General features: G+C 71.7%; 56 protein-coding genes (1 of these 56 cut by a window edge). 31 read left to right on the forward strand and 25 right to left on the reverse strand.

The annotated features are described in order from the left end of the window. Window positions 1-456: ABC transporter ATP-binding protein (locus ACIF83_RS42560; protein ID WP_398141334.1), on the reverse strand; the 456-nt coding region annotated here is incomplete at its 3' end. A gap of 395 nt (window positions 457-851) precedes the next feature. Here ACIF83_RS42560 and ACIF83_RS42565 point away from each other — a divergent pair. From ACIF83_RS42565 to ACIF83_RS42575, 3 genes are all read left to right on the forward strand, one after another. Beyond that, complete coding sequence (locus ACIF83_RS42565) at window positions 852-2,069, forward strand: cation:proton antiporter (RefSeq protein ID WP_399735665.1); 1,218 nt, start codon at window positions 852-854, stop codon at window positions 2,067-2,069. Window positions 2,070-2,259: 190 nt separating this feature from the next. Further along, window positions 2,260-3,153 carry a glycosyltransferase family 2 protein gene (locus tag ACIF83_RS42570; protein WP_393484449.1) on the forward strand — a complete coding sequence of 298 codons (894 nt, stop codon included), beginning with the start codon at window positions 2,260-2,262 and terminating at the stop codon, window positions 3,151-3,153. 437 nt (window positions 3,154-3,590) lie between these two features. Then, on the forward strand, window positions 3,591-6,746 hold the full coding sequence (locus ACIF83_RS42575) for a BTAD domain-containing putative transcriptional regulator (RefSeq protein ID WP_399735669.1): 3,156 nt from the start codon (window positions 3,591-3,593) through the stop codon (window positions 6,744-6,746). 7 nt (window positions 6,747-6,753) lie between these two features. Here ACIF83_RS42575 and ACIF83_RS42580 read toward each other — a convergent pair whose 3' ends face one another. The 3 genes from ACIF83_RS42580 to ACIF83_RS42590 form a co-directional block, all read right to left on the reverse strand. Next, entirely contained in the window at window positions 6,754-8,439 is a 1,686-nt protein-coding gene (locus tag ACIF83_RS42580) for a bifunctional 3'-5' exonuclease/DNA polymerase (protein ID WP_399735672.1), read from the reverse strand. Between the two features lie 95 nt (window positions 8,440-8,534). Next, entirely contained in the window at window positions 8,535-9,305 is a 771-nt protein-coding gene (locus ACIF83_RS42585) for a Clp protease N-terminal domain-containing protein (protein WP_393484455.1), read from the reverse strand. A 72-nt stretch (window positions 9,306-9,377) separates the two neighbouring features. Then, complete coding sequence (locus tag ACIF83_RS42590; protein ID WP_393484457.1) at window positions 9,378-10,004, reverse strand: LysE family translocator; 627 nt, start codon at window positions 10,002-10,004, stop codon at window positions 9,378-9,380. A gap of 146 nt (window positions 10,005-10,150) precedes the next feature. Between ACIF83_RS42590 and ACIF83_RS42595 the strand changes: the two genes are divergently transcribed. Then, the gene (locus ACIF83_RS42595; protein ID WP_399735676.1) at window positions 10,151-11,257 is read left to right on the forward strand and encodes a DUF2786 domain-containing protein; all 1,107 of its coding nucleotides are present in this window, start codon (window positions 10,151-10,153) and stop codon (window positions 11,255-11,257) included. A gap of 4 nt (window positions 11,258-11,261) precedes the next feature. On the opposite strand, the gene ACIF83_RS42600 is transcribed toward ACIF83_RS42595, so the two are convergent. The 4 genes from ACIF83_RS42600 to rpmB form a co-directional block, all read right to left on the reverse strand. Further along, window positions 11,262-11,780: a DUF4232 domain-containing protein gene (locus ACIF83_RS42600; protein WP_399735678.1), complete on the reverse strand. Its 519-nt coding sequence runs from the start codon at window positions 11,778-11,780 to the stop codon at window positions 11,262-11,264. A gap of 103 nt (window positions 11,781-11,883) precedes the next feature. After that, window positions 11,884-12,363 carry a hypothetical protein gene (locus tag ACIF83_RS42605; RefSeq protein WP_398141340.1) on the reverse strand — a complete coding sequence of 160 codons (480 nt, stop codon included), beginning with the start codon at window positions 12,361-12,363 and terminating at the stop codon, window positions 11,884-11,886. Between the two features lie 102 nt (window positions 12,364-12,465). Further along, the gene (rpsN, locus tag ACIF83_RS42610) at window positions 12,466-12,771 is read right to left on the reverse strand and encodes a 30S ribosomal protein S14 (protein WP_393484464.1); all 306 of its coding nucleotides are present in this window, start codon (window positions 12,769-12,771) and stop codon (window positions 12,466-12,468) included. Further along, complete coding sequence (gene rpmB / locus ACIF83_RS42615) at window positions 12,771-13,007, reverse strand: 50S ribosomal protein L28 (RefSeq protein WP_398141342.1); 237 nt, start codon at window positions 13,005-13,007, stop codon at window positions 12,771-12,773. Before rpmB ends, rpsN begins: the two co-directional genes overlap by 1 nt. 60 nt (window positions 13,008-13,067) lie before the next feature. On the opposite strand from rpmB, the gene rpmG reads away from it, so the two are divergent. The 5 genes from rpmG (at window position 13,068) to ACIF83_RS42640 (ending at window position 15,046) form a co-directional block, all read left to right on the forward strand. Then, a complete protein-coding gene (gene rpmG / locus ACIF83_RS42620; RefSeq protein ID WP_393484467.1) occupies window positions 13,068-13,232 on the forward strand; it encodes a 50S ribosomal protein L33 in 165 nt (54 codons plus the stop codon). A gap of 179 nt (window positions 13,233-13,411) precedes the next feature. Then, the gene (locus tag ACIF83_RS42625; RefSeq protein ID WP_399735683.1) at window positions 13,412-13,798 is read left to right on the forward strand and encodes a VOC family protein; all 387 of its coding nucleotides are present in this window, start codon (window positions 13,412-13,414) and stop codon (window positions 13,796-13,798) included. Then, window positions 13,795-14,148, forward strand: a complete 354-nt coding sequence (locus ACIF83_RS42630; protein ID WP_393484471.1) for an ArsR/SmtB family transcription factor — start codon at window positions 13,795-13,797, stop codon at window positions 14,146-14,148. The genes ACIF83_RS42625 and ACIF83_RS42630 overlap by 4 nt, the downstream gene beginning before the upstream one ends. Beyond that, entirely contained in the window at window positions 14,145-14,615 is a 471-nt protein-coding gene (locus ACIF83_RS42635) for an SRPBCC domain-containing protein (protein WP_393484473.1), read from the forward strand. The genes ACIF83_RS42630 and ACIF83_RS42635 overlap by 4 nt, the downstream gene beginning before the upstream one ends. A 146-nt stretch (window positions 14,616-14,761) precedes the next feature. Beyond that, window positions 14,762-15,046 carry a DUF397 domain-containing protein gene (locus ACIF83_RS42640; RefSeq protein ID WP_393484475.1) on the forward strand — a complete coding sequence of 95 codons (285 nt, stop codon included), beginning with the start codon at window positions 14,762-14,764 and terminating at the stop codon, window positions 15,044-15,046. A 110-nt stretch (window positions 15,047-15,156) separates the two neighbouring features. Here the strand turns inward: ACIF83_RS42640 and ACIF83_RS42645 are convergent, their stop codons facing one another. After that, window positions 15,157-15,651 (reverse strand): ATP-binding protein, encoded by a 495-nt coding sequence (locus tag ACIF83_RS42645; protein ID WP_399735688.1) that lies wholly within the window; start codon window positions 15,649-15,651, stop codon window positions 15,157-15,159. 332 nt (window positions 15,652-15,983) lie between these two features. Between ACIF83_RS42645 and ACIF83_RS42650 the strand changes: the two genes are divergently transcribed. The 6 genes from ACIF83_RS42650 to ACIF83_RS42675 all read left to right on the forward strand — a co-directional run bounded on the left by ACIF83_RS42650 (window position 15,984) and on the right by ACIF83_RS42675 (window position 21,496). After that, complete coding sequence (locus ACIF83_RS42650; RefSeq protein ID WP_393484569.1) at window positions 15,984-16,808, forward strand: helix-turn-helix domain-containing protein; 825 nt, start codon at window positions 15,984-15,986, stop codon at window positions 16,806-16,808. Between the two features lie 92 nt (window positions 16,809-16,900). After that, on the forward strand, window positions 16,901-18,361 hold the full coding sequence (locus ACIF83_RS42655; RefSeq protein ID WP_393484479.1) for an aldehyde dehydrogenase family protein: 1,461 nt from the start codon (window positions 16,901-16,903) through the stop codon (window positions 18,359-18,361). Window positions 18,362-18,473: 112 nt separating this feature from the next. Next, complete coding sequence (locus ACIF83_RS42660) at window positions 18,474-19,013, forward strand: DinB family protein (protein WP_393484481.1); 540 nt, start codon at window positions 18,474-18,476, stop codon at window positions 19,011-19,013. 24 nt (window positions 19,014-19,037) lie between these two features. Continuing rightward, complete coding sequence (locus ACIF83_RS42665) at window positions 19,038-19,679, forward strand: PadR family transcriptional regulator (RefSeq protein ID WP_398141344.1); 642 nt, start codon at window positions 19,038-19,040, stop codon at window positions 19,677-19,679. A 75-nt stretch (window positions 19,680-19,754) separates the two neighbouring features. Then, entirely contained in the window at window positions 19,755-20,720 is a 966-nt protein-coding gene (locus tag ACIF83_RS42670; RefSeq protein ID WP_393484485.1) for an ATP-binding cassette domain-containing protein, read from the forward strand. After that, entirely contained in the window at window positions 20,720-21,496 is a 777-nt protein-coding gene (locus ACIF83_RS42675) for an ABC transporter permease (protein ID WP_393484487.1), read from the forward strand. Before ACIF83_RS42670 ends, ACIF83_RS42675 begins: the two co-directional genes overlap by 1 nt. Here the strand turns inward: ACIF83_RS42675 and ACIF83_RS42680 are convergent. Continuing rightward, the gene (locus ACIF83_RS42680; protein WP_398141345.1) at window positions 21,493-22,899 is read right to left on the reverse strand and encodes a glutamate decarboxylase; all 1,407 of its coding nucleotides are present in this window, start codon (window positions 22,897-22,899) and stop codon (window positions 21,493-21,495) included. The two genes, ACIF83_RS42675 and ACIF83_RS42680, sit on opposite strands and share 4 nt — an antisense overlap. A gap of 26 nt (window positions 22,900-22,925) precedes the next feature. After that, window positions 22,926-24,212 (reverse strand): ion channel protein, encoded by a 1,287-nt coding sequence (locus tag ACIF83_RS42685; RefSeq protein ID WP_399735694.1) that lies wholly within the window; start codon window positions 24,210-24,212, stop codon window positions 22,926-22,928. Window positions 24,213-24,326: 114 nt separating this feature from the next. Here ACIF83_RS42685 and ACIF83_RS42690 point away from each other — a divergent pair, with 114 nt between their 5' ends. Beyond that, a complete protein-coding gene (locus tag ACIF83_RS42690; protein WP_393484493.1) occupies window positions 24,327-25,088 on the forward strand; it encodes a MerR family transcriptional regulator in 762 nt (253 codons plus the stop codon). A gap of 16 nt (window positions 25,089-25,104) precedes the next feature. On the opposite strand, the gene ACIF83_RS42695 is transcribed toward ACIF83_RS42690, so the two are convergent. Then, the gene (locus ACIF83_RS42695; RefSeq protein WP_145885814.1) at window positions 25,105-25,470 is read right to left on the reverse strand and encodes a YbjQ family protein; all 366 of its coding nucleotides are present in this window, start codon (window positions 25,468-25,470) and stop codon (window positions 25,105-25,107) included. A gap of 142 nt (window positions 25,471-25,612) precedes the next feature. Between ACIF83_RS42695 and ACIF83_RS42700 the strand changes: the two genes are divergently transcribed. After that, on the forward strand, window positions 25,613-26,593 hold the full coding sequence (locus tag ACIF83_RS42700; RefSeq protein WP_399735699.1) for a DedA family protein: 981 nt from the start codon (window positions 25,613-25,615) through the stop codon (window positions 26,591-26,593). A gap of 5 nt (window positions 26,594-26,598) precedes the next feature. Here ACIF83_RS42700 and ACIF83_RS42705 read toward each other — a convergent pair whose 3' ends face one another. Beyond that, the gene (locus ACIF83_RS42705; protein ID WP_399735702.1) at window positions 26,599-28,254 is read right to left on the reverse strand and encodes a threonine/serine exporter ThrE family protein; all 1,656 of its coding nucleotides are present in this window, start codon (window positions 28,252-28,254) and stop codon (window positions 26,599-26,601) included. Window positions 28,255-28,383: 129 nt separating this feature from the next. Continuing rightward, window positions 28,384-28,875, reverse strand: coding sequence for an inorganic diphosphatase (locus tag ACIF83_RS42710; RefSeq protein ID WP_046730908.1), 492 nt, complete (start codon window positions 28,873-28,875; stop codon window positions 28,384-28,386). A gap of 79 nt (window positions 28,876-28,954) precedes the next feature. Here ACIF83_RS42710 and dacB point away from each other — a divergent pair, with 79 nt between their 5' ends. From dacB to folE, 6 genes are all read left to right on the forward strand, one after another. Further along, on the forward strand, window positions 28,955-30,577 hold the full coding sequence (dacB, locus tag ACIF83_RS42715) for a D-alanyl-D-alanine carboxypeptidase/D-alanyl-D-alanine-endopeptidase (protein WP_399735705.1): 1,623 nt from the start codon (window positions 28,955-28,957) through the stop codon (window positions 30,575-30,577). Between the two features lie 90 nt (window positions 30,578-30,667). Beyond that, window positions 30,668-31,801, forward strand: coding sequence for a zinc-dependent metalloprotease (locus tag ACIF83_RS42720; protein WP_393484503.1), 1,134 nt, complete (start codon window positions 30,668-30,670; stop codon window positions 31,799-31,801). A gap of 191 nt (window positions 31,802-31,992) precedes the next feature. Then, a complete protein-coding gene (gene tilS, locus ACIF83_RS42725; RefSeq protein ID WP_393484504.1) occupies window positions 31,993-33,063 on the forward strand; it encodes a tRNA lysidine(34) synthetase TilS in 1,071 nt (356 codons plus the stop codon). A gap of 84 nt (window positions 33,064-33,147) precedes the next feature. Beyond that, window positions 33,148-33,708 (forward strand): hypoxanthine phosphoribosyltransferase, encoded by a 561-nt coding sequence (hpt, locus tag ACIF83_RS42730; protein WP_067028163.1) that lies wholly within the window; start codon window positions 33,148-33,150, stop codon window positions 33,706-33,708. 195 nt (window positions 33,709-33,903) lie between these two features. Further along, window positions 33,904-35,943 (forward strand): ATP-dependent zinc metalloprotease FtsH, encoded by a 2,040-nt coding sequence (gene ftsH / locus ACIF83_RS42735; RefSeq protein ID WP_393484506.1) that lies wholly within the window; start codon window positions 33,904-33,906, stop codon window positions 35,941-35,943. Between the two features lie 129 nt (window positions 35,944-36,072). Next, the gene (gene folE, locus ACIF83_RS42740; RefSeq protein WP_094218329.1) at window positions 36,073-36,678 is read left to right on the forward strand and encodes a GTP cyclohydrolase I FolE; all 606 of its coding nucleotides are present in this window, start codon (window positions 36,073-36,075) and stop codon (window positions 36,676-36,678) included. Window positions 36,679-36,709: 31 nt separating this feature from the next. On the opposite strand, the gene ACIF83_RS42745 is transcribed toward folE, so the two are convergent. From ACIF83_RS42745 to ACIF83_RS42770, 6 genes are all read right to left on the reverse strand, one after another. Further along, window positions 36,710-37,198 (reverse strand): DUF3180 domain-containing protein, encoded by a 489-nt coding sequence (locus tag ACIF83_RS42745; RefSeq protein ID WP_399735711.1) that lies wholly within the window; start codon window positions 37,196-37,198, stop codon window positions 36,710-36,712. A 58-nt stretch (window positions 37,199-37,256) separates the two neighbouring features. Then, window positions 37,257-37,868: a 2-amino-4-hydroxy-6-hydroxymethyldihydropteridine diphosphokinase gene (folK, locus tag ACIF83_RS42750; protein WP_393484510.1), complete on the reverse strand. Its 612-nt coding sequence runs from the start codon at window positions 37,866-37,868 to the stop codon at window positions 37,257-37,259. Further along, the gene (gene folB, locus ACIF83_RS42755; protein ID WP_356299925.1) at window positions 37,865-38,224 is read right to left on the reverse strand and encodes a dihydroneopterin aldolase; all 360 of its coding nucleotides are present in this window, start codon (window positions 38,222-38,224) and stop codon (window positions 37,865-37,867) included. Before folB ends, folK begins: the two co-directional genes overlap by 4 nt. 249 nt (window positions 38,225-38,473) lie before the next feature. Next, the gene (locus tag ACIF83_RS42760) at window positions 38,474-39,013 is read right to left on the reverse strand and encodes a nuclear transport factor 2 family protein (protein WP_393484512.1); all 540 of its coding nucleotides are present in this window, start codon (window positions 39,011-39,013) and stop codon (window positions 38,474-38,476) included. Further along, entirely contained in the window at window positions 39,010-39,870 is an 861-nt protein-coding gene (folP, locus tag ACIF83_RS42765; protein ID WP_393484513.1) for a dihydropteroate synthase, read from the reverse strand. The genes ACIF83_RS42760 and folP overlap by 4 nt, the downstream gene beginning before the upstream one ends. A 133-nt stretch (window positions 39,871-40,003) precedes the next feature. Continuing rightward, window positions 40,004-41,818, reverse strand: a complete 1,815-nt coding sequence (locus ACIF83_RS42770) for a phosphatidylglycerol lysyltransferase domain-containing protein (RefSeq protein WP_399735717.1) — start codon at window positions 41,816-41,818, stop codon at window positions 40,004-40,006. Window positions 41,819-42,044: 226 nt separating this feature from the next. Between ACIF83_RS42770 and ACIF83_RS42775 the strand changes: the two genes are divergently transcribed. Together ACIF83_RS42775 and ACIF83_RS42780 are read left to right on the forward strand one after the other, a co-directional pair. Continuing rightward, window positions 42,045-43,172, forward strand: coding sequence for an alpha/beta hydrolase (locus tag ACIF83_RS42775; protein WP_399735720.1), 1,128 nt, complete (start codon window positions 42,045-42,047; stop codon window positions 43,170-43,172). A gap of 97 nt (window positions 43,173-43,269) precedes the next feature. Then, on the forward strand, window positions 43,270-44,598 hold the full coding sequence (locus ACIF83_RS42780) for a hypothetical protein (protein WP_399735723.1): 1,329 nt from the start codon (window positions 43,270-43,272) through the stop codon (window positions 44,596-44,598). A gap of 71 nt (window positions 44,599-44,669) precedes the next feature. On the opposite strand, the gene ACIF83_RS42785 is transcribed toward ACIF83_RS42780, so the two are convergent. Continuing rightward, entirely contained in the window at window positions 44,670-45,995 is a 1,326-nt protein-coding gene (locus ACIF83_RS42785; protein ID WP_399735726.1) for a PH domain-containing protein, read from the reverse strand. Then, entirely contained in the window at window positions 45,992-46,495 is a 504-nt protein-coding gene (locus ACIF83_RS42790) for a PH domain-containing protein (protein WP_393484522.1), read from the reverse strand. Before ACIF83_RS42790 ends, ACIF83_RS42785 begins: the two co-directional genes overlap by 4 nt. Before the next feature lie 31 nt (window positions 46,496-46,526). Here ACIF83_RS42790 and ACIF83_RS42795 point away from each other — a divergent pair, with 31 nt between their 5' ends. Further along, the gene (locus ACIF83_RS42795; RefSeq protein WP_393484524.1) at window positions 46,527-47,675 is read left to right on the forward strand and encodes an NADH-quinone oxidoreductase subunit D; all 1,149 of its coding nucleotides are present in this window, start codon (window positions 46,527-46,529) and stop codon (window positions 47,673-47,675) included. A gap of 10 nt (window positions 47,676-47,685) precedes the next feature. On the opposite strand, the gene ACIF83_RS42800 is transcribed toward ACIF83_RS42795, so the two are convergent. After that, window positions 47,686-48,774, reverse strand: a complete 1,089-nt coding sequence (locus ACIF83_RS42800; protein WP_399735731.1) for an SAM-dependent methyltransferase — start codon at window positions 48,772-48,774, stop codon at window positions 47,686-47,688. 118 nt (window positions 48,775-48,892) lie between these two features. Between ACIF83_RS42800 and ACIF83_RS42805 the strand changes: the two genes are divergently transcribed. Both ACIF83_RS42805 and ACIF83_RS42810 read left to right on the forward strand, forming a co-directional pair. Continuing rightward, on the forward strand, window positions 48,893-50,098 hold the full coding sequence (locus ACIF83_RS42805) for a sensor histidine kinase (protein WP_393484528.1): 1,206 nt from the start codon (window positions 48,893-48,895) through the stop codon (window positions 50,096-50,098). A gap of 89 nt (window positions 50,099-50,187) precedes the next feature. Then, on the forward strand, window positions 50,188-50,859 hold the full coding sequence (locus ACIF83_RS42810; RefSeq protein ID WP_097253150.1) for a response regulator transcription factor: 672 nt from the start codon (window positions 50,188-50,190) through the stop codon (window positions 50,857-50,859). Between the two features lie 150 nt (window positions 50,860-51,009). Here the strand turns inward: ACIF83_RS42810 and ACIF83_RS42815 are convergent, their stop codons facing one another. Beyond that, window positions 51,010-52,113: a DUF5937 family protein gene (locus ACIF83_RS42815; protein ID WP_393484530.1), complete on the reverse strand. Its 1,104-nt coding sequence runs from the start codon at window positions 52,111-52,113 to the stop codon at window positions 51,010-51,012. 160 nt (window positions 52,114-52,273) lie between these two features. Here ACIF83_RS42815 and ACIF83_RS42820 point away from each other — a divergent pair, with 160 nt between their 5' ends. Beyond that, a complete protein-coding gene (locus ACIF83_RS42820) occupies window positions 52,274-52,480 on the forward strand; it encodes a hypothetical protein (RefSeq protein ID WP_393484532.1) in 207 nt (68 codons plus the stop codon). 70 nt (window positions 52,481-52,550) lie between these two features. Here the strand turns inward: ACIF83_RS42820 and ACIF83_RS42825 are convergent, their stop codons facing one another. After that, window positions 52,551-53,723, reverse strand: coding sequence for a threonine aldolase family protein (locus ACIF83_RS42825; RefSeq protein WP_398141353.1), 1,173 nt, complete (start codon window positions 53,721-53,723; stop codon window positions 52,551-52,553). 172 nt (window positions 53,724-53,895) lie between these two features. Here ACIF83_RS42825 and ACIF83_RS42830 point away from each other — a divergent pair, with 172 nt between their 5' ends. Both ACIF83_RS42830 and panC read left to right on the forward strand, forming a co-directional pair. Next, on the forward strand, window positions 53,896-54,840 hold the full coding sequence (locus tag ACIF83_RS42830) for a Rossmann-like and DUF2520 domain-containing protein (protein WP_393484534.1): 945 nt from the start codon (window positions 53,896-53,898) through the stop codon (window positions 54,838-54,840). Then, window positions 54,840-55,228, forward strand: partial view of a pantoate--beta-alanine ligase gene (gene panC, locus ACIF83_RS42835; RefSeq protein WP_393484535.1) — the 5' portion only. Its footprint extends 613 nt past the window's final position; 389 of the gene's 1,002 nt are visible here — the first part of the coding sequence; its start codon is at window positions 54,840-54,842; its stop codon lies beyond the right edge, outside the window. The genes ACIF83_RS42830 and panC overlap by 1 nt, the downstream gene beginning before the upstream one ends.

The following is a 55,228-nucleotide window of genomic DNA, read 5'->3' on the forward strand; positions in this document are numbered from 1 at the left end:
GGCGATGTCGAGGCGTCGCTTCATGCCGCCGGAGTAGGTGGAGGCGGGTTTCTTCGCGGCCTCGGTGAGGTCGAAGCGTTCCAGCAGCTCGGCGGTCGTCTGCCGTCCCTCGCGCCGGGAGAGGTGGTGCAGGTCCGCCATCAGGAGCATGTTCTCCTCGCCGGTGATCAGGCCGTCGACGGCGGAGAACTGGCCGGTGACGCCGATCGCGGCCCGTACTGCCTGGGCGTGGGCGGTGAGGTCGTGCCCGGCGATCCGGGCCCGGCCCCCGTCCGCGGAGATCAGGGTGGAGAGGATCTTGACGGCGGTGGTCTTGCCCGCACCGTTCGGGCCGAGCAGCGAGAAGATCGTGCCTGCCGGCACCTGGAAGTCGATGCCGTCCAGGACGGTCTTGTCCCCGTAGGACTTGCGCAACCCCGTGGCTGCGATGGCGAGTTCGTGGTCTGTCGTCGTCATGCCGCAGAGCTTGCGGCCGAGGCGGTTCAGCGTGGTTTCAGCGTGGTTTCAACCGCGCCGGGAGGCTCCCTGCCGGACTGCCGGGCTGCCGGGCCCGTGCTCCGGCGGGCGATGAGTTCCACGGGTACGACGGTGTCGACCGGTGAGTCCTCCGTCGGGGACCCGGCGTCCGGCTTCACGCCCTCGCCGGGCTGCTGTCGCCCTGGACGGTCGGCCGGGTCGTCGACTCCGCCGCCTCTGTGGCCGCCGGGTACCGGACCGCGCTCCTCTTCACCGCCGCCCTGCTCGGTACGACCTGACTGCCGACGGTGTGGCGGCTGTGCCCCGAGCGGGACGCCAGGTGTCTGATGGATGCTTCATCCCTTTTGTTGTCGAATACCTAGATACTGCGAGGCATGTCGCATCCCGGGACACTCATCCTGATCATGGCCATCGCGGTGCTGGCCCCGCTGCTCGCGTACGGCAGCAGCCGCTGGATCCCCGTCCCGCTGGTCATCTTCGAGATCGTGCTCGGCATCGTCATCGGCCCCGACGTCCTCGGCTGGGCCCGCCACGACCAGGTGATCGACGTCCTGTCGAACCTCGGTCTGGCCATGCTGATCTTCCTCGCCGGGTACGAGATCGACTTCGCGGCCGTCCGCGGCGCCGTCCTGAACCGCTCGATCGCCGCCTGGGTCATCTCCCTGGCGGCCGGTCTCGGTATCGCCTTCGCGCTCACCGGCGGCGAGACCACGAAGAGTTTCGTCATCGGCACCGCGCTGACCAGCACCGCCCTGGGCACGGTCCTGCCGATCCTGCGGGACTCGGGGGGCCTGCGCGGCCGCTTCGGCACGGTCGTCCTGGCCTTCGGTGCGGTCGGCGAGTTCGGTCCGGTCATCGCCGTGGCCCTGCTGCTCAGCGGCCGCAGGCCGGGCGTGGCCACCGTGGTCCTGGTGGCGTTCGCGGCCGTGACCGCGGCGGGTGTGTGGTGGGCGCTGCGGCCCCGCCCGCCCTGGTTCTCCCGGCTGGTCGCTCAAACCCTCGACAGCAGCAGCCAGTTCGCCGTCCGGTACGTCATGCTGCTGCTCGCCTCGATGCTCGGCCTGGCCCGCGCGTTCGGCCTGGACATCCTGCTCGGCGCCTTCGCCGCCGGCGTCATCACCCGCCTGATCCTGCACGCCGCCGCCCCTGAGCACGGCGCCCAAGTGCTGAGCAGAGTCGAGGCGATGGGGTTCGGCTTCCTGGTCCCGCTCTTCTTCATCGTCACCGGCATCGACTTCGACCTCGATGCGCTGCTGCACGGCGGCCGTTCCCTCGTCCTGCTGCCGGCCTTCCTGCTGCTCTTCCTCCTGGTCCGCGGCCTGCCGCTCTACCTGCTCGCCCCGCCCGACCTGACCCGCCGGGACAGCGCCGCCCTGCTGCTGTACGGCTCCACGTGCCTGCCCCTCGTCGTCGCCATCACCACCATCGGCCTCACCGACCGGTCCATCGCCTCGGGCGAGGCCGCCGCCCTCGTCGGCGCCGCCATGCTCTCCGTCCTGATCTTTCCCCTCCTCGCTCTCCGGATCCGCTCGGGCCATGGCGAGAGGGCCGAACGGCCGTCGGGGCTTGTCGAGAGTGCGGAGTCGTGGTGAGCCGGGGGGAGGGGAGTCGCCGCTGAAGTTCCTGCGGCGCATGGAAAGGCGCACACAAAACCGGAGCAAAGGGGCAGCAAAGTGAATCTGCGTCAGGTGAACCGGCGCACCTGAGGCAACATCTTGGTGAACGGCGAGCGCCCCGCGGTCAGGACGCCGGTGCCGCCGTCGGCCGGATGGGGTGAGGGACGTGGTGGAGCCGAGGATCGCCGTCGCCGTGGTGACCATGGGCAACCGGCCCGCCGAAGTCGACGCCCTGCTGGAGTCCGTGGCCAAACAGGACGTCGCGCCCGCCCGCATCGTGATCGTCGGCAACGGCTGTCGGCTGCCCGAGTTCGCCGAGCGGCTGTCCCTGCCGGGCGAGGTCACCACCATCGACGTCGAGGAGAATCTCGGTTGCCCGGGCGGCCGCAACGTCGCCCTCGCCCGGCTGCGGGAGTACGGCGACGTCGACGCCGTCGTGGAACTGGACGACGACGGACTGCTCGTCGACCCCGACGTGCTGCGCCGGGTGCGCGAGCTGTACGCGGCCGACCCGCGCCTCGGCATCATCGGCTTCCGCATCGCCGACGAGCATGGCGAGACGCAGCAGCGGCACGTGCCCCGGGTGGGCAAGTCCGACCCCCTGCGCGGCGGTTACGTCACCGGCTTTCTCGGTGGCGGGCACGCCTTCCGGATGGCGATGCTGGCCGAGACCGGTGACTGGCCCGCCGAGTTCTTCTTCGCGCACGAGGAGACCGACCTCGCCTGGCGGGCCGCCGACGCCGGCTGGAAGATCCTCTACGCCCCCGAGCTGCTGCTGCAGCACCCCAAGACCTCACCGGCCCGGCACGCCATCTACTACCGAGTCAACGCCCGCAACCGGGTCTGGCTCGTCCGGCGCCGGCTGCCGCTGCCGCTCATCCCGGTGCACCTGGGGGCGTGGCTGCTGCTCACTCTCGCCCGCACCCGCTCCCTGGCCGGGCTGCGGGCCTGGTTCGGCGGGTTCGCGGAGGGGCTGCGGGAGTCGCCCGGCGAGCGGCGGCCGATGCGCTGGCGGACGGTGTGGCGGCTCACCCGGCTCGGGCGCCCGCCCGTCGTCTGAGCGAAGGGCGGCGTGGGGCGGCGAGGGCGCGAAGGCCCGAAAGTACGAGGGGGACGGGACAGGGCCCCGGTCGTTCACCTCCGCCGACCGGGGACCCTTGCGTCCCCGGATCAGGCCTGCGGCGACACTCCCCCGAGTTACGCGACTTGCCGCGCGCGCCGTCGGGCCGGATCCGATGGAAAGATCACATCAGGGCCCGCCAACGGATCGCTAACATGTGGCCAACGGTTCGTGCGCGGGCCGTGGTTCGGTTGGCCGGAAGTAGCCGGGCGGCAGGGCTAGTAGGCAGGAACCCTAACGGATTCCGGCCCCGGCCAACAGATGGTGGCTGGCGGAATATCGTTGTGAATGGGGCGGATTTCCGCCAGGGACCGGCGGGCACATGCCCGCCGCGCAGCACGGTCGGACGGGACCGCGCGGAAAGGCAGTGGAGCGGGATGCGGCGGTGCGAGCTGCGGTTCGGACTGCTGGGACCGCCCGTCCTCTACGACCGGCAGCCGTACGAGATTTCGTACGGTGCTTCTGACGGCGTCCCCGGCGCCTCCGGCACCTTCGACGCTCCCGACAACCACGTCCGTGCCATCGGCAGCCCCAAGGTCCGCTCCCTGCTCGCCGCGCTGCTGCTGGAGGCCGGCCGGGTCGTCTCGGTCGAGTCGCTGAAGGACGCCCTGTGGGGCGGGGCGCCCCCCGTCTCGGCGCAGGCCTCGCTGCACAACCACGTCACCCGGCTGCGCCGGCTCCTGGACGACCCCGAGCGGCTCAGGGCCGTGGCGCCCGGCTATCTGCTGCGCGTGGACGAGGGCGAGTTGGACGTGCACGTCTTCGACGCCCGGGTCGCCGAGGCGCGCGCCGCGCACGCCCGGCGGGACTGGACGGGTGTCGTGCGCCCCTGCACGGCCGCGCTCGCGCTCTGGCGCGGCACCCCGCTGAGCGGACTCCCCGCCGACCTCGGCGGCTACGCCCTCGTACAGCGCCTGGAGGAGGCACGGCTGCTCCTGCTGGAATGGCGGTACGACGCCGAACTCGCGCTCGGCGGAGCCCGGCTGGCCGGGCTCGTCCCCGAGCTGGCGGCCCTGGTCGCCGAGCATCCGCTGCGCGAGGCGTACCACCGCCAGCTGATGCTGGCCCTGCACCGCACCGGCCGCCAGGCCGAGGCCCTGGCCGTCCACCGCGACCTGCGCGCCCGCCTGGTGGAGGAACTCGGCATCGAACCGGGCCCCTCGGTCCGCGAGGCCCATGTGGAGGTCCTGCGGGGCGCCCCGGTACCGGGGGCAGGGGAACGGAGCGCGCGGGTCCCCGCCCAGCGCGTCCACACTCCCGCGGCCGCCGACGGCGAGAAACCCCCACAGGGGCCACCCGCGCCCGACGACGAAAGCGGTACGGGGGGTGCGGGCGGGAACCCGATCCCGGCCGCAGGCCGAGTCTCCACCCACGCACCCGCACCGGCCCAACTCCCGGCGCCCCCGGCGAACTTCACCGGCCGAGCCCCCGAGACGAAGGCCCTGCACCACACCCTCGCCACCCGGGGGAGTCGACTCGCCGTGATCAGCGGCATGGCCGGCGTGGGCAAGAGCGCCCTCGCCCTGCACGTGGCCCACGAGCTGAGGGAACGTTTCCCCGACGGCCAGCTGTACGTGAACCTGCACGGCGCGACCCCCGGCATGGCCCCGCTCACCTCGTCCCAGGCGCTCACGGCCCTGCTCCGCGACCTCGGCGCCGAGCCCCGCAACATCCCCGAACACCCGGACGCCGCAGCCGCGTTGCTCCGCTCCCTGCTCGCCCCGGCCCGCATCCTGCTGGTGCTGGACGACGCGGCGAGCGCGGCCCAGGTACGGCCCCTGCTGCCGGCCGGGCCCGGCTGCGCCGTGATCATCACCAGCCGCTCCCCGCTGACCGCCCTGGACGGCGCCCGGCGCTTCCCGCTCTCCCCGCTGACCGGCGAGGACAGCGCCGCACTGCTACGCGCGGTGAGCGGACGCGAGGGGCTCGACGCGAGCCACGCCCTGGTCGAGCTGACCGGCAGGCTGCCGCTCGCGCTGCGGGTCGTCGCCGCCCGGCTCGCCGCCCGCAGGGCCCTCACCCCGGACGTGCTGGCCGGTCAACTGGCCGCCACGGAGGGCCGCCTGCACCACCTGGAGTACGACGACCTGAGCGTCCGCCGGTCCCTGGCCGTCGCCCATGACGCGCTCGCCGCCGCCGAACGCGAGGCCGACCGGGACGCGGCCCTCGCCCTGCGCCGCATCGGCGCGCTCGACCTGCCCACCTACGGCGCCCCGCTGGTCGCCCGCCTCACCGGCACCGACGCGCGCCGCGCCGAGGCCGCCCTGGACCGGCTGGTCGACGTGGCCCTGCTGGAGGAGACGGAGTACGGCCGCTACGCCCCGCACGACCTGGTCCGTGACTTCGCCCGCGAACTGGCCGGCCAGAGCACCGAGCCGGCCACCGGCGCCGATCCGGACCTGACCGCCCTGCGCTGGTACGCGGCCGCCGCCGAGCGCGCCCTCGTCGCCATCGTGGAGCCCGGTCTCGACCAGGACGACCGTCTGCGGCCCACCTCCGCCCAGCCGCCGGAGCACGCGGCGGACGTGGCGAGCCTGGGCACCTTCGAGTCCGCCGAGCGGGCGTTCGCCTGGGGCGACGTGGAGCTGGAGAACATCGTGGCGCTGGTGGAGCGCAACGCCGGCCCGGGCGACGACCGCCGGGCCGCCCATCTCTCCGCACTCGTCCGGCTGTTCTTCCCCTACGTGCAGCGCAGCGGCCGGGTCGCCGAGATGGAGGTGCTGGGGCGGGCCGCCCTCGGTGCGGCGCGGCGGCTGGGGGACGCGGCGGCCGAGGCGTACGCCCTGGGCGACCTCGCGGGCCTGCACTTCCTGACCGGGCGGCAGAACGACGCCCTCGCCCTCACCGACCAGGCCCTCGTGATCTGGCGGCGGCTCGGCACCGTCTCCTGGATCCGGCGCTGTCTGAACAACCGCGGGCTGCTGCTGGAGGGGCTCGGCCGGTTCGAGGAGTCCGGGGAGGCGCTGCGGCAGAGCCTCGCCCACTCCCGGCAGCTGAACGACCCCTACGGCGAAGCCGTCACCCGCAGCCACCTCGGCAACCTCTACGAGCACACCGACCCGCGGGCCGCCATCGAGCAGCACCGGCGCTCGCTGGCGATCGGGGACGAGATCGGCGCGGTCATCGTGCAGCACTCCGCGCACTGCAACATCGGCTACGCCCACCTCACCCTCGGCGAACCGGCCGCTGCCGCCGGGCACTTCCAGGAGAGCCTGCGCATCCTCGGCGGACACGGCGACTGGCACGGCGAGTCGCAGACCCGGCTCGGCCTGGTCCGCGCGCTGCGCCGGCTGGGCGAGGCCGAGCGGGCCGCCGAGGAGTGCACCGAGCTGCTGCGCCGGGCCGACGCCCGCGCCGACCGCTACATGGGCGGCCTCGCCCGCCACCAGCACGGGCTGCTGCTGAGCGAGCAGGGCCGGCGGCCGGAGGCGTACGACGCCTGGCGCGCGGCGCTCGTGGCCCTGGACGGCACCGACGAGCAGGCGGTGCTGGAGGAGCTGCGCGAGCTGCTGGCCGGGGCCTCGGCCCCGTGAGGGGCCCTCACTTGGCGTCGGCGTAGCACTCCACCACCGCCGTCGTGAACGGGAAGCGCACCGGGGTCTCGCCGAAGGTCAGCCGTCCGGCGAGGTCGGCGGCGTCCCGGATGGCCTGGGCGACGGTGTCGGCCTCCTCGGCGGGGCAGTGCACGATCACCTCGTCGTGCTGGAAGAACACCAGCTCGGCCGCCAGGTCCGCGCAGGATCGGCGCAGCGCGGCGAGCAGCAGCAGGGCCCAGTCGGCGGCGCTGCCCTGCACCACGAAGTTGCGCGCGAAACGGCCCCGCGCGCGGGAGTTGGTGGACGCGTATCCGGGGACCCACGGCTGCCCGTCGGGGGTGTCCTCGCCGATGGGGATGCCCGCCTCCTCCTCCGCGTCCTCGCCGTGCTGGGCGGCGGGCGGACAGGTCCGGCCCAGCCAGGTGCGCACGAGCCGGCCCTCCTCGCCGGCCCGCGCGGCCTCGTCGACGTAGGCCACCGCCTTGGGGAAGCGGCGGCGCAGCGCGGCGAGGTTCTTCAGGCCGTCGCCCGAGGTCTGGCCGTAGACCGCCCCGAGCACGGCGAGCTTGGCCTGGTCCCGGTCGCCGGAGAAGGCGCGGTCGGAGACGGACTGGTAGAGGTCGCTCTCGCGGCCGGCCACCTCCATCAGGCCGGGGTCGCGGGAGATCGCTGCCAGCACGCGTGGCTCCATCTGGTCGGCGTCGGCCACGACCAGCCGCCAGCCGGGGTCGGCGACCACGGCTCGCCGGATCACCTTGGGGATCTGCAGCGCGCCCCCGCCGTTGGTCACCCAGCGCCCGGTGACCGTGCCGCCGGCGAGGAACTCGGGCCGGAAGCGGCCGTCGCGGACCCAGTCCTGCAGCCAGGACCAGCCGTGCGCGACCCAGATGCGGTACAGCTTCTTGTACTCCAGCAGCGGCTTCACCCCCGGGTGGTCGAGGGATTCGATCTCCCAGCGGCGGGTGGACTTCACCTTGATCCCGGCCTGGGCGAAGGCCTTGACGACATCGGCGGGCAGGTCGGGCCGGACCCGGCGGCCGAAGGCGGCTGACACCTCGTCGGCCAGCTCGGCCAGGCGGCGCGGCTCGCCGCCGCCCGCGTACCGCTCGCCCAGCAGGTCGTGCAGCAGCTCGCGGTGGACCTGGGCGCTCCAGGGGAGGCCCGCGTGGTTCATCTCGGCTGCCACCAGCATCCCGGCCGACTCGGCGGCGGTCAGCAGCCGCATCCGGTCGGGGTGGGCGCTCTTCTCGTGCCGCCGCTGCTGGTCGGCGTAGACCGCGAGGAGGTCCGCCAGCGGCAGCCGGGTCCCGCTCGGCTCGAACAGCGGGGACTGGGCGCCCGGTTCGGCCGGACGCAGTGGTGGGTCGGGCGGTACGGGGCCGCCGCGGAGGCGGGCCAGGGCGGCGGCGGCCGAGCGCGGCTCGCCGTACCGGCCCTCGTGGCCCAGCAGAAGTGTCTCGGCGTCCTCGATGTCGTAGCACCGCTCCACTCGCACCCCCGTGGCGAGCAGACGCGGATAGACCTCGGGGGTCGACCGCCACACCCAGCGCGTCACCTCCGGGCGGCTCCGCACCGCCCCGGCGAGATCGCTCTCCCGCCGCACCGGACCGGCGGGCAGCCCGTCCGGGCCGAGGGGGGCGACGTCCACGCCACCGTCCTCGGCCGGTGCGAGAGCCCACCGGTCGGTCATGACTGCGAGTGTGGCAGGCGGCACTGACAATGAGCCTGACCTGCGGATTCGCGTCTCGGGGCCGGGTGTTCCCCGACCACTGGTCCAGCCCCTTCTCAGTCCGTCGGTCCGTCGCTCGCGGCCTCCTCCGCGTCCGAGGCGGCCTTCTTCTGCTCCAGGAGCAGCGCAAGTACCTTGCCGACGTACTCCTCGGTCCCCGTCTTGGTGATGCCGAGCCCGCTGAGGACGCCCTCGCCGTTCTCGTGCTCCAGCAGCGCCAGCAGGAGGTGCTCGGTGCCGATGTAGTTGTGGCCGAGCCGGAGGGCCTCGCGGAAGGTGAGTTCCAGGACCTTCTTGGCCTCCGGGCCGTAGGGGACGAGGTCGGGGACCTCCTCGGCGGCCGGCGGGAGCGCGGCGGTCGCGGCCTGGCGTACGGAGTCCAGCAGGACGCCCTGTGCGGTGACCGCCTTCGCCGCCAGGCCCTCCGGCTCGACCAGCAGCCCGAGGACCAGGTGCTCGGGGCGGCCCTCGGTGTTGCGCGCGGCCAGCGCCTCGTTGTGCGCGGCCATGACCACGTTCCGCGCGCGCGGGGTGTAGCGGCTGAAGCCCTGGCTGGGGTCGAGGTCGGCCGACTCCTTCGGCACGAACCGCTTCTGCGCCGCCTGCCGGGTCACGCCCATGCTCTTGCCGATGTCGGTCCAGGATGCCCCCGAGCGGCGGGCCTGGTCGACGAAGTGGCCGATCAGATGGTCGGCCACGTCGTCGAGGTGATCGGCGGCGATCACCGCGTCCTGGAGCTGGTCGAGGGGTTCGGTGTGGACCTTCTTGATCGCCTCGATGAGGTCGTCGAGGCGCACGGATGCCGTGATGTTCGGATTGGTCGCCATGTGTCAACCGTAGGTTGCCACCCCCAAGGTGTCAACCGATGGTTGACAGTCCGGATTTCCTGCCCTCGTCGGCTACTCGGGTGCGGCCGCCAGGCGCACCGCCAGTCCCGCGAACACCGTCCCGCTGAAGTAGTCCAGGCCCCGGGTCACCCGTCGGCTGCGCCGCAGCAGCGAGGCGAGCCGCCCGGAGAGCAGCCCGACGGAGCCGTCCACCAGGAGGCCCATCACCGTGATCGTGAACCCCAGGACCAGGAACTGCTCCCGCACGTGCCCGAGGTCCGGGTTCACGAACTGCGGCAGGAAGGAGACGTTGAAGAGGATCACCTTCGGGTTGAGCAGATTGGTGACGGCGCCCCGCCAGAAGGCCCGCCGGCGTCCCGACCCCGGCGTGTCCTCCTCCTCGACGGACCCGCCGTCGCCGCGGAATGCCCTGACCGCGAGAAACAGCAGATAGGCCGCGCCCGCCCAGCGCAGCACGTGGTACAGCGTCGGCAGAGTCAGGAACAGCGCCGACAGGCCGAGTGCCGCGGCGACCGCGTGCACGAACATCGCGCAGGCCACCCCGGCGGCGGCCGTCATGCCGGCCAGCGGGCCGCCCCGGCCGCCCATCGCCACGATGAACATCATGTCCGGACCAGGAGTGACACAGAGCGCGAAGGCGGCCACGAGGAAGGCCGCATAGAGAGACATGTCCACCATGGGGTCATGCTGGGCACGTCCCCGCGCGCGGGTGGCCGGATTCCGTGGAGTGAGACACCGCAGCCCGGAGGCCGCGCGCGGCAAGTTGTCCACAGGGTGTGGACGGCCCCGGCCCGCTGTCCGCGGCCCATGGCACGATCGACACCGTGACCAGCACCTCCAGCACAGTCGAGCGGGCCTTCCGGGCCGCCCTGTACGACGACACCGACGCCGGACTCGACACGGGCGCCTCCCTGCTCGCCGCAGACCCCGCGGCCGACGCCGAACTCGCGCGGCGGGGCGAGGAGTTCGTCGCCACGGCCTGGCAGCGCGGCTGGCAGCCCGCCGACGTCGTACGGCTCGTACGGCGCGACCTGGAGGACGGCCACGTCCGCCTGGCCGCAGGGCTGATCCGGGCGCAGGCCGGGCGGGACCGCCCGCGCGGGCGCCGCTGGGCAGCCCAGCTGGAGGCCCTGCCGCAGGACCCCGCGCGCGACGGCGACCGTTTCTCGCACGCCACCGCGGTCCTCCAGCTGTACCGCCTGCTGCTGCGACTGCCCGCTCTGGAGCCCCTCGAAGAGCCCCGCCGCGAGCACGGGCCCTCCGCCTCCCGCATGCTCGCCCGGATCCGGGCCCTGCTCGCCAAGGCCGAGGCGACCGGGTATCCGGAGGAGGCCGAGGCACTGAGCGCCAAGGCGCAGGAGCTGATGGCCCGGCACAGCGTCGACGAGGCGCTGCTCGCCGCCGCCGCCCCCGCGCCGGACGCGCCGGGTGCCTGCCGCATAGGCGTCGAGCCGCCGTACGAGCAGGCCAAGGCGGTGCTGCTGCACGCGGTCGCCGCCGCCAACCACTGCCGCGCGGTGTGGAACGAACCGCTGGGCTTCTCCACGGTCGTCGGCTTCGAGGCGGACCTGGAGGCGGTCGAGCTGCTCCACACCTCGCTGCTGGTGCAGGCCACGCACGCCATGACCAAGGCGGAGGCCGCCCAGAGGGCCGGTGGCCGCAAGCGCACCAAGACTTTCCGGCAGTCCTTCCTCGCGGCCTACGCCCACCGCGTCGGCGACCGTCTCGCGGCCGTGGCCGAGACCCAGGTGACGCAGGACCTGCTGCCCGTCCTCGCCACCCGCGAGGTGGCCGTCACCGACCGGCTGGAGCGCATGTTCCCCGAGACCACCACGACCCGGCTGCGCGGCGTGACCGACGCGGCCGGCTGGACGGAGGGCGCGCGAGCGGCGGACGAGGCCCAGGTCAGGGCCCGCCCCAGGCTGCCGTGAGCCGTCAGTCCCCGGCCTGCTGGAAGGCGCTGACGGAGGCCTCCGGGTCGCCCTGGCTGGTCTTGCCGGCGATCGGGCCGTACTTCCAGGGAATGCTCTGGCCGACGTCGCTGCCCGGCAGGACGACGTTCATCGACTCCGCCTTCAGGTTCTTCCCGTCACCGTCCTTGCCGCGCACGTAGGTGACCGTGAAGGTCGCGGAGTCACCCTTGGCGAGCTTCAGCGTCTGCGCCTTGGCCCCCTTCTGGGGCTTCAGGGTGACGGTCGTGCCGGGCTGGTTCACCTCGACGTGCGGAAAGCCGTCCAGGGTGCAGGGCGCGCTCTGGTTGGTGATGCTGACGACCACCTCGCCGGTGTCCCCGGCCGCCGGCGCCACGCTCGCGGAGCCGGCCTGTACGGACACTTTGCCGACCGCGCAGCCCGACGCGGACCTGTTCTTGCCACCACTGCCCCCGCCGTCGTTGCAGGCGGTCAGCAGGAGGGCGGCGGCGAGGGCGGTGACAGTGAGCGGAATGGCGCGCATGAGCAGGTCCCCATCGAGGTCGTGACGGTCTCCCCGCATCATGGCCCCTGCGCCCGGGACGCGATCACGCGCCCCTGGCGAATTCACCGCTTCAGGCACCTCGTCACTGCTTGACGGGTGCCGTCGGCAGCCCGGACGGAAGCTTGCCGCCCTCGGCCTTGGTGTAGGTCTCCTGTCCGAGCTTGCCCGACCAGGTCACCTTCATCGCGTCCTTGCTCGCCGAGTCGACCATGCCGGTGACCCGGTCCTTGCTGCCGTCGGTGCAGGTCAGATGGATCATCTGCATGCCCGCCTCGGTGCCCGCGGCGCCGCTGCACACGGTCCCGCCGGTCACGAACAGCCCGGCCTGCTTCCCGGTGACCACCAGGGCCACGACGGAGCCCTTGCTGGTGGTGATCCAGCTGCCCTGGAGCTTGCCGGAGGAGCCCGTCACGGCGCCCGTACCCGTGGACGTCGGGGTCGCGCTCGGGGTGGGCGAGGAGTCGTCCTTGGAGCCGCCCCCGCTGCACGCGGTCAGCGCGAGCGCGCCCACCAGCCCCGCGGCCGCGGCCGCGGTCCGCACCCTTGCAGTCGCCGTAGTCACGTCAAGCTCCCCAAGCTGTAGCGGGCCGGCCGCCCCGGGGCCGTCGGCCCGTCGCGGTCGACACCCCCCCGGACCGGAGGGACCGCAGCAAGTTACCAGCCGTTACCAGGAGGACTTCCGGACGCCGGGCAGGAATCCGTTGTGAGCCTGCTCGCGCAGGTTCACCCGGGACAGGCCGAAGGTGCGCAGGTAGCCACGGGGGCGGCCGTCCATCTGGTCGCGGTTGCGGACGCGGGTGGCGCTCGCGTCCCGCGGTTGCCTGCTCAACTCCCGCTGGGCGGAGAGGCGTTCGGGCTCCGTGGTGGAGGACCGCCGGACGATGTCCTTCAGCTCGGCGCGGCGGTCGGCGTACCGGGCGACGATCTCCCGGCGCTGCTCGTTCTTCGCGATCTTGCTCTGCTTCGCCATCAGACCTTCACCCCCCGGGCGCGGATCCGGGCCACGGCCGCCTCGACGCCGATCGTGTCCACGGTCCTGATCGCCTTCGCGCTCAGCCGCAGCAGGGCGTACCGGCCCTCGCCGGGCAGCCAATAGCGCTTGGTCTGGATGTTGGGGGCGAAGCGGCGGGAGGTGCGCCGGTGGGAGTGGGAGATGCGGTTGCCGAAGCCCGGCCGGGTTCCGGTGAGCATGCAGTGGGCGGACATGGTGACGTACCTCTCGCGTGGGTGATTGGCAATGGGTATCATTTTCAGTAACATAGCGGCATGGCACGCAACGAACTCCGCCCGGTCATCAAGCTCCGGTCCATGGCCGGCACCGGGCACACCTATGTGACCCGCAAGAACCGCCGCAACGACCCGGACCGCATGACGCTGCGCAAGTACGACCCGGTCGCCGGCCGGCACGTCGAGTTCCGAGAGGAGCGCTGAGGCAACGCCGCGCGCAAGGGGATCCACCCCGGCTGCGGGCTCATCGACAACGCCCGGGAGATGGCGCTGCTGCCGTACTCCTCCCGCTGGGCGGGCGCCGGTTCCAGCAGGTGTGCAGCAATAGGTAGGCGATCTCCTACGGTTGACGCGTAGGAGTTCGCCTACCTATTCTTCCGGGCATGACCATCACGCATGCCTCGTTCGTCACGCTTCCCGTCGCCGACCAGGACCGCGCCCTGCGCTTCTACCGGGACGTCCTCGGCCTCGAGGTCACCGCCGACCTCCAGATGCCGCCGGGGCGCTGGCTCCAGGTCGCACCGGAGGGCGCGCAGACCGTCCTCACGCTCTCCGGGCCCGGCATGGGGGATTTCGAGCCCGGTTCGGCCCGGGGGATCATGTTGGTGACGACCGATGTCGACGCCGACTGCGCACGGCTCGCCGAGGCGGGCGCCGAGGTGCAGGGCCCCGACGAGTACCCCTGGGGACGGATGGCCTCCTTCCGGGACCCGGACGGCAACGGTCTGATGCTGCTCACGGAGGCTCATCACCAGGAAGGTCGGCAATGACCGCAGCCGGAACCCGGGAGGCCGCCGAGGACCGCGTCTTCGCCGCGCTCGCCAACGCCGCCCGCAGGGAAGTGCTCCGGCTGCTGCGCGAGCGCGGGCCGCAGCCCGTGCAGGCCCTGGCCGACCACTTCGACATGCGCCGCCCGAGCCTCTCGGAACACCTCAGGGTGCTCCGGGAGGCCGGCCTCGTCTCCGAACGGCGCTCCGGCCGGCAGCGGATCTACCGCCTGGAGGCGGCCCCGCTCGCCGAGGTGCAGGACTGGCTCCACCCGTACGAGCGGTTCTGGCGGGACCGGCTGAAGGGCCTCGGTGCTCTGCTCGACCGCATGCCGGACGATGACCGCCCATGAACACCGCACCCGGCGACGCCGACGACCTCACCACGATCCGCGTCGACCAGTTCTTCCCGCACCCGCCCGCCAAGGTCTGGCGCGCCCTGACCGAGCCCGACCTGCTGGCCCGCTGGCAGATGCCCGGCGCCGAGGACTTCCGGCTCGAGGTCGGTCACCGGTACCGGATGACCTCGGTCCCGCGGCCCAACTCCCGCTTCTCCGGTGTCGTGGAAGTGCAGGTGCTGGCGTACGACACCGAGCGGATGCTGTCCCTCCGGTGGGCGGACGCGGATCCGGCCAATCCCGCGGACTGGACCATTACCTGGACCCTGGAACAGGAAGGGCGCGGAACGCGTCTCTTCCTAGTGCACGAGGGATTCGATCCGGACGACCCGGCGCAGTTGATGGCTCGGAAGGTCATGGACGGGGGCTGGCGGGGGCATGTGCTGCCGTCTCTGGGGCAGACGCTGGAACGACTTCGGTAAAGCGGACGTCAAAGCTGTAATCGCGGGAACACCCCCCGTGCACGTGCATCTGCTCATGCATCTGCACATGAACAGGGTTATGATCCGGGTCGGTTGACTACAGCATCCATGGCCACACCAGCCAGTGCACCACCGGGGAGCGACCTGTGGACCGCGACGTTGACGACGTGTACGGGGGGTACGACGTGTACAACGGCATGGCTTACAACGGCATGGCTGCCACGCAGCTGGACGGTGTGGCCTGGCAGAAGAGCAGGCACAGCAACTCGCAGGGCTCCTGTGTGGAGTTCGCGCGGCTGCCCGGCGGGGAGGTGGCCGTGCGCAACTCGCGTTTCCCGGACGGGCCCGCGCTCGTCTACACGCGCGCGGAGATCGAGGCCATGCTCCTCGGCGTCAAGGACGGCGAGTTCGACCATCTGATAGCCGGCTGAAACGACTCACCGGCCCGGTCGGCCGGGGTGGTCGGGACAGCCGGGTGACGGCCGGGCGAAGTCCGGGTGTACGCGCGTAGAAACGCGGCGTCGGTCGACGCCGCGTCGCGTCAGTCGGCCGTCCGGAGCCGGAACAGCGCCCAGACGACCTTGCCGTCGAGGCTGCCCGCGAGCGGGTGCCAGCCCCAGCTGTCGGCAAAGGAGTCGACCAGGAACAGTCCGCGGCCCGACTCGGCCGAGAAGTCGTCCGAGTCGCGCGGGACGGGCGTCTCGTGGCTGGGGTCGCGCACCGCACACACCAGCCGCTCGGTCCAGCGCATCAGGTGCAGCCGTACCGAGGACGCGTGCTCGGAGCACGCCGCGTCGGCCGGCAGTGCATGGCGCAGGGCGTTGGTGACGAGTTCGGAGACGACCAGACATATGTCGTCGAAGCGGTCGCCCACGTCCCACTGGTCCAGAGTGCCGCGGGTGAAACGGCGGGCCTCGCGCACCGCTTCGAAGCGGGCGGGCAGGGCGCAGGAGGCGGCATCGGACACGGCCGCGGGATCCAGCGGCGGAAGGCCCTGCCGTAACGGCTTGAGCATGGTCGATCCATTCGTTCCCATGCGAGGCACTCCCGGGAATTCGCGGTCGTTGCGATGCAGCGGTGGCGCTGCACCATGGTTTCGGATGGGAAGGGCAGATGCAAGGGCAGATGCACGTGCACGCGACCGAATTGAACCTGCCCGTACCGCTTCTTGGCCATTTTTTCCGCCAACTTGGATCGCGAGTCTGCCAAAGGTCCTGACCTCTTCCCGCAAAAACGGCCGACCTCTTTCCGTTTCTGTAACCGGACGAGTACTGCTCGAAGTGTTTTAGTGGCAGACTTCGGCCCCAAAGACGGTTGGGGAGGCTGGCGAACGTGAGCGCGGGAGAGCCCGGATCGGTGGTGCGGCGCATGCTGCTCGGCTCGCAACTCAGGCGACTGCGTGAAGCGCGGGGCATCACGCGTGAGGCGGCGGGGTACTCGATCCGTGCGTCCGAGTCGAAGATCAGCCGGATGGAGCTGGGCCGGGTGAGCTTCAAGACCAGGGACGTGGAAGACCTGTTGACGCTGTACGGCATCACCGACGAGGCGGAGCGCGAGTCGCTGCTCTCCCTCGCCCGGGAGGCCAACGTAGCGGGCTGGTGGCACAGTTACACCGACGTGCTGCCGAGCTGGTTCCCCACCTATGTGGGTCTGGAGGGCGCCGCCTCCCTGGTCCGGGTGTACGAGGTGCAGTTCGTGCACGGCCTGCTGCAGACCGAGGAGTACGCCCGCGCGGTGGTCCGGCGGGGGATGAAGGGCGCGAGCGCGGCCGACGTGGAGCGGCGGGTGGCGCTGCGCCTGGAGCGGCAGAAGCACCTGCTCGACGACAACGCCCCCGAGTTCCACATCGTCCTGGACGAGGCCGCCCTGCGCCGTCCCTACGGCGACCGCGAGGTGATGCGCGGCCAGCTCCAGCACCTGATCGAGATCTCCCAGCGGCCCAACGTACGGCTGCAGATCATGCCGTTCGGCTTCGGCGGGCACTCCGGCGAGAGCGGCGCCTTCACCATCCTCAGCTTCCCCGAGTCGGACCTGTCCGACGTGGTGTACGTGGAGCAGCTGACCAGTGCCCTCTACCTGGACAAGCGGGAGGACGTCGCCCAGTACGAGCAGGCGCTGAAGGAGCTGCAGCAGGACAGCCCGGGCCCGGACGAGAGCCGGGATCTGTTGCGAGGCCTGCTTCAACTGTCTTGAGAGCTCACCTTCAACTCTCTTGAATCGCAAGTACGATGACGGGTGATCAGACCGTGACCAGGATCTGGCATCGCTAGTGATTGAGGGATCACATGTCGTCCTACTTCAGCGAGCTGGCCCAGCAGTACATCGACGGTGAATGGCGCCCGGGCACCGGTTCCTGGGACGTCATCGACTTCAACCCCTACGACGACGAGAAGCTGGCCTCGATCACGGTGGCCACCGTCGACGAGGTCGACCAGGCCTACCAGGCGGCGGCCCGCGCCCAGAAGCAGTGGGCCGCGACCAACCCGTACACCCGCCGCGCGGTCTTCGAGCGGGCCCTCAGGCTGATAGAGGACCGTGAGCAGGAGATAGCCGACCTGATCATCGCGGAACTCGGCGGCACGCGCGTGAAGGCGGGCTTCGAGCTGCACCTCGCCAAGGAGTTCCTGCGCGAGTCGGTCCACCTGGCGCTGCGCCCCGAGGGGAAGATCCTGCCCTCGCCGGCCGACGGCAAGGAGAACCGCGTCTACCGGGTGCCGGTCGGTGTGGTGGGCGTGATCAGCCCGTTCAACTTCCCGTTCCTGCTGTCGATCAAGTCGGTGGCCCCGGCCCTCGCCCTCGGCAACGGTGTGGTGCTCAAGCCGCACCAGAACACCCCGATCGCCGGCGGCACCCTGGTCGCGAAGATCTTCGAGGAGGCCGGGCTGCCCGGCGGCCTGCTCAACGTCGTCGTCACCGACATCGCCGAGATCGGCGACGCCTTCATCGAGCACCCGATCCCCAAGGTCATCTCCTTCACCGGCTCCGACAAGGTCGGCCGGCACGTCGCCACCGTCTGCGCCTCGCACTTCAAGCGCTCGGTGCTCGAACTGGGCGGCAACAGCGCGCTGGTGGTCCTGGACGACGCCGACATCGACTACGCGGTCGACGCGGCGGTCTTCAGCCGGTACGTCCACCAGGGCCAGGTCTGCATGGCCGCGAACCGGGTGCTCGTGGACCGCTCCATCGCGGACGAGTTCACCGAGAAGTTCGTCGCCAAGGTCAGGACGCTCAAGGTCGGCGACCCGCGCGACCCGCAGACCGTCATCGGTCCGGTGATCAACTCCGCGCAGGCCAACGCCGTTTCGGGTGCCGTCGAGCAGGCGCTCGCCGAGGGCGCCACCGCCCTGGTGCACGGCACCACCACCGGCAACCTGGTCGAGCCCAGCGTGCTCACCGACGTCCCCGCCGACTCCGCCCTGCTCCAGCAGGAGGTCTTCGGGCCGGTCGTCTTCCTGGTCCCCTTCGACGGCGAGGAGGAGGCGGTCCGGATCGTCAACGACACTCCGTACGGCCTCAGCGGCGCCGTCCACACGGGTGACATCGAGCGCGGTGTGGCGTTCGCCAAGCAGATCGACACGGGCATGTTCCACGTGAACGACGGCACCGTGCACGACGAGCCGCTCGTGCCCTTCGGCGGCGAGAAGCACTCCGGCCTCGGCCGCCTGAACGGCGAGACGACCCTGGAGGCCTTCACCACCATCAAGTGGATCTCGGTGCAGCACGGCCGCAGCGGCTTCCCGTTCTAGGCCTCCTTCCGGATCTCCTTCGCATCGCGGGCCCTTGCGGACAGAACCTGACCGCAAGGGCCCGTAGCTTCGTCGGTGTCAGGGAAACGGACCCGAAGAAAGGCGGTCGGTCATGGTCACTCACGTGGCGGCGGAGGCGCAGGGCGACGAGCGCGGGGCGCTGCTGGCGTTCATCGAGGAACAGCGCGGCGGGATCCGCCGGGCGCTGCTGGGGCTGACCGAGGAGCAGGCCCGCTCCTGCCCCAGCGCCAGCGAGCTGTCCCTGGGCGGACTGCTCAAGCATGTCGCCGAGGTCGAGCAGGGCTGGGTGGCCCGCGCCAAGCAGGAGCCGCCGGCGATCCGGCGCGACGAGTCGAACTGGCACGAGACCTTCCGGCTCGTCGGCGACGAGACGGTCGCCTCGCAGCTCGCGTACTGGGAGGAGGTCGCCGCCGAGACGGAGAAGTTCATCCGCTCCGCTCCCAGCCTGGACGACAGCTTCCCGCTGCCGCCCGACCCGTGGTTCCCGCCGGAGGGCCGCGTCTCCCTGCGCTGGCTGTGTCTGCACCTGATCCGCGAGACGGCCAGGCACGCCGGCCACGCCGACATCATCCGCGAGTCCCTGGACGGGAAGACCGCGTTCGAGCTGGTGGCCCTGGAGCAGGCGGGCTAGCTCCGCGGCAATAACCTGGACCGCATGTCAGCGATCCGTCTACTCGTGCTGGGCGCGGTGCGCCAGCACGGGCGGGCCCATGGCTACCAGGTGCGCAACGACCTGGAGTACTGGGGCGCGCACGAGTGGTCCAACGCCAAGCCGGGCTCGATCTACCACGCCCTGAAGCAGATGGAGAAGCAGGGGCTGCTGCACGCGCACGAGATCGCGCCCTCCACGGCCGGGGGGCCGCCGCGCACCGAGTACGAGATCACGGACCGGGGCGAGGAGGAGTTCTTCCGGCTGCTGCGGGAGTCGTTGGTCTCCTACGACCAGAAGATGGACATCCAGTCGGCGGCCATCGGCTTCCTGGTCGAGCTGGCGCGGGCCGAGGCGCTGGACCTGCTCAGGGAACGGATCCGGCGGATCGAGGAGTGGCGGGCCGCCGTCACCGAGAACTACATCCCCGAGGACGGCCCCGAACAGCTCGGCCACATCGGCGAGATCATGAACCTCTGGGTCCACACGGCCGACTCCGACGCGGCCTGGACCCAGGGGCTGATCGCCCGCCTGGAGGCAGGCGCCTACACGTTCGCCGGCGAGGGCGAGCGCTTCGTGGGCGTGCTCACCGAGGGCCAGGAGAACCCCTACGCGACGGGGGAGCGGCATCCGCAGGACGATCACTGATCAAGTTTGACCAATGTGTCGGCCTGCGTTACTTTCGAGGAAGTAGTCAAGTTTGACTAGCGAGGGAGCTGGCACGTGGCCGACACGGCGATCATCGTCGAGGACGCACGCAAGACCTACGGCACCAAACACGCCCTGGACGGGCTCGACCTGCACGTCACCCGTGGCACCGTGCACGCGGTGCTCGGCCCCAACGGGGCGGGCAAGACCACCCTGGTCCGGATCCTGTCCACCCTGCTCAGGCCGGACGGCGGCCGCATCGAGGTCGCCGGGCACGACGTCCTCACCGAGGCCCGCGCGGTACGGCGGCGCATCGGCCTGCTGGGTCAGTACGCGGCCCTGGACGAGCAGCTGGACGGCCGGCAGAACCTGGAGATGTTCGCCCGCCTGCACCACCTCGGCGCCCGCCACGCGCGCGTGCGCGCCGCCGAACTCCTGGACCGCTTCGACCTCACCGACACCGGCCGCACCCCGGTGTCCCGCTACAGCGGCGGCATGCGCCGCCGCCTCGACCTCGCGGCCTCCCTCATCGGTAACAAGCACGGCACCGACCCCGGGGTGCTGTTCCTTGACGAGCCGACGACCGGTCTCGACCCGCGGGGCCGCGCCGAGGTCTGGGCCGCCGTACGCTCCCTGGTAGGCGGCGGCACGACGGTCCTGCTCACCACCCAGTACCTGGAGGAGGCCGACCAGCTCGCCCACCGCATCGCCTTCGTGGACCACGGCAGGGTCGTCGCCGACGGCACCCCCGACGAGCTGAAGACCCTCACCGGCGGCGACCGCATCGACGTCGTCCTGCGCGACGCGGGCCTGCTCGGCGCGGCCGTCGCCCTGCTGCCCGTCACCGGCGTCTTCGTGGACGTCGACCGCCGGCTCCTCAGCGCCCCGGTCACCGACCGCATGACCGCGCTCTCCGGGGTCGTACGTGCCCTGGAGGCGGCCGGCATCGAGGCGGCGGACGTCGCCCTGCGCAGGCCCACGCTGGACGAGGTGTTCCTGCACCTGACCGGTGACGGGAACCGAGTGAAGGAGGCCGCGTGATGGCGGTGTCCCCGTCCCTCCAGTACGTCCTGACCGACTCCTGGACCATGACCCGGCGCGAACTTGCCCACTGGGCACGGCAGCCCGGGCAGGTGCTGGTCGCCCTGGTCTTCCCGGTCATGCTGCTGCTGATGTTCGGCTACCTGGTCGGCGGTGGCCGGGGCGTCACCGGCGACTACGTCGACTACCTGGTGCCCGGCATGCTCGCGCTCACCATGGCCTTCGGCCTGGAGGGCACGATGCTCAACGTCACCCAGGACCTCAACAAGGGCGTCATCGACCGCTTCCGCTCCCTGCCCATGACCAACGGGGCGGTCCTGGTGGGGCGTTCGGCGGCGGACATGCTCCAGTCGGCGGTGGCGCTCGCCCTGATGACGGCGGTGGCGTACGCGCTCGGCTGGCGGGCGCACGGCAGTCCCGGCGCCTTCCTGGGCGCCGTGGGCCTGCTCCTGCTGCTCCGCTTCGCGATGCTGTGGGTCGGCATCCACCTCGCCCTGGTCGCCGGCCGGCCCGAGATGGTCCAAGCCGTGCAGATCCTCGTCTGGCCGGTCGGCTTCCTCTCCAACGCCCTGGCCACACCGGACGCCATGCCCGACTGGCTGGGCACGGCCGTCCAGTGGAACCCCCTGTCCCAGACGGCGGCGGCGGTACGGGACCTGCTCGGCGGCCAGGGCGGCGATCCGGGCCACGTGGGGGCGGCCGTGGCGTGGCCGCTGGGCCTGCTTGCGGTGTTCTTCCCGCTGGCGGTGCGGAAGTTCGCGCGCCTGGGCCGCTAGTGGTGGAAGCCGGTGGCCGCTTCCTTGTCCCGGGTCAGCGGATGCGGCTGCCGGCGCAGCTCCGGCACCAGGCGGTTCAGGTCCTCCACGAAGAGGTCGGCGAGGTCGTGGGAGAAGCCGTTGCGGCACACGATCCGGATCACGGAGAGATCCTCCCGGTTGGGCGGGAAGGTGTACGCCGGCACCAGCCAGCCGCCCTCGCGCAGCCTCCGGGAGACGTCGAAGACGTCGTACGACGTCACGCCCGGAGCGGTGGTGAAGGCGAACACCGGCAGTTCGTCGCCGTGTGTGAGCAGCCGGAAGTCGTCCAGTGCCTCGATCCTGCCGGCGACGTAGCGCGCCACGTCCCGTGTCGACTGCTGCACCGCCCGGTAGCCCTCCCGGCCCAGCCGCAGGAACGTGTAGTACTGCGCGACCACCTGGGCGCCGGGCCGGGAGAAGTTGAGCGCGAAGGTCGGCATGTCGCCGCCCAGGTAGTTCACCCGGAAGACCAGTTCCTCGGGCAGCGCCTCCTTGTCCCGCCACAGGGCCCAGCCGACGCCCGGGTAGACCAGGCCGTACTTGTGCCCCGAGGTGTTGATCGAGGCCACGCGCGGGAGGCGGAAGTCCCAGACCAGGTCCTCGTCCAGGAAGGGCGCCACCATGGCCCCGGACGCGCCGTCCACGTGCACCGGGATGTCGAGACCGGTGCGCTCCTGGAGGTCGTCCAGGGCCGCGCACAGGTCCGCGATCGGCTCGTAGGAGCCGTCGAAGGTGGAGCCGAGGATGCCGACGACCCCGATGGTGTTCTCGTCGCACATCCCGGCCGCCGCCTGCGGATCCAGGTGGTACCGCTCGCCCTCCATCGGGACCAGCCGGGGCTCCACCTCCCAGAAGTTGCAGAACTTGTCCCAGCAGACCTGGACGTTGACGCCCATGACCAGGTTCGGGCGCGCCGCCGGGTAGCGGTCGGCGTTGCGCGTCGCCCAGCGCCGCTTCAGCGCCATCCCGGCGAGCATGCACGCCTCGCTGGATCCCGTGGTCGAACAGCCCACGGCGGCCGACGGGTCCGGCGCGTTCCACAGGTCGGCGAGCATGGCCACACAGCGTCGCTCCAGCTCGGCCGTGCGCGGGTACTCGTCCTTGTCGATCATGTTCTTGTCCCGGCACTCCGCCATCAGCTCCCCGGCCTGCGGCTCCATCCAGGTGGTGACGAACGTGGCCAGGTTCAGTCGGGAGTTGCCGTCCAGCATCAGCTCGTCGTGCACGATCTGCGCCGCCGTGCTGGGGGGCAGGGGCGCATCGGGGAGCCGGTGCTTGGGCGGGGCCTCGGCCATTTCGACGACCGGGTTCGCCTCCCCGAAGAACGGGTTGACCGACATCGGCCGCTCGTCGCGCTTCTCGGGACCTTTGTGCAGGGCCATGTACGTGCCTCCAGGCGAGGGGTGAGTCAGCGGATAGGTGTGCCGTCGGCCCGCAGCTGCATCTGCGGCCGTCCCGTCACCAGCAGCCAGGCCGGCAGGGAGGCGACGCAGAGCAGGGCGACGATGACGGGCGAGGCGACCAGCACGGCTGCGGTGAACAGGCTCACCCAGCCTTGCCGGGTGATGGCCAGGAGCATGCCCAGCACGCCCGCGGCCACGCCCACGGCGGGCTGGACGGCGGGCACCAGGGCGTGGGCGCACAGGCCGAGGGCGGTGCCCACGAACACGGAGGGGAAGATCCGGCCGCCGCGGAAGCCACAGGTCGCGGCGACCGTCAGGGCGGCCAGTTTCACCACCGTCATCGTGGCGAACTGTCCGGCCGACCAGCCCTCGGGGTCGGCCGCAAGCTCTGCGATCTGGTCCAGCCCCTTGAAGAGCGTCAGCGGGCCGCCCAGGGCCCCCAGCGCCCCGAGGACGAGTCCGCCCACCGGAAGCATCAGCATCGGGTGCCGCAACCGCTGGAAGGCGCGGTGGAGGTGCGGGAAGGCGCGGACCGCGCACATGCCGAGCACCGCGCCGACCGACGCGACGACCATCGCCGCCAGTACGTCGCCCCCGTCCAGCCGGTCGATCGGGGGCAGATGGAGGTCGAAGGTCGCGTGGTGGACCAGGTCGGTGGTCAGGGCGCCCGCCGCGGCGGCGGCCAGTGGGGCGAAGATGTTGTCCCACAGCAGCCCCTTGATCCGCTGCCCGGCCAGTGCTTCCGAGATGACCAGGGCGGCGGCCACCGGAGTGCCGAACAGCGCGCCGAGCGTCGCCGCCTCCGCCAGCGCCATCCACAGCGGGCCGGGCAGCTTGGGCTGGAACCGGCGGCCCAGCCACACCGCCAGCCCGACGTTGGTGGCGATGATCGGGTTCTCGGGGCCGAGGCTCGGGCCGCCCGCGAGCATCAGGGCCGCCGCCAGCAGCAGGCCGGGCAGCACGACGGGCGGCAGCGCGGGCGCGTTCAGCCCCATGGTGGCCGGGTCGGGTCCCGCGTGCCCCGGCACCTTCCACACCACCAGACCGACCGCGATGCCGGTCGCGGTGAGCATGACGAAGATCCACAGCGTGGAGTAGCGGCCGATGCCGAGGGCGTCGGGCAGGTTCTGCCACAGCACGTCCTCGAGTTGCTCGGCCCCGACGCTCACCCCGACGAAGAGCAGGCTGCACACCACGCCCACGACGAGAGCGGGCAGGATCAAGGGCAACAGAGCGCGCGCGGGGGTCGCGGGAGGGGTGGTGAGTGCCTGCTGCGCGCTGTCCTGGGCCACGAGATCACCATAAGCGGACAGAAGGTGACGAACATCCCGAAGTGAAACCGGCTTGCACCTCACGTGGCGTGAGGCCTCAGCGTGGAGGACGTACCGACGACAAGGAGCGGAAAAGTGAGCTACTCCGTAGGACGGGTTGCGGGGTTCGCCGGGGTCACGGTGCGCACCCTGCACCACTACGACGAGATCGGCCTGCTCGTGCCCAGCGAGCGCACCCACGCCGGCCACCGGCGCTACGGCGACGCCGACCTCGACCGGCTCCAGCAGATCCTGTTCTACCGGGAGCTCGGCTTTCCGCTCGACGAGGTCGCGGCCCTGCTCGACGACCCGGACGCGGACCCGCGCGTACACCTGCGCCGCCAGCACGAGTTGCTGACCGCCCGGATCGAGAAGCTGCAGAAGATGGCCGCGGCCGTGGAGCACGCCATGGAGGCACGCACGATGGGCATCAACCTCACGCCCGAGGAGCGGTTCGAGGTCTTCGGGGACAAGGACCCCGAGCAGTACGCCGAGGAGGCGGAGCAGCGCTGGGGCGGCACCGAGGCGTACGCGGAGTCACAGCGTCGCGCCGCCCGCTACACCAAGGAGGACTGGAAGCGCCTCCAGGCGGAGGTCGACGACTGGACCGAGCGCTACGTCGCCCTGATGACCGCCGGCGAGCAGCCGTCCGGCGACGCGGCCATGGACCTGGCCGAGGAGCACCGCCGGCACATCAGCAAGTGGTTCTACGAGTGCCCGCACCCCATGCACCGCTGCCTGGGCGCGATGTACGTCGCCGACGAGCGTTTCAAGGCGTTCTACGACGCCATGCGGCCCGGGCTCGCCGATCACCTGAGCGAGGCGATCACCGCGAACGCCGACCGGCACACCGCGTGACCCCTGGCCCGGGGGCCTACTCCCGGGCCAGGACCACCGCGGTCCCGTACGCGCACACCTCCGTGCCCACGTCGGCGGCCTCCGTCACGTCGAAGCGGAACGCCAGCACCCCGTTGGCGCCACGCGCGCGTGCCTGCTCCACCAGCCGCTCCATGGCCTGGTTGCGGGTCTGCACGAGCGTCTTGGTGAGGCCCTTCAGCTCGCCGCCGATCATCGACTTCAGTCCGGCGCCGATCTGGCTGCCCAGGTGCCGCGAGCGCACGGTCAGCCCGAAGACCTCACCGAGCACCTGCTGCACCCGGTATCCGGGCACGTCGTTGGTCGTGACGACCAGCACGTCGGGCTGGGGCCCCTGGCCGCCGCCGTAGTCATCGAGTCCCATGGCTCACAGCTTTGCCCCAGTTGTCCCACAGTGCATCCTGGAGTCACCGGTGGAACCTGGGACGGTCACATCGCGTTGATAGCTTTGTGCGGCCGCACAAGGACGCCGTAGCCGCCCTCATCCCCCTCAGGAGCCCGGACCCGTGATGACACTCGCCCTCGGCCCGAGCTGGCTCGATCCCAACTACCTGCTCGACACGTACAGCATCTGGGGCCTGCTGCTCATCGTCTTCGCCGAGTCCGGTCTGCTCATCGGGTTCTTCCTGCCGGGCGACTCGCTGCTGTTCACCTGCGGTCTGCTGATCACGTCCAGCCAGCTGGACTTCCCGCTGTGGGGCGCGATCGCCCTGATCTGCCTCGCCGCGGTCCTCGGCGACCAGGCGGGCTACATGTTCGGCAAGAAGGTCGGCCCGTCCCTCTTCAACCGCCCGGACTCCCGCCTCTTCAAGCAGGAGAACGTCACCAAGGCGCACGAGTTCTTCGAGAAGTACGGCCCGAAGTCCCTGGTCCTGGCCCGCTTCGTGCCCATCGTGCGCACGTTCACGCCGATCATCGCGGGCGTCAGCGGCATGAAGTACCGCTCGTTCCTGACCTTCAACGTCATCGGTGGCGTCCTGTGGGGCGCGGGCGTCACCCTGCTCGGCTCCTGGCTCGGCAACATCGACTTCGTCAAGAAGAACATCGAGGCGATCCTCATCCTGATCGTCCTCGTCTCGGTGATCCCGATCGCGATCGAGTTCCTCCGCGCGCGCGGCAAGGCCAAGAAGGCCCCGCAGGAGACGCCTCAGCCTCCTCAGCAGCTCCAGTACCAGCGCCCCCCGGTCATGGACGCCGCCACCACCCAGCTCCGCCGCATCGAGCCGGAGGAGCCCTACCAGCCGCAGCCGTACCAGCCGCAGCAGGAGCAGCAGCAGGAGCAGCAGTACTGGAACCACGGCTACGACGACCAGGGCCGGCAGGGTTATGACAACCAGAGCCAGCAGGGGTACGGCAACCAGTACTACGACCAGCAGCAGTACCCGCAGCAGCAGTACCCGGAGCAGGTGTACCCGCAGCAGCAGTACCCGGAGCAGGAGTACCCGCAGCAGCAGTACGACCAGAACGGGTACCCCCGGAACCACTAGGCGGCTCAGAATCCCCTGGTCCGCTTGGCAGCCCTCCGCTTGCCCGCGGAGCCGACCCGCAGGGTCAGCCTGGAGATCTCCGATCCCAGGTTGACCCCGATGGCGATCGCCATGGCCAGCGAGGCGGCCTTCGCCAGGGAGACCAGCCCCTTGTCGACCTCGTTCTGCGCCATGGACAGCAGCCCGAAGTACGTGGCCGAACCGGGCAGCAGCGGCCCGATCGCCGCCGTCGTGTAGGGCAGCGCGGACGCGAACCGGTACCGCGACAACAGCTGTCCGAAGAGTCCCACCAGCCCCGCGGCCACCGCCGTCGAGGCGACCGGGGAGATGCCGCCCACGTAGTGCATGGCGCCGTACACCGACCACGCCACACCGCCGTTGAGGGTCACCGCCAGCACGGTGGATCGTTCCTGTTGCAGCAGCACGGCGAACGTCAGCGACAGCAGCATGGACGCGGCGATCTGGATCAGCGGCCGTTCGGAGATGTTCATCGCCGCGTCCGGGTTGAGCTCGCCGCCCACCTTCACGCCGAAGTACAGGACGGTCAGCACACCGATGACGATGCCGACGAAGAAGTACATGACCTCCAGCAGACGGGCGGCCGCAGTGATGTAGAAGCCCGTCAGCCCGTCCTGCACGCCCGCCACCAGCGCCCGCCCGGGCAGCAGCGCGAACAGCCCACCGGTGACGACCGCGGACGCCGCCACGTCGACGTGCGCCAGCGCGAACGCCACACCGATCGCCGCCGGGGGCATCGCGGCGATCGTGAACTGGTAGAACTCCGGCAGCCCTCGCCCCGCGCACAGCCACGCCAACCGGTCGCCGAGCATCGCGCCCACCGCCGCCGCGACGAAGACGATCAGGTCACCGCCGACCAGCACGGAGGCCGCACCCGCGAGCAGCCCGCTCGCCAGGGTCAGGGCCCAGCCGGGGTAGGGGTGCCGGTTGCGGCGGATCTCCGCCAGACGCCGGTAGGCCTCCTCCAGGGAGACATGGGTCTCCGGGTCGGTCAGGTCGTCCACCAGCCGGAACACGGCCGCGAGCCGCGTGTAGTCCGTGCCCCGGCGGCGTACGGTCCGGGACGCGGTGACCGGGTCCTCCACCAGGGAAGGCTGGTGGGAGATCGACAGCAACGTGAAGGTGACGGTCGGCTCGCAGCGGTCCAGGCCGTAGGACCGGCACACCGCGAACATCGCGGCCTCCACGTCCTCCGCGCCCTCGCCGCCCGCCAGCAGCAGCTCCCCGATACGCAGCGTCAGGTCGAGCACGCGCGGGACGGCGGGTCCGCCCTCCTCGGCCTTCTGCACCGGCTCCGGCGCCGGCCGCTCGGTCACCGGCATGCGCAGCATCGTGCGCATCCGGTCCTGCCAGGGCGCGTCCTTGACCAGGTTGACCGCCGGGATCCCGGTCGCCGGGGTGAACGCGGGCGGGGCGTCCTTGGCGCTGTAGGTGCGCGGCAGGCTGAACGCCGACCCGTCCGGTTCGGCACTCGGCGGCTGTGGTGCCACCAGCCCCTTTGGCACGGCGAACTCGGAGGTGGTCTCCGGCTCACCGGCGCCCTCGGGGACCTCGATGCCCTCGGGAATGGCGAACTCGGACGTGATCTCCGGGTCGTACCGCGCCTCGTCCGACCGGGGCTTGCGGTCCTCCGCCTCCGTCACCTGGCACTGCTCCCTGAACGCGACCTTCCGTAAGCCTCAGTATGCGCATGGGTACGAGCCCCAGTATGCGCACGGGTACGCGAACGGGCCGCACGCGTGCGCGTGCGGCCCGTGGCAGGAGCGGGGTGGTCAGTGACCGCCCTGCTCCTTGAAGCGCTTGTACGACCGCTCGATCTCCACTTCGGCGTCCGTGCGGCCCACCCAGTTGGCGCCCTCGACCGACTTGCCGGGCTCCAGGTCCTTGTACACCTCGAAGAAGTGCTGGATCTCCAGGCGGTCGAACTCCGACACGTGGTGGATGTCGCGCAGGTGCTCCACCCGCGGGTCGGTGGCCGGAACGCACAGCAGCTTGTCGTCGCCGCCCGCCTCGTCCGTCATCCGGAACATGCCGATCGCACGGCACTTGATCAGGCAGCCCGGGAAGGTCGGCTCGTCCAGGATGACCAGCGCGTCCAGCGGGTCGCCGTCCTCGCCGAGGGTGTTCTCGACGAAGCCGTAGTCGGTCGGGTAGGCGGTCGAGGTGAAGAGGCGACGGTCCAGGCGGATCCGACCGGTCTCGTGGTCCACCTCGTACTTGTTCCGCGAACCCTTCGGGATCTCGATCGTGACGTCGAACTCCACCGGTGGCTCCTCCATGATCAGCACATAGTTCTGGTGGTTAAGTGTCCCTCACGCAGGTGTGTGATCGCGAAAGGGGCTGGTGGTCGTGCCAGAGCTGAGGCCTTGGCGAGCCGCGAGACCGCAGGTGGTGCGGATCGCGAACGCCGTACGACCGCGACTGACGCGCGCCGTGACGGCCGCGAAACCAGGGGTCGCGCGGCTGACGAAGGCAGTGCGCCCCGGGCCTGCACACCTCCCTCGGCCGCGAGCCGTCAGGACCTGGCAGTACACCGCGGGCGCGGCCACCGCCGGGCTGGCGCTGGCCGCCGGTGTGGTGACCGTCGCCGGTCCCTGGGACGCCAACGGTCAGCGTACGGCCGAGCGGGACCGGGCCGCCGCCCTGGAGCGGTCAGGTGGCGCAGATCACGGCGACTCCGGCACGAGCCCGCGGGGTCCCCGGCCCGCACCGAGCGCCCCGGCCGTCCTGACGGGCCTGGGCGGCACCACGGGCACCGTCAGCACCAAGAAGGCCCCGCCGGACCGGCAGGCCCTCGCGGACGTCCTGGGGCCGCTCCTGGACGCCTCGGCCCTCGGCGGCGGCCACGCGGCGGCCGTCGTCGACGTCAGCACCGGCAAGCAGCTGTACGGCACCGCCGCCGGCCAGGCCTTCACCCCCGCCTCCACCACCAAGATCGCCACCGCCGTCGCCGCCCTGTCCGCCCTCGGCCCCGACCACCGCCTCACCACCCGCGCCGCACTCGAACCCGACACCAAGGAACTGGTCCTGGTCGGCGGCGGCGACCCCACCCTCACCGCCCACCCGAAGGCTGGGGGAGAAGCCCGGAGCGGGGGAAGCTGGGCGAGCCTGCGCACGCTCGCCGCCGACACCGCGGCCGCCCTCAAGAAGCGCGGCATCGTCAAGATCACGCTCTCCTACGACACCACGCTCTTCTCCGGCCCCGCGCTGCATCCCATCGGTGTCAACGACAACCTCGCCCCGGTCAGTGCCCTGGCCGCCGACGAGGGCCGCACCGACGACTCCGCCAGCGGCCCGGCGACCCGCGTGAGCGACCCGGCGGCCGACACGGCCCACAAGTTCGCGGACTACCTCCAGAAGGCCGGCATCAAGACGACGCCCCCCGGCCCCTCCAAGGCCACCAACCGGGCCGAGACCCTCGCCACCGTCTCCTCGCCCCCGCTGTCCGCCCTGGTCGAGCGGATGCTGACCAACAGCGACAACGACATCGCCGAAGCCCTGGCCCGTCAGACCGCCCTGGCCAGTGGCCGGGCGGGGAGCTTCGACGGCGGCGCGAAGGCCATCGCCACCCAGCTGACCAAGCTCGGCCTGCCCATGTCCGGCGCCTCGTTCCACGACGGCAGCGGCCTCAACCGGGACGACCGGCTCACGGCGAACCTCCTCACCGCCCTGCTGGTCAAGGCCGCCGACCCGGCCCGCCCCGGCCTGCGCCCGGTCCTCACCGGCCTCCCCGTGGCCGGCTTCACCGGCACCCTGGCCGGCCGCTACACCGACGGCGCGGCAGGCGTCGTACGTGCGAAGACAGGCACCCTGACCGGCGTGAACACCCTGGCGGGCACGGTCGTGGACCAGGACGGCCACCTCCTGGCCTTCGCCTTCCTGGCCTCCGACACGACCAACCCCCAGGAGGCCCAGACGGCCCTGGACAAGACGGCGACGGCACTGGCGGGCTGCGGCTGCCGGTAGGACGCCAACACCCGTCACCACACGAGAAACTGCACCTCACCCGTCGCTCACGGCCTGCCCCAAGCGGGAGCGCTCACGTACCGTTGACGCATGACGAGCTTCGGTGGCACCGCATCTCCCGGGATGGTCGACTGGAACCTCGCGGTGGCAACCGCGACACGGCTCGTACGACCGGGCCCCGAAGTCAGCCGCGACGAGGCCAGGGCCGTCGTGGCGGAGCTGCGCCGGCACGCGAAGGCCTCGGAGGAACACGTCCGGGGCTTCACTCGTCTGGGCACGGAGGACGTGCACGACACCCCTGTCCTGGTCGTCGACCGCCCGGGCTGGGTCCGGGCGAACGTCGCCGGCTTCCGGGAGATCCTCAAGCCCCTCCTGGAGAAGATGCAGGAACGTCGCGGCAGCAGCCCCGGAAACGCCGTCCTCGGCGCCGTCGGCGGCAAGGTCACCGGCGTCGAACTCGGCATGCTGCTGTCCTTCCTCTCCTCCCGCGTCCTCGGCCAGTACGAGACCTTCGCCCCCGCCTCCCGCGACCTCCCGGCGGGCGAGAACGGCGGCGGCCGCCTCCTCCTCGTCGCCCCCAACATCGTCCACGTGGAGCGCGAACTCGACGTCGAGCCGCACGACTTCAGGCTCTGGGTGTGCCTGCACGAGGAGACCCACCGCACGCAGTTCACCGCCGTGCCCTGGCTCCGCGACCACCTCGAGGGTGAAATCCAGTCGTTCTTGGCGGAGACCGACGTCGATCCGATGACCGTCCTGGAGCGCATCCGGGAAGCCGCCCAGTCCCTCGCCGGCGGCCGCCCCGAGGGCGAGGAGGAAGACGGCGGACGCTCCTTCGTGGAGCTGGTGCAGACCCCGGTCCAGCGCGAGATCCTCGGCCGCCTCACCGCGGTGATGTCCCTGCTGGAGGGGCACGCCGACTTCGTCATGGACGGGGTGGGCCCGAGCGTCGTACCGACCGTCTCCGAGATCCGCGAGAAGTTCCAGCAGCGCCGCGCCAAGGGCGCCTCCCGCCTCGACCTCGCCCTGCGCAAGCTGCTCGGTCTGGACGCCAAGCTCAGGCAGTACCGGGACGGCGAACGCTTCGTGCGCGCCGTCGTCGAACAGGTCGGCATGGACGGCTTCAACCGCGTGTGGACATCCCCCAACACCCTGCCCACCAAGGCGGAGATCGCCAAACCGGCGGACTGGGTCGCACGGGTGCACCGCAAGGCCGAGTCGTGAACCGCGTGTGGAAGTCGTGAACCGAATCCGGCCTACGGCAGGCGAACGCCCCTCCAATCACCCGTCCGAGGGACCGTGAGCCATGGGTAGGCGTGCAATGCTCGGGGAACGGCCCGCTTCTGTCACCATCTACACACTCTGAGTGACCGACCTCGGGCTCACCCCCCGAAACTTCATGAAGGGAACCGGACATGGGTCCCCATCCTGCGGTCGCGGCGATACGCCTGGCGGTCCGCCGCGTCCTCCACGACCTCCTCACCGACCACAGCCGCATCACCGAAGCAGCGATGACAGCCGCAACGGCTGCCACCGTGGAAGCCCGCGAACCTGGCCGCAACGAGCGCACCCCCTCCCCGCTCGTGCTGGTCGCGTGCTCCGGCGGCGCCGACTCCATGGCGCTCGCCTCGGCCCTCGCCTTCGAGGCCCCCAAGCTCGGCATCCGCGCCGGCGGCATCACCGTGGACCACGGCCTCCAGCCCGGCTCCGGCCTCCGGGCCGACGAGGTCGTCCTCAGGCTGCGCGAACTCGGCCTCGACCCCGCCGAGTCCATCGCCGTGACCGTCGGCCGCGAGGGCGGCCCCGAGGCCGCCGCCCGAGACGCCCGCTACGCCGCCCTCGACGCCGCGGTCGAACGACACGGCGCCGCCGCGATCCTGCTCGGCCACACCCGCGACGACCAGGCCGAAACCGTCCTGCTCGGCCTCGCCCGCGGCTCCGGCATCCGCTCCCTGTCCGGAATGGCCGCGGTCTCGGGGGCCGACGGCCGTTACCGGCGCCCCTTCCTGCACATCGACCGGCAGACCGCCCGCAAGGCCTGCATGGTCCAGTCCCTGCCGGTCTGGGACGACCCGCACAACGCCGATCCCGCCTACACCCGCTCCCGGCTCCGGCACGAAGGTCTGCCCGCCCTGGAGAAGGCCCTCGGCAAAGGCGTCGTGGAGGCCCTCGCCCGCACCGCCCAGCTCTCCCGCGACGACGCCGACGCCCTCGACGCCTGGGCCTCCCAGGCCGAGGCCTCCGTACGCGACGCCACGGGCCTCCTGGAGTGCGCCAAGCTCTACGCCCTCCCGCCCGCCGTACGCCGCCGCATCCTGCGCCGCGCCGCCATCGAGGCCGGTGCCCCGGCCGGTTCTCTCTTCGCCCGCCACATCGAGGAAGTCGACCGGCTGATCACCGGCTGGCGCGGTCAGGGAGCCATCAATCTCCCCGGCAAAGTCGTCGCCCAGCGTCAGGGTGGCAGACTGGTGATTCGGCAAGGCTGAATCCCGACCTCCGGAGCGACCCTCCGACGGGCCGGACAGCCGGTGGCCGTAAGAGCGGCCGTAAGTGCGGGACGACCGAAAGTGATGCGGGTGGACGCGAAAGACATGGGTGCCGACCTCAAGCAGGTACTCATCACCAAGGAAGAGATCGACGCGAAGCTGGCCGAGCTGGCCGCGAAGATCGACGCGGAGTACGCGGGCAAGGACCTGCTCATCGTCGGCGTGCTCAAGGGCGCCGTCATGGTCATGGCCGACCTGGCCCGGGCGCTGTCCACCCCCGTCACCATGGACTGGATGGCCGTGTCGTCCTACGGCGCGGGCACCCAGTCCTCCGGTGTCGTGCGGATCCTCAAGGACCTGGACACCGACATCAAGGGCAAGCACGTCCTGATCGTCGAGGACATCATCGACTCCGGACTGACCCTGTCCTGGCTGCTGTCCAACCTCGGATCCCGCGAGCCCGAGTCCCTCAAGGTGTGCACGCTGCTGCGCAAGCCGGACGCCGCCAAGGTCGCCATCGACGTGGAATGGGTCGGCTTCGACATCCCCAACGAGTTCGTCGTCGGCTACGGCCTCGACTACGCCGAGAAGTACCGCAACCTGCCGTTCGTCGGTACGCTCGCGCCTCACGTCTACGGCGGCTGAGCCAATCGGGCCAGCCCCTGTAAGACGATCGGGAACCCCAGCGGGTTTCGCGCCGTTGGAGCAAGCAGAGACGGGAATGCCAGCCGTCCGTGCCACTCCGTGCGGCTTCGGACAACAATGCTGGGGTACCGTCAGAAGAACTGTCTTATCAAACTCACTATGGCAGGAGGGACGGGGCGGCACCGCTCCGTATGGATGGACGTGAAGCGATACTTCCGTGGGCCGGTCATGTGGATCGTGCTGGCCGTCCTTGCCGTGGTCGTGTTGATGCAGGTCGTCGGCTCGTCCGGCGGCTACAAGACGGTGGACACCGGCCAGGTCGTGGCGGCGATCAACGAGAACAAGGTCGAGTCGGCCAAGCTCACCACCGGTGACGAGCAGACCATCAAGGTCACCCTCAAGGACGGCCAGAAGGTCGAGGGCAGCTCGAAGATCCAGGCGAGCTACATCGGCGACCAGGGCGTGACCATCGCCGCCACACTGCAGACCAAGTACCAGGACAAGCAGATTCCGGACGGCTACACGGTTTCGCCGTCCAAGCAGAACCCGTTCGTCGGCGTGCTGCTCTCCCTGCTGCCCTTCGTCCTGATCGTGGTCGTCTTCCTGTTCCTGATGAATCAGATGCAGGGCGGCGGCTCCCGGGTCATGAACTTCGGCAAGTCCAAGGCCAAGCTCATCACCAAGGACACCCCGAAGACGACCTTCGCCGACGTCGCGGGCTGCGACGAGGCCGTCGAGGAGCTCCACGAGATCAAGGAGTTCCTCCAGGAGCCGGCCAAGTTCCAGGCCGTCGGCGCCAAGATCCCCAAGGGTGTGCTCCTCTACGGCCGTCCCGGTACCGGCAAGACGCTCCTCGCGCGCGCCGTGGCCGGCGAGGCCGGAGTGCCCTTCTACTCGATCTCCGGTTCCGACTTCGTCGAGATGTTCGTCGGTGTCGGTGCCTCCCGTGTCCGTGACCTCTTCGAGCAGGCCAAGGCGAACGCCCCGGCGATCGTCTTCGTCGACGAGATCGACGCGGTCGGCCGCCACCGCGGCGCCGGCCTCGGCGGCGGTCACGACGAGCGCGAGCAGACGCTGAACCAGCTGCTCGTCGAGATGGACGGCTTCGACGTCAAGGGCGGCGTGATCCTCATCGCCGCGACGAACCGGCCCGACATCCTCGACCCGGCTCTGCTCCGCCCCGGCCGCTTCGACCGCCAGATCGCGGTCGACCCGCCGGACCTGCAGGGCCGCATGGAGATCCTCAAGGTTCACCAGAAGGGCAAGCCGGTCGCGCCCGACGTCGACCTGGCCGCCGTCGCCCGCCGCACCCCCGGTATGACCGGCGCCGACCTCGCCAACGTGCTGAACGAGGCCGCGCTGCTCACCGCCCGCAGCGACCAGAAGCTGATCGACAACAAGGCGCTGGACGAGGCGATCGACCGCGTGGTCGCGGGCCCGCAGAAGCGGACCCGGATCATGTCGGACAAGGAGAAGAAGATCACCGCGTACCACGAGGGCGGTCACGCCCTGGTCGCGGCGGCCTCGCCGAACTCCGACCCGGTCCACAAGATCACGATCCTCTCCCGCGGCCGTGCCCTCGGCTACACGATGGTGCTCCCGGACGAGGACAAGTACTCGACCACCCGCAACGAGATGCTCGACCAGCTCGCCTACATGCTGGGCGGCCGCGCGGCCGAGGAACTGGTCTTCCACGACCCGACCACCGGCGCCGCCAACGACATCGAGAAGGCCACCAACCTGGCCCGCGCGATGGTCACGCAGTACGGCATGACCGAGCGGCTCGGCGCGATCAAGTTCGGCGGCGACAACAGCGAGCCCTTCCTCGGACGTGAGATGGCTCACCAGCGCGACTACTCGGAAGAGGTCGCCGCGCTGGTCGACGAAGAGGTCAAGAAGCTCATCGAGACCGCGCACAACGAGGCCTGGGAGATCCTGGTCGAGAACCGCGACGTGCTCGACCAGCTCGTCCTCCACCTGCTGGAGAAGGAGACCCTGGGCAAGGAGGAGATCGCCGAGATCTTCGCCCCGATCCACAAGCGCCCGCCGCGGCCCGCGTGGACCGGCTCCTCCCGCCGCACCCCCTCCACCCGCCCGCCGGTGCTCTCGCCGAGAGAGCTGGCACTGACCAACGGGGCGAACGGATCGACGGCGGCGATCAGCACGGCCAAGTCGACGGCGTCGGAGTCCGCCCCGGTGACGGACAAGACCCCGGACGACCGCCCCGAGAGCTGAACACTTTCAGCCATCAGGCCGGAATGAATGCCGCGGCCCCCAGGTTCTAGCCTGGGGGGCGCGGCATTTCGTATGTCCGCAGACAGAGCGCGTGGACGCACGCGTGACAGCACAGGAACGAGGAACCAGATGACCGACCCCGTGACCCTGGACGGTGAGGGCACCATCGGCGAGTTCGACGAGAAGCGCGCCGAGAACGCCGTACGGGAACTGCTGATCGCGGTCGGTGAGGATCCGGATCGTGAGGGCCTCAGGGAGACGCCGGCGCGGGTGGCGCGGGCGTACAAGGAGATCTTCGCGGGCCTGTGGCAGAAGCCCGAGGACGTCCTGACCACGACGTTCGACCTGGGGCACGACGAGATGGTGCTCGTGAAGGACATCGAGGTCTACAGCACCTGTGAGCATCATCTGGTGCCGTTCCGGGGCGTCGCCCACGTCGGCTACATCCCGTCCGTGACCGGGAAGATCACCGGTCTGTCCAAGCTGGCCCGGCTCGTGGACGTCTATGCCCGGCGCCCGCAGGTGCAGGAACGGCTCACCACGCAGATAGCGGACTCCCTGATGGAGATCCTGGAGCCGCGGGGCGTGATCGTGGTCGTCGAGTGCGAGCACATGTGCATGTCGATGCGGGGCATCCGCAAGCCGGGCGCGAAGACGATCACCTCGGCGGTGCGCGGTCAGCTGCGCGACGCGGCGACGCGGAACGAGGCGATGAGCCTCATCATGGCGCGCTGACCGACCTGCGCCGAACGACCGGAGCCGGTGGTCAGGCCGCCGGCTCCACGCCCGCGTGGTTGCGGTCCTCGTCCTCGGGGAGCTTGCAGACCCGCTCCAGGAACATGGCCGCCGCTATCACGCCGATGCCGGCCAGGACCGAGAGGCCGGCGTAGAGGGCCTGGTCGCGGCGGGCGGGGATGTCGAGGAGCTCCAGGAGGAAGACGCCCGTGCCGCCGTACATACCGGCGACCAGGGCGGCCACCAGGGCGCTGGCCTGCCCGAAGACGACCGCTCGGGCGGCCATCAGGGGGTCGACGCCCTTGGCGCCGGGGCGGCGCTCGCGCTGGGCCCTGAGGCGGGCGCGCAGCGAGAGCGCGGTGGCGAGCAGGACCACCGCGATCAGCCCGAGGACGACGGGGGCGGCCAGGGGGACGCTGGGGAGTGTCCCGATCGAGTTCCAGAGGCGGGCACCCGCCCAGGACAGGACGCCGGCCACGACGAACACGCCGACCAGCACCCTGATGCGCAGCTCTCTCACGGTGTCCCTTCAGCTCCCCCGGACCGGTCCCGGACTGTGGTCGTCTTGACCTTAACGACTACTCGGGCAGTCGGAGTTCCAGGTCCTTGCGTGCCTCGATGCCGTTGCGGGTGACGGCCGACAGCAGTTCGGCCACCGTGCCCCGCCCGGGCAGCAGTGCCTGCGGGTCGATGTCGTGCCACGGGGCGAGCACGAAGGCGCGTTCGTGGGCGCGCGGGTGGGGGAGGGTGAGCTGCGGGTCGTCGGAGGTGACGCCCGCGTAGGCGACGATGTCGACGTCCAGGGTGCGCGGCCCCCAGCGCTCGTCGCGGACCCGGTTGAAGGCCTCCTCGACGGCGTGGGCCCGCTCCAGCAGGGAGGACGGGGGCAGGGTGGTCTTCAGGACGACGACGGCGTTGAAGTAGGAGGGCTGGCTGCCGGGCTCGACGCCCCACGGCTCCGTCTCGTAGACCGGCGACACGGCCTTCACACGGACACCGGGGGTGTCCTCCAGGGCGTCGACGGCTCCCTGGAGGGTCTCCAGGCGGTTGCCGAGATTGGAGCCGATGGAGATCACGGCCCATTTCGGGTTGCTCAATGTCGTGTCGGCGGCGTCCACCTGCTCGACGACCGAGGCGGGCACCGGCTGGACGGTCGGGTCGCTGTGACCCTGGGCGAAAGGTCGGGTCATACTCGGCTCCGGGTGATGGTGACGGTCACGTCGTCGAAGGGGACGGTGATCGGGGCGTCCGGCTTGTGGACGCAGACCTCGACCTCCTGGACCCCTTCGTGCTTCAGGCAGGTCTGGGCGATCCGCTCGGCGAGGGTCTCGATGAGATTCACCGGTTCGCCCTCGACCACGGCCACGACCTCTTCGGCCACGATGCCGTAGTGGACGGTCTTCGCCAGGTCGTCGTCGGCCGCGGCCGGCCGGGTGTCCAGGCCAAGGACGAGGTCCACGATGAAGGTCTGACCCTCCTCGCGCTCCTTGGGGAACACACCGTGGTGCCCGCGGGCCTTCAGGCCGCGCAGCGCGACACGATCCACGCGAATCACTCCTGCAATCGTCGGGAACGGCCGGGCGGTGCCGCGTGCGGGCGGCACACCGGCCTCTGACGAATCTACCTGCGGGCGCTGACACATCCGGGTGACGGGGGCGCGTGCCCGGGCGGGGACCCGGAGGCTTCACCGTGTGTTTCCCCTGGGGAACCCGGCCGCGTCATGGGCTGGTAGCCGCACATACCCCCGGGTAGGTGATTCCAACCACTTCTTGGTCCTTATGGGGCTCGTACCCGGTCACGCGAGAGGGTTTTCGCCCGGATGGTCGCCGTTCGCACCGTTCTGGCCGTTCTCCTCTTCCTCGTCGGATTCGGCCAGTACGGGGGAGGCGTGGTGCGACCAGAGTTTCCAGCCGGTGGGTGTGCGCCGGAACACGTTCGTGGCGACGACGAGCTGGCCGACCAGGGGGCCGAGTTCCGTGCCGTCCTCGGGGGCGGGGCCGCCGCTGAGGATGTTCTCGGTGCAGGTCACGAGGGCGGTGTCGCCGGTGACGGAGACGTGCACGTCGGTGAGGAAGAACTGGATGTAGTCGGTGTTCGCCATGATCAGCGCGTACGACCTGAGGACCTCGGAGCGGCCGGTGAGCACCGGCCAGCCGGGGTGGACGCAGGAGATCACGCCGGTGTCGGCCGGGTCGTGGTACTCCTCGTCGACGCCCAGGTCGGAGGGCGTGAGCCAGAGCGAGGACAGCTCCTCGAAGTCACCGCGCTCCATCGCCTCGTAGAAGGCGGTGTTGGCGGCCTCCACCTGTTCGACGTCGGTGTGGGGGGCGCTCACCGGGCTCCTTCAACGGCGCGCGCGACCCGCACCGCATCCGCGGTGGCGCGTACCTCGTGCACGCGCACCGCCCACGCGCCGGCGTGCGCTGCGAGCGCGGAGACGGCGGCCGTGGCGGCGTCGCGCTCGCGGGCCGGCGGGGGCGCGCCTTCCGGGCCGGCGAGGACGCGGCCGAGGAACCGCTTGCGGGAGGCGGCGACGAGCAGGGGGTGGCCCAGGGCGTGCAGGCGGTCGAGGTGGGCGAGCAGGGAGAGGTCGTGCTCGGCCTGCTTGGAGAAGCCGAGGCCGGGGTCGACGACGATGCGGTCGGGGGCGATGCCGCCCTCGAGAACGGCCTCCACGCGCGCCTGCAGTTCGTCCACGACTTCGGCGACGACGTCCTCGTACGCGCCCTGGACGTTGTCGCCCTGCAGGAAGCCGCGCCAGTGCATGACGACGAAGGGCGCGCCCGTGGCGGCGACCACGGGGATCATCGCGGGGTCGGCGAGGCCGCCGCTGACGTCGTTGACGAGGGCGGCGCCGGCGGCGAGGGCCTGTTCGGCGACGGAGGCGCGCATGGTGTCGACGGAGACGGCCACGCCTTCGGAGGCGAGGCCGCGGACGACGGGGATGACGCGCCTGAGTTCCTCGGCCTCGTCGACGCGGGTGGCACCGGGGCGGGTGGACTCGCCGCCGACGTCGACCAGGTCCGCGCCCTCGGCCACCAGGTCCAGGCCGTGCTTGACGGCGACGGTCGTGTCGAACCAGCGGCCGCCGTCGGAGAAGGAATCGGGGGTCACGTTCACGACCCCCATGACCGCGCACCGGTCCCATGCCGGAAGGCCTGCCACTCGGCCGCGCCCGCTGAGGTTGTTCATACGTTCAGCGTAGGCCCAGGGGGGCGCCGCCCACGCGCCGCGGCCCGGGCGGAAGCCCCCGTGCTGGAGGGGGTGGGGCTTCCGCCCGGGCCGGTCAGGGGCCGGGCCGTGCTCTGCGCACGGCAGGCCGGGGTCAGGCGGCTCGGACGTCGCGTTCCGCCACGGCGTGCGCGCAGGGGCGCTCGGCGGCGGCCCGGCGCCGGCGCAGGAAGCGCGGCAGCGGCAGGGCGAGGTCGACGAAGCCCTCCGCCTGCATGGCGGCGAAGCCGATGCGGGGCAGGTCGGCGGAGGCGCGGTAGACGACGAAGCGCGGCTCCCAGCGCGGCTGGAACTTGGCGTTGAACTTGTACAGCGACTCGATCTGGAACCAGCGGGAGAGGAACACCAGCAGTCCGCGCCAGGCGCGCAGCACCGGGCCCGCGCCGATCTTCTCCCCGCGCGCGAGGGCGGAGCGGAACATCGCGAAGTTCAGCGAGACCCGCGTGATGCCGAACTTGGGGGCGGCCTGCAGGGCGGCGACGATCAGCAGCTCGTTCATGCCGGGGTCGGCGGTGCGGTCGCGGCGCATCAGGTCCAGGGAGACGCCGTCGGTTCCCCAGGGCACGAAGTGCAGGATCGCCTTCAGGTCGCCGTACTCGCCGGGCTCGTCGTCGGCCTTGTGGGCGGTGGCGATCAGACAGTCGCCGTCGGTGGGGTCGCCGATGCGGCCGAGCGCCATGGAGAAGCCGCGCTCGGTGTCGGTGCCGCGCCAGTCCTCCGCCGCCCGGCGGATGCGCTCCAGTTCGGCCTCGCCGAGGTCACGGATGCGCCGCACCCGGGTTTCGTAGCCGGCCCGCTCGATGCGCTTGACCATCTGGCGCACGTTGCGCATCGCGCGTCCGGCGAGTGAGAAATCCGCCACGTCGACCACCGCCTCGTCGCCCAGCTCCAGGGCGTCCAGGCCGGTCTCGCGGGTCCACACCTCGCCGCCCGTCTCCGAGCAGCCCATGACGGCCGGGGTCCAGGAGTGCGCCTTGGCCTCGTCCATGAAGCGTTCGATGGCGCCGGGCCAGGCCTCGACGTCGCCGATCGGGTCGCCGCTGGCGAGCATCACGCCGGAGACCACGCGGTAGGTGACCGCCGCCTTGCCGCTGGGCGAGAAGACGACCGCCTTGTCGCGGCGCAGCGAGAAGTGGCCGAGGGAGTCGCGGCCGCCGTGCTTGTCCAGCAGGGCGCGCAGCCGGGCCTCGTCCTCCTCGGTGAGGCGGGCGGCCGGGTGTTCGGGGCGGAAGGCGAAGTAGATGGTGGTGACCGCGGTCAGCCAGCCGAGGGCGCCGAGGGAGAAGGCGACCGTCCAGGACGTGTTGCCGTCGTAGTCCAGCGGGCCCTCGAAGCCGAACAGGCCGTAGACGACGTGCGTCAGGCGGTCGGCCAGGCTCGGGTCGCCGACCATCCGGTTCGGATGGACGCTGACGATGACCAGGCCGAGGGCGAGGGAACCGGCGGCCATCAGGACGAAGTTGGCGAGCGCGCGCCAGCGGCTGCGCGGGTCGGGCAGGGCCGCGAACTCGTCGCGGTGGCGCAGCAGCGGAATCAGGATCGCCATCGAGATGAGCATGCCGATGACCGAGTGCCGGTACACGAACTCGGCGGCCGCACCGGCGGGCAGGAGCGCGACCGCGGCGCGCCACGCCCGGCGCTTGCGCCGCTTGAGTCCATGTGCGAGCAGGAGCAGCAGCACACCCGCGCTGAGCGAGAGTGCCGCCGCGAAGGGCCCGAAGGAGCCGGGCAGTACCTCGGCCAGGGCGTGCATGCGGCTGTGACGGAAGCGCGGGAACACGCCCGCGGCAATGTCCACCACGCCCACCAGGGCGCACGCCCTGCCGACCAGAGCGGGGACGACCTCGGGGCGCGGGCCGCGCAGTATGCGCCGCGCCCGGCTTGATCGGCCCGGAACCCCGCCCGACATTTCCCCATCTATCCTGACAGACATCGCATCCCGTAGTTCTGCGAGAGACCTTGAACCCGGTGCCGATCGGGGCATCCGGCGACATTGCGCCCTCTAGGACGGTGTCTCGGGGAGAGAGGTTCACTCCCCTCCGGAAAGTCGGGTCAAAGGCCAAGGAAAGCCCCGGGCAAGCCCTTGCAACGATGCTGGGTGGGCCACGGGCGGAAAGCGCAGGCAGGAAGAGCCCATGGGTCTCACGAGCAACAAGGTGCTGGCGCTTGCGGTCATGTTCGCCGCGGTGCTGTTCATCGCCACGGTGTGGTTGTGGCCGCGGCTCGCCCGGCAGAACTGGCGGGCCGTCAGCGGGCGCGTCGGCCTGCTCCTTGCCACCCAGCTGGCCCTCTTCGGCTCCCTCGGGATCGCCGCCAACCAGGCCTTCGGGTTCTACGCCACTTGGGCGGACCTGTTCGGCCAGGAGACCGAGCAGGGCATAGTCGTCGACCACTCGGCCAACGCCGGTACGGGCGGCCCGCTGCAGGTGGTCTCCACCTCCCTGGTCAAGGGCGTCAACGGATCACGGCCGCAGACGGCCGGGCAGATCCAGAAGGTGGACATCGTGGGCCGCAAGACCCATATCGCCACACCGGCGTACGTCTATCTGCCGCCCGAGTACTTCCAACCGCAGTACCGCACGCGTACGTTCCCGGCGGCCGTCGTACTGACCGGCTACCCCGGTACGGCGCAGGCCCTGGTGGACAAACTGCACTACCCGCGTACGGCGCAGGAGCTGGCCAAGAACGGGCGGATGCAGCCGATGATCCTGGTGATGCTGCGGCCGACCGTGGCGCCGCCGCGCGACACCGAGTGCGTGGACGTCCCGGGCGGACCGCAGAGCGAGACCTTCTTCGCCAAGGACCTGCCCGAGGCCGTACTCGCGCACTACCGGGTGGGCAAGCGGCCCGGCAGCTGGGGCATCGTCGGCGACTCCACCGGCGGCTACTGCGCACTGAAGATCGCCATGCACCACCCGAGCGTCTACGCGGCCGCCGCCGGTCTCTCGCCCTACTACAAGGCGCCGATCGACCCCACGACCGGTGACCTCTTCCACGGCGACACGAATCTGCAGAATCGTGCCGACCTGTGGTGGCTCCTCAAGCGCGAGCCCGCGCCCGACACCTCGCTGCTCGTCACCAGCAGCAGGATCGGCGAACACAACTACAAGGACACCCTCAAGTTCATAGGGGATGTGCAGGCCACGAACCTGACCCGGATCTCGTCGATCATCCTGGACAGCGGCGGGCACAACTTCAACACCTGGCGCCGGGAGATCCCGCCGACGCTGCAGTGGCTCAGCGGGCGGCTCAGCGACCGCTGAGCCGCCGGGGGCCCAGATGCCCGGGAAGCTCTTGGTGCGGCGGTGTTTTTACGGGGCGGGGGTCCACGAATCGCCTACGCGCGGTAAGTTTCTGGCCATGCCACGTGGACGCCACCGCCATTCACCGCCTCTGCACCGGCTGTTGCCTCCGTCGGCGATCGCCGGCGTGTCCGTCGTCTGCGCGCTGGGTCCCTGGGTGTTCTCCGAGGTCACGGTGTTGCGCACGCTCGCCGCGGCCGCCGCGGCGACCGCTGTCGTGGGCGCCGTCGTGATGCGCCGCTGGGACTCCCATGCGGGCAAGCAGGTCGCCGACCTCACGCGCGCGCGTGCCAGCGACGAGTGGCGCTACGACGAACGGGTCGCCGAGCTGGAGACCGACCTGGAGGAGTCGCGCGAGCTGCGCACCAAGCTCGAGCAGCGGCTGCGCGCCAAGCGCGCGGAGCTGGCGGGGCTGCGCAACGAGCACGCGGCCCTGCTGCGCCGCTACGCCACGGCGGAGACCGAGCGCGCGAGCGCCCTGGAGGGACGCCGGCTGCTGGAGATCGAGTCGGCCGTGCCGTCCGGCCCGCCCGCGCTGCCGCCCGCGCGCAGCGCCGAGCCCGAGACTGCCGAGCCCGAGGACGCAGAGACGGTCGACACGGCCGAGGCCGCCGAGGAGAAGCCGAAGGGCGGCCCGGTGTTCTCCGCCGAGGGCGCTCAGCTGTTCCTGAAGGCCGCGGTGGCGCTGTCTCGGCTGGACCGTGACGGGGCGTCAGTCAAGGCCGAGGTCGAGGCCGAGGTCGAGTCCGCCGGGGCTGGGTCCGCCGAGGCTGAGTCCGCCAAAGTCGAGTCCGCCAAAGTCGAGTCCGCCAAGGCCGCGGTTGCCCAGGCCGGGTCCGCCGTGCCCGAGCCGGTCAGGCCCGAGCCCGTCAAGCCCGAGCCCGTCACGGCCGAGTCGAAGTCGGCCGGGTCCGCCGAGGCCCCGGGTGACGGTGTGCGCAAGGAACCCGCGCAGGAGGCCGTCACGGAGGGCGAGGCGCAGGGGAAGCCCGAGGCGGTCGGCGGGCACGAGCCCGCGGCCGCCACCTCGACGACGCCGGACCAGTCCGCCAAGCCCGCGGGGCAGCAGCCCGCCGGTCACTTCACGGTGCCGACCGCGGTGGCCGTCGTGCCGGCCGCGCCCGTGCGGCGCCCGGCGATCGAGGGCGGGTTCGACTTCTTCGGCACCCAGAAGCAGTCGGCGTCCGCCGCGCTGGAGTCCGTGCAGAACGAGGACCTCGCCGACGTCGTCGGCCAGGAGGCCCTCGCGCTGCACAAGGCCGAGGCGGAGGCCGAGTTCAAGCCCGCCGACGCGGAGTCGCGCGGTGTCGGCCAGGTCATCGACCTGACCGCGCACGACGAGACGGAGCAGATCGACCTCCAGGGGCTGCGCACCGCCGCTTCCTGAGACTCCACCAGGCATCCACCAGGCATCCACCAGGCACCGGGCCCGGTCCACCCGCGAGGGGTGGGCCGGGCTCACGCCATCCAGCGGTCGGGGCGGGCGTCCCTGCGGCCGGTGCGGGACCGCTCCGCCTGGGCGCGCAGCAGCAGCGCGGCCTCCTCGGCGTCCCGCAGGCGGGCCGTGACGGTCTTGCCGGCCCCGGTGTCCACGTGGACGTCGGCGAGCCGCCACAGCCGCTCCCAGGGCCCCTGGGTGAGCCGTACGCTCTGCACCTTGGCGTGCGGGACCAGCGACAGACGGCGGCGCAGCAGACCGTGCCGGGCGGCGAACACCCCTTCGGTGACCGCGAGGCCGTGCCCGCGCCACCACACCGGCACGCACCGACCGGCTCGCCGGGGCGGGCGGGACAGCGACTCCGGTACGGTCACGCCGGGCAGTATGCGTGCTATGACCGACTCGGCCACCGCGCGCGGGGCGACCGGCACCAGCACGGAGTTGTCGGACCCGGCCACGTCCAGCTCCACCCGCACCCAGCCCCGCCGTCGCCACAGCAGCGGTTCCACGATTCGCACGGTCTGCACCCGTCCCGGGGGCACGGTCTCGTGCGCGCGGTCGAGCAGCCCGTGGTCGATGCGCAGCCCGTCCGGGGACTCACCCACCGTCCAGTCGTATTCGGCGACGAACCGCCCCGCGCTGCTCGCGCCCGCCGTGCCGAGCAGCGGCAGGGCGGCGGCGAGGACCGTCCACACGCTGTGGGTGGCGAGCCACAGCACGGGCGGTACGACGAGGGCGGCGGCCAGCGAGCCCCAGGTGGCGCCCGTCAGCACGAGGGAGAGCGCCAGCTTGCGCGGGGGCACCCGAAGCAGCTCCTGCGCCGGTGCCTCGCCGACTTCGCGCGCCGTCTCGGGCGCGAAACCGGCGGCGCGCGCGAGCAGCTCCGCGCGCAGGGTGCGCGCCTCCTGCTCGCCCAGGAAGGCGAGTTCGTCCTTCTTGTCGGCCCCGACGACGTCGATGCGCAGCTTCGCGACACCCGCCACGCGCGCGAGGAGCGGGCGCGTGACGTCGACCGCCTGGATGCGCTCCAGCCGGATGTGCGCGGTGCGCCGGAACAGCAGCCCGGTACGGATGCGCAGTTCGCTGTCGGTGACCGCGAAGTGCGTGAACCACCAGGACAGGAAGCCGTAGAGGCCGGCCGCCGGGACCAGCACGGCGAGCCCGACGAGCAGCATCGTGGAGGTCAGCCGCTGGAGCTGCTCCTGCGCGCCGCTCGGGTCGTGTCCGGCCCAGCCGGCGAGTACGGCGACCGGTGCCCAGGCCCGCCGGAAGGGCGTGACGGGGTGCAGCCGCCGCTCGGCCAGGGGCGGGCGTGCCGCCACGTCGTCGAGGTCGGGCGTGGTCACAGGCCGGCCGATCGGGCCTCGCCGAGCTCGGTGAGCCGGTCGCGCAGCCGCTCCGCCTCGGCCGGGTCCAGCCCCGGGATGGTCGCGTCGGTCGCCGCGGCGGCGGTGTGCAGCTGCACGCTGGCCAGCCCGAAGTAGCGCTCCACGGGCCCCGAGGTGACCTCCACCAGCTGCATCCGCCCGTACGGCACCACGGTCTCCTCGCGCCACAGGACACCGCGGCTGATCAGCAGGTCGTCGGCGCGCTCGGCGTACCGCCAGGAGCGCCAGTTGCGGCCCAGCAGCCGCCAGCCCCACGCGCCCAGGGCCGGCGGGAGCAGCGCGAAGGCGGCCCACGTCCAGCCGGCGAGCAGGCCGGGCAGCAGTCCCGCAGCGAGGGCGAGCACGCCCGTCCACACCGCCAGCAGCAGGCGGCGCATGCGCAGCAGGCCGGGCGGCAGTCCCCGCCACACCGGCTCTTCCCCCGAAACCCCGGTCTCCTCGGGGATCCCCGTTTCCATGGAGCCAGCGTACGTAGGGGAAACTGGGTCCATGACTGCGACGGAGACCACGGTCGGCATCGGCGGTGCCGCCGAGAGCACCGACATGGTGCTCAACATCGGCCCCCAGCATCCGTCCACGCACGGCGTGCTGCGGCTCAAGCTGGTGCTGGACGGAGAGCGCATCGTGCACGCGGAGCCGGTGATCGGCTACATGCACCGGGGCGCGGAGAAGCTCTTCGAGGCGCGCGACTACCGGCAGATCATCATGCTCGCCAACCGCCACGACTGGCTGTCGGCGTTCTCGAACGAGCTGGGCGTGGTCCTCGCCGTGGAGCGGATGCTCGGCATGGAGGTCCCCGAGCGCGCGGTGTGGACGCGCACGCTGCTCGCCGAGCTGAACCGGGTGCTGAACCACCTGATGTTCCTCGGGTCGTACCCGCTGGAGCTGGGCGGGATCACGCCGGTCTTCTACGCGTTCCGGGAGCGCGAGGTGCTCCAGAACGTCATGGAGGAGGTCTCCGGCGGGCGCATGCACTACATGTTCAACCGTGTCGGCGGCCTCAAGGAGGACCTGCCGGCCGGGTGGACGGCACGCGCGCGTGCCGCCGTCGCCGCCGTGCGCTCCCGGATGGACGTCTTCGACGACCTGGTGCTCGGCAACGAGATCTTCCGGGGGCGTACGCGGGGCGTGGGGGCGCTCACGCCTGAGACCGTGCACGCTTACGGCGTGAGCGGGCCCATCGCGCGTGCCTCGGGCGTCGACTTCGACCTGCGCCGCGACGAGCCGTACCTGGCCTACGGCGACCTCCGGGACACGCTGAAGGTCGTCACCCGGAGCGAGGGCGACTGTCTCGCCCGTTTCGAGGTGCTCCTGGAGCAGACCCGCAACGCACTCGACCTCGCCGACGCCTGCCTGGACCGGTTCGCCGAGCTGCCGCCCGGGCCGATCAACCAGCGGCTGCCCAAGGTGCTGAAGGCGCCCGAGGGGCACACGTACGCCTGGACCGAGAACCCGCTCGGGATCAACGGCTACTACCTGGTCAGCAAGGGCGAGAAGACCCCGTACCGGCTGAAGCTGCGCTCCGCGTCCTACAACAACATCCAGGCCCTGACCGAGCTGCTCCCGGGGACGCTGGTGGCGGACATGGTGGCGATCCTGGGGTCGATGTTCTTCGTGGTCGGGGACATCGACAAGTGATCCGGCGGCCCTAGGCGAGTGGGTCCGGGATTCCAACCGGCTGGAGGAGCCAGCCGAAGTCGCCGAGGCCGCCCGGGGCGGTGAGTTCGGCGGCCTCGCCGGCGTTCGCCAGGGCGCGTACGTAGGCGGCGGGGTCCGTCGAGGCCAGCGCGAGCGGGGGGCGTGCGCCGGTGAGGTCCAGGGCGCGCAGGGCGGCGCGTTGGGTGAGCAGGCGTGCGGCGGGGAGCGTGCGCGCTGTGTCGGAGGGCGTGCGCACCGTGTCGAGGGGCGTGTGCGGCCTGCGGGCCGTCGCAGAGGTCGGTGTGCAGGCCGCCGCGCACGCGTCCAGCGCGACATGTGCCGTGATGTCGCACGAGCCGTCCGCCACGGGCGGCGTCTCGCGCCCCTCCCGGAAGCCGGTGAGCGTGCCGAACGGGGGGCGCGCGTCCGCTGTGTGCGCGTAGTCCACGGCCACCGCGAGGCCCCGTACCACCCGGTCCACCGCGGCCGCCCACGCCAGGTCCCGGGGCAGCCCGATCTCCGCGCGCAGCCCCTCCTCGCCCGGCAGCGGCCACCACCGCGCCAGCCAGTCCGCGTCCGCGCCCGACACCGGCTCCCCGAGCCGCTCGGTGCCGTCCGCCGTGACGAGCACCAGCCGGGGCACACCCGCCGGGTCCACCTCGGCGACGTCCACGGGCACGTTGTCCAGCCACTCGTTGGCGAACAGCAGGCCGGTGATCGTCTCCGGGGGTTCGCTCAGCCAGGCGATCCGGTCGTCCAGGCCCGCCGGACGGTCCGCGATCTCGACGGCGTACCCGCGCGCGCGGGCCGCCACGTCGGCCGGCAGGGCGGCGAGCAAGCCGGTCACCAGCTCCCCGCGCCCGGCACCCATGTCGACGAAGTCCAGCGTCCGCGGCCGTCCGAGCGCCTCGTCGACCCGGCACAGCAGCCGCGCCACGGCGCCCGCGAACAACGCGGACGCGTGCACGGACGTACGGAAGTGACCGGCCGGGCCCTCGGGCCGCCGGTAGAAGCCGCCCGGCCCGTAGAGCGCCTCCTGGGTCGCCTTCCGCCAGCCGCGCCCCTCGCGGATGCTCTCCGCCGTCGCCTCATCCGTCACCGGGACAGACTAGGCGTACAGGTGATCACGGCATCCACCTTGCGGAGTACGCGTCGCTCCTGCGGATCGGCCCTCCGGTTGACCCCTGCACGCATCTCGCTTCCCTACTCTGGGTTACGTGCAGCGCCTTTATGACTTCCTCCGCAGGCACCCGACATGGGTCGACAGCTTCTGGGCCGTCGTCCTGTTCGGGCTTTCCGGCGTGAGCGTGGTGAGTCAGAACGGCGTGCCGGACCACCACATGTCGGTCGGCGGTGGGCTGGCGGTGTCCGCCGTCCTGTGCGTCGTCGTGGCGCTGCGTCGCCGATTCCCGGAGGCGATGCTGCTGCTGGCTCTCGCGACAGGGCTGGCCCAGCTGGTCCTGGACATCGAGATGACCGCCGCCGACTTCGCCATGCTGGTGATCACCTACACGGTCGCGGCGGTCGGTGCGCGCTGGGCCTCCCGGCTCGCGCTCTTCGTCAGCCTGTTCGCGGCCACCCTGGCGCAGATCCGCTGGCCGGACCAGCACTCCAGCGGGCTGGGCCGGCTGGCGATCGCGGTGTTCCAGACGGTGCCGTTCGCCCTGGCCTGGGTGCTCGGCGACTCCATGCGCACCCGCCGGGCCTACTTCGCCCAGCTGGAGGAGCGCGCCGCCCGGCTGGAGAAGGAGCGCGAGGCACAGGCGAAGGTGGCGGTCGCGGCCGAGCGCGCCCGGATCGCGCGCGAGCTGCACGACGTCGTCGCGCACAACGTGTCGGTGATGGTGGTCCAGGCCGACGGCGCCGCCTACGTCCTCGACGCCGCGCCCGACCAGGCGAAGAAGGCCCTGGAGACGATCTCCTCCACCGGCCGCCAGGCCCTCGCCGAGATGCGCCGCCTGCTGGGCGTGCTGCGCACCGGCGAGCACCAAGAGAGCGGGGAGTACGTCCCGCAGCCGGACGTCGATCAGATCGACGACCTCATCGAGCAGTGCCGCAGTTCCGGTCTGCCCGTCGACTTCAAGGTCGAGGGCACCCCGCGCCCGCTGCCCAGCGGGGTGGAGCTGACCGCGTACCGCATCGTGCAGGAGGCGCTCACCAACACCCGCAAGCACGGCGGGCCCAACGCGGGCGCGAGCGTGCGGCTGGTCTACTTCGACGACGGGCTCGGCCTGCTCGTCGAGGACGACGGCAAGGGCGCCCCGCACGAGCTGTACGAGGAGGGCGGCGCCGACGGCCAGGGGCACGGCCTGATCGGCATGCGCGAGCGGGTCGGCATGGTCGGCGGCACCCTGGACGCCGGCCCGCGCCCGGGCGGAGGATTCCGCATCAGCGTGCTGCTCCCGCTCAAACCGGCGCACTGACGCTGCCGCACGCCCCCTGTTGACACCTGTCACGCCCCCCCCCAGAGCACCCCAGAACAACCCCCCAGAGCAAACGGAAGAGGACCCCGATGACGATCCGCGTGATGCTCGTCGACGACCAGGTGCTGCTGCGCACCGGGTTCCGGATGGTGCTCGCCGCCCAGCCGGACATGGAGGTCGTCGCGGAGGCGGGTGACGGAGTCGAGGCCCTTCAGGTGGTGCGTTCCACCGCCGTCGACGTCGTCCTGATGGACGTCCGCATGCCGAAGCTGGACGGCGTCGAGGCCACACGCCGCATCTGCCAGGAGCCGAACCCGCCGAAGGTGCTCATCCTGACCACCTTCGACCTGGACGAGTACGCCTTCTCCGGGCTGAAGGCGGGCGCCTCCGGCTTCATGCTCAAGGACGTGCCGCCCGGCGAGCTGCTGGCGGCCATCCGCTCCGTGCACAGCGGCGACGCGGTGGTGGCCCCGTCCACGACCCGGCGCCTGCTGGACCGGTTCGCGCCGATGCTGCCCTCCGCCGGCCGGGAACCCCAGCACAAGGAGCTGGAGCGGCTCACCGACCGGGAGCGCGAGGTCATGGTGCTGGTCGCGCAGGGCCTGTCCAACGGTGAGATCGCGGCCCGGCTTGTGCTGTCCGAGGCGACGGTGAAGACCCATGTGGGCCGCATCCTGACCAAGCTCGGCCTGCGCGACCGGGTGCAGGTGGTCGTGCTGGCGTACGAGACCGGACTGGTGCGGGCCGGCGGCCACGGCTGACGCCTCCTCGGCGAAGTTCGCTGCAGTTCGGCAGCACCCTGAAGGGGCGCGGGGCCGTGTTTGACATGCGGCTACCGCCGCGTGGGCGCGACCAGCCACGACGGTGCCGCAGGCGAGCGACGGCACATTGCGGCATGTCCAGCGGAGCGCCTAGCGCAGGACGCCCTCGATGAAGTCGCTGCCCAGGCGGGCCACCGCGGACAGGTCCAGCTGGTGCTGGACGTAGCGGCCGCGGCGGCCGCTCGTGATCAGGCCCGCCTTCTTCAGCACCGCCAGGTGCCGGGATATCTCGGGGGCGGACATGCCGTGCGCGTCCGCCAGTTCGCTGGTGGTGTGCTGGGCGCGGGCCAGATGGCGGCACAGCCGCATCCGCACCGGGTGGGCCAGCGCCTCCAGGCGGAGCGTGAGCTGCTCGACGGACGGCGCCTGCGGGTGGCAGCCGCTGACGGGATAGGTGATCGTGGGCTGCCAGCCGTACCGGTGCAGGACCATCACATGGGGCCAGCCGAGGCTGGTCGGCACCAGGACGAGGCCGCCGTCACCGATGGCCGTCCGCCCCACCAGGAGCTTGTCGACCGTGATGAGCCCGGCCTCCTCGTCCAGCGAGACGGCACCTGAGAGCGAGGCGAGGGCCTCGCCGAGGCCCTTGCGGCGCAGCAGTTCGGTCTTGTGCCGGGCGTCCGCCGCGAGCTGGGGCTGGAGCCGGGCCCAGGTGTCGGCGAAGAAGGCCTCGTCGCAGTCGAGCACGAGCTGCCGGAACCAGGCGCGGACGGCCGGCGGGTCCTCCAGCAGCCGGAGAGTGACCCGCTCCTGGACGGCACCGCGCGCGGCGGCCAGCTCCAGGGAGCGCCGACGCAGCTCAGGGGCGTCGAGCGGGCCGGGCTCGGCGGTGTCGTAGCGCAGCTGGCAGGTGAACTCCAGGGCCGCGTGGACGAACTGTTCGTCCGTCAGCATGTCCAGCTGGTCCAGTTCGTCGGCGAGCGTGGCGCCCGGTTGCGCACGCCCGCCGGGGATCCCGGCGAACGGGGCGAAGACGTCGGAGAACGTCGTGCGCCACAGGAAGTCCGCCTCGCACAACCGGTCGGCCAGACCCGGGTCCAGCCGGGTCGACACGGCGGTCACCCAGCCCTGCAGCTGCGGGTGGTGGCCGGGCTCGCTGAGCGCGTGCAGCGCCATCCCCAGCTCCGCCAGCGGGGAGGGCACGACGGAGATTCGCTCCGGCGGCAGTCCGGCGATGTCGATGGTCACGCTCATGCCCCTATGGTGCACCCGGCCACCGACAGCGCCCCGTGGATTGACGGCTGCCGTCAATCCGCGGGACATCCGCTCTGAGCAGGAGCAATCTGAGGACACCGGGGCAACCGCGGAGCCCGATCAGTCATCGATCAGCCACGTCCCGAGAAGGCGATCCGCCATGAGCATCACGCAGCAGTACCTCCTCGACACCTACCGCGCCCGTCTGCACGGAGAGCCCGCGCCGCCCGCGCCCGGCCGCCACGACCGCGACCTGATGCGCGAGCTGCGCGACTACCGGCGCTTCCGCGCGGTCCTCGCCGAGCGCCCGGCGCACGGGCGGCTCCGCCAGGCCCTGACCCGCTGGCTGCGCCCCCGCGCCCTCTAGGGTCTCCGCCCTGCAGGGCCCCGTCCTCGAGGGCCCGCGCCCTGCAGGGCCTCCGCGCCCTCCGAGCCCGCTACGCCCTCCCGGGCAGTCGGCTCACGAACTCCTGGACGGCCGCACGGACGTCGGCGGCCGTCCACTCCAGGCCCGCCGAGCGCACGGTGACCTCCGTGTACGCCAGGCCGGGCGCGGCGCCGTCCCAGGCGTTCGCGAAGAGCATCACCGAGGTCTCCTCGGCCTGCCGGACCGCCGCCTCCGTCAGGACCTCGGGCTCGTACGGCAGCCAGACCTGGAATTCCTGGGTGTGCGGCACCTCGGGGTGCACGCGCGCCCACGGCAGGCCCGCCTCCGCGAACCCCTCGCGCAGGGCCGCGGCCACCACGCGCGCGTGCCGCACGTAGTCGGGCAGCCGGGGCAGCTCCCGGTCCAGGCCGACGAGCGCCGACAGCACCGTCGGGAACTGCTGGAAGATCATGCCGCCGTACCGGTGCCGCCAGGTCCTCGCCTCCTCGACCAGGGTCCGCGGACCGGCCAGCGCGGCACCGCCGAAGCCGTCGAGGGACTTGTAGAACGACACGTAGACGCTGTCCGCGAGGCCCGCGATCTCGTCCAGGGGGCGCTCGAAGTGGACGGTGCACTCCCACAGGCGCGCGCCGTCGAAGTGCACCACCGCGTCGCGCTCCCGCGCGGCCTCGACGACCTCGGTCAGCTCCTCCCAGGTGGGCAGCACGAAACCGGCGTCCCTGAGGGGCAGTTCCAGCATCAGCGCCCCGAAGGGCTCGGGGAAGTCGCGTATCTCGTCGGCCGTGGGCAGCCGGGGCTCGTCGGTCACGCGCACCGGGCGCAGACCGCTGACCTGGCTGAACGCATGCCGTTCGTGCACCTCGGGGTGGGCCAGGGCGTGCAGGGCCACGGTGGGGTTGCCGGTGCGGGCCGCCCAGCAGCGCAGGGCGACCTGCTGGGCCATCGTGCCCGTCGGGAAGAACACGGCGGCCTCCGTGCCGAGCAGGGCCGCGACCCGCTCCTCCAGGGCCGCCACGATCCGGTTGCCGTAGACGTCCGCCGGCTCGTCCAGGTCGTACACCTCGGGGGCCGCCTCCTGGAGCAGTGCGAGCCGCTCCCGGATGGTGCCCCGCCAGCCCGCGCGTGACAGGACGCTCCGGGCCCCGCGCTGGGCCGCCGCGCGCCGTTCCCCCGACCGCTCCTGTGCGGTCCGCTCTTCGCCCTGCTCAGCCGTATCAGTCATGCCCGGGATCATGCCCTGCGTGCCTCCGCGAGGCAGCGGGGTTTTCCGGCGCCGCGGGCGTGGGGTAACCCACAGCCTGTGGACAACCGGCCGTGATCGGACCCGATAGCGTTAACATGACGAGAAATCGTCCGGTACCCAGAGCGGACTGGAACGGGAAGGCCGCCGTCGCGTGAGTACAGTCCACCAGCCAGACCTCAAGGACCGCCCCGCGCGGCTCACCGTCGGCGTCGTCGGCGCCGGACGGGTGGGCCCCGCCCTGGCCGCGTCCCTCCAGCTCGCCGGGCATCGTCCGGTGGCCGTCTCCGGGGTCTCCGACGCCTCCCGCAGGCGCGCCGAGACGATGCTCCCCGACGTGCCCCTGGTGCCGCCCGCCGAGGTCCTCCAGCGCGCCGACCTCGTCCTGCTCACCGTCCCCGACGACGCCCTGCCCGGCCTGGTCACCGGCCTCGCCGAGACCGGCGCCGTACGGCCGGGGCAGCTGCTCGTGCACACCTCCGGCCGGTACGGCGCGAAGGTCCTCGACCCGGCCCTGCGCGCGGGCGCGCTGCCCCTGGCGCTGCACCCGGCGATGACCTTCACCGGCACCCCGGTGGACGTCCAGCGCCTGGCGGGCTGCTCCTTCGGCGTCACCGCGCCCGAGGAGCTGCGCCTGGCCGCCGAGGCCCTGGTGATCGAGATGGGCGGCGAGCCCGAGTGGATCAGCGAGGAGAACCGCCCGCTCTACCACGCGGCCCTCGCCCTCGGCGCCAACCACCTGGTGACCCTGGTCGCCCAGTCCATGGAGCTGCTGCGCACGGCGGGCGTCGAGGCTCCCGACCGGATGCTCGGCCCGCTCCTCGGTGCCGCCCTGGACAACGCGCTGCGCTCCGGCGACGCGGCGCTCACCGGACCGGTCGCGCGCGGGGACGCGGGCACGGTCGCCGCGCACGTCACCGAGCTGCGCAGACACGCCCCGCAGACCGTAGCGGGCTATCTGGCGATGGCCCGCGCGACCGCCGACCGTGCCCTCGCCCACGGCCTGCTGAAGCCGGAACTCGCCGAGGACCTGCTCGGCGTGCTGGCCGACGGCAGGAACGGCACCGACGGCACGAACAGCACCGAGGGGACCGCCTGATGACCGCCGCCCTGCTGAGCACCGCCGAAGAGCTGCACGCGCGCGTGCGCCACGGCCGCCGTGCCGTCGTGATGACCATGGGCGCCCTGCACGAGGGCCACGCCACGCTGATCCGCACCGCGCGCGAGATGGCCGGCCCGGGCGGCGAGGTCGTCGTCACCGTCTTCGTCAACCCGCTGCAGTTCGGCGCCGGCGAGGACCTGGACCGCTACCCGCGCACCCTCGAAGCCGACCTGAAGCTCGCCGAGCAGGCGGGCGCCGACGCCGTGTTCGCGCCCTCCGCGGACGAGGTGTACCCGGGCGGCGAACCCCAGGTCCGCGTCTCCGCGGGCCCCATGGGCGAACGACTGGAGGGCGCCTCGCGGCCCGGGCACTTCGACGGCGTGCT

Origin of the sequence: Streptomyces sp. NPDC085866, assembly GCF_044541035.1 — a bacterium.
In the GTDB taxonomy this organism is placed as follows: Bacteria; Actinomycetota; Actinomycetes; order Streptomycetales; family Streptomycetaceae; genus Streptomyces.

What these genes read in the sequence shown, in the direction of transcription:
- ACIF83_RS42600 (WP_399735678.1), bottom strand. Translation starts at nt 11,780, where the DNA reads ATGCGCGCCATTCCGCTCACTGTCACCGCCCTCGCCGCCGCCCTCCTG.
- ACIF83_RS42790 (WP_393484522.1), bottom strand. Translation starts at nt 46,495, where the DNA reads ATGGAAACGGGGATCCCCGAGGAGACCGGGGTTTCGGGGGAAGAGCCG.
- ACIF83_RS42660 (WP_393484481.1), top strand. Translation starts at nt 18,474, where the DNA reads ATGGTCACTCACGTGGCGGCGGAGGCGCAGGGCGACGAGCGCGGGGCG.
- ftsH (WP_393484506.1), top strand. Translation starts at nt 33,904, where the DNA reads ATGGACGTGAAGCGATACTTCCGTGGGCCGGTCATGTGGATCGTGCTG.
- folP (WP_393484513.1), bottom strand. Translation starts at nt 39,870, where the DNA reads ATGAACAACCTCAGCGGGCGCGGCCGAGTGGCAGGCCTTCCGGCATGG.
- folK (WP_393484510.1), bottom strand. Translation starts at nt 37,868, where the DNA reads ATGACCCGACCTTTCGCCCAGGGTCACAGCGACCCGACCGTCCAGCCG.
- ACIF83_RS42810 (WP_097253150.1), top strand. Translation starts at nt 50,188, where the DNA reads ATGACGATCCGCGTGATGCTCGTCGACGACCAGGTGCTGCTGCGCACC.
- ACIF83_RS42585 (WP_393484455.1), bottom strand. Translation starts at nt 9,305, where the DNA reads ATGGCGACCAATCCGAACATCACGGCATCCGTGCGCCTCGACGACCTC.
- ACIF83_RS42695 (WP_145885814.1), bottom strand. Translation starts at nt 25,470, where the DNA reads ATGGGACTCGATGACTACGGCGGCGGCCAGGGGCCCCAGCCCGACGTG.
- hpt (WP_067028163.1), top strand. Translation starts at nt 33,148, where the DNA reads ATGCGGGTGGACGCGAAAGACATGGGTGCCGACCTCAAGCAGGTACTC.
- ACIF83_RS42665 (WP_398141344.1), top strand. Translation starts at nt 19,038, where the DNA reads ATGTCAGCGATCCGTCTACTCGTGCTGGGCGCGGTGCGCCAGCACGGG.
- ACIF83_RS42630 (WP_393484471.1), top strand. Translation starts at nt 13,795, where the DNA reads ATGACCGCAGCCGGAACCCGGGAGGCCGCCGAGGACCGCGTCTTCGCC.
- tilS (WP_393484504.1), top strand. Translation starts at nt 31,993, where the DNA reads ATGGGTCCCCATCCTGCGGTCGCGGCGATACGCCTGGCGGTCCGCCGC.
- folE (WP_094218329.1), top strand. Translation starts at nt 36,073, where the DNA reads ATGACCGACCCCGTGACCCTGGACGGTGAGGGCACCATCGGCGAGTTC.
- ACIF83_RS42565 (WP_399735665.1), top strand. Translation starts at nt 852, where the DNA reads ATGTCGCATCCCGGGACACTCATCCTGATCATGGCCATCGCGGTGCTG.
- ACIF83_RS42780 (WP_399735723.1), top strand. Translation starts at nt 43,270, where the DNA reads ATGCCACGTGGACGCCACCGCCATTCACCGCCTCTGCACCGGCTGTTG.
- ACIF83_RS42575 (WP_399735669.1), top strand. Translation starts at nt 3,591, where the DNA reads ATGCGGCGGTGCGAGCTGCGGTTCGGACTGCTGGGACCGCCCGTCCTC.
- ACIF83_RS42775 (WP_399735720.1), top strand. Translation starts at nt 42,045, where the DNA reads ATGGGTCTCACGAGCAACAAGGTGCTGGCGCTTGCGGTCATGTTCGCC.
- ACIF83_RS42655 (WP_393484479.1), top strand. Translation starts at nt 16,901, where the DNA reads ATGTCGTCCTACTTCAGCGAGCTGGCCCAGCAGTACATCGACGGTGAA.
- ACIF83_RS42825 (WP_398141353.1), bottom strand. Translation starts at nt 53,723, where the DNA reads ATGACTGATACGGCTGAGCAGGGCGAAGAGCGGACCGCACAGGAGCGG.
- ACIF83_RS42590 (WP_393484457.1), bottom strand. Translation starts at nt 10,004, where the DNA reads ATGGTGGACATGTCTCTCTATGCGGCCTTCCTCGTGGCCGCCTTCGCG.
- ACIF83_RS42675 (WP_393484487.1), top strand. Translation starts at nt 20,720, where the DNA reads ATGGCGGTGTCCCCGTCCCTCCAGTACGTCCTGACCGACTCCTGGACC.
- ACIF83_RS42680 (WP_398141345.1), bottom strand. Translation starts at nt 22,899, where the DNA reads ATGGCCCTGCACAAAGGTCCCGAGAAGCGCGACGAGCGGCCGATGTCG.
- ACIF83_RS42720 (WP_393484503.1), top strand. Translation starts at nt 30,668, where the DNA reads ATGACGAGCTTCGGTGGCACCGCATCTCCCGGGATGGTCGACTGGAAC.
- ACIF83_RS42645 (WP_399735688.1), bottom strand. Translation starts at nt 15,651, where the DNA reads ATGGGAACGAATGGATCGACCATGCTCAAGCCGTTACGGCAGGGCCTT.
- ACIF83_RS42635 (WP_393484473.1), top strand. Translation starts at nt 14,145, where the DNA reads ATGAACACCGCACCCGGCGACGCCGACGACCTCACCACGATCCGCGTC.
- ACIF83_RS42580 (WP_399735672.1), bottom strand. Translation starts at nt 8,439, where the DNA reads ATGACCGACCGGTGGGCTCTCGCACCGGCCGAGGACGGTGGCGTGGAC.
- ACIF83_RS42770 (WP_399735717.1), bottom strand. Translation starts at nt 41,818, where the DNA reads ATGTCGGGCGGGGTTCCGGGCCGATCAAGCCGGGCGCGGCGCATACTG.
- rpmG (WP_393484467.1), top strand. Translation starts at nt 13,068, where the DNA reads ATGGCACGCAACGAACTCCGCCCGGTCATCAAGCTCCGGTCCATGGCC.
- rpmB (WP_398141342.1), bottom strand. Translation starts at nt 13,007, where the DNA reads ATGTCCGCCCACTGCATGCTCACCGGAACCCGGCCGGGCTTCGGCAAC.
- ACIF83_RS42795 (WP_393484524.1), top strand. Translation starts at nt 46,527, where the DNA reads ATGACTGCGACGGAGACCACGGTCGGCATCGGCGGTGCCGCCGAGAGC.
- ACIF83_RS42815 (WP_393484530.1), bottom strand. Translation starts at nt 52,113, where the DNA reads ATGAGCGTGACCATCGACATCGCCGGACTGCCGCCGGAGCGAATCTCC.
- rpsN (WP_393484464.1), bottom strand. Translation starts at nt 12,771, where the DNA reads ATGGCGAAGCAGAGCAAGATCGCGAAGAACGAGCAGCGCCGGGAGATC.
- ACIF83_RS42820 (WP_393484532.1), top strand. Translation starts at nt 52,274, where the DNA reads ATGAGCATCACGCAGCAGTACCTCCTCGACACCTACCGCGCCCGTCTG.
- ACIF83_RS42625 (WP_399735683.1), top strand. Translation starts at nt 13,412, where the DNA reads ATGACCATCACGCATGCCTCGTTCGTCACGCTTCCCGTCGCCGACCAG.
- ACIF83_RS42650 (WP_393484569.1), top strand. Translation starts at nt 15,984, where the DNA reads ATGCTGCTCGGCTCGCAACTCAGGCGACTGCGTGAAGCGCGGGGCATC.